Origin of the sequence: uncultured Gemmiger sp., from assembly GCA_944388105.1 — a bacterium.
In the GTDB taxonomy this organism is placed as follows: domain Bacteria; phylum Bacillota; class Clostridia; order Oscillospirales; family Ruminococcaceae; genus Gemmiger.
Genome location: CALXHN010000012.1, coordinates 1 through 41,081, shown reverse-complemented (window position 1 = coordinate 41,081; position 41,081 = coordinate 1). Strand labels below are relative to the sequence as shown.

The 41,081-nt window shown below is 64.0% G+C and carries 38 protein-coding genes and 2 pseudogenes; 5 read left to right on the top strand and 35 right to left on the bottom strand.

The window, feature by feature from the left end:
* Together rpsI and rplM are read right to left on the bottom strand one after the other, a co-directional pair.
* On the bottom strand, nt 1-362 hold a 362-nt coding region (gene rpsI / locus Q0K17_RS02795), incomplete at its 3' end, for a 30S ribosomal protein S9 (protein WP_294539702.1).
* Nucleotides 363-379: 17 nt separating this feature from the next.
* Nucleotides 380-811, bottom strand: a complete 432-nt coding sequence (gene rplM, locus Q0K17_RS02790) for a 50S ribosomal protein L13 (protein WP_294539699.1) — start codon at nt 809-811, stop codon at nt 380-382.
* 330 nt (nt 812-1,141) lie between these two features.
* On the opposite strand from rplM, the gene alr (Q0K17_RS02785) reads away from it, so the two are divergent.
* Both alr (Q0K17_RS02785) and lepA read left to right on the top strand, forming a co-directional pair.
* Entirely contained in the window at nt 1,142-2,329 is a 1,188-nt protein-coding gene (alr, locus tag Q0K17_RS02785) for an alanine racemase (protein ID WP_294539696.1), read from the top strand.
* Complete coding sequence (gene lepA / locus Q0K17_RS02780) at nt 2,329-4,137, top strand: translation elongation factor 4 (RefSeq protein ID WP_294539693.1); 1,809 nt, start codon at nt 2,329-2,331, stop codon at nt 4,135-4,137. The genes alr (Q0K17_RS02785) and lepA overlap by 1 nt, the downstream gene beginning before the upstream one ends.
* A gap of 64 nt (nt 4,138-4,201) precedes the next feature.
* Here the strand turns inward: lepA and alr (Q0K17_RS02775) are convergent, their stop codons facing one another.
* The 16 genes and pseudogenes from alr (Q0K17_RS02775) to Q0K17_RS02700 form a co-directional block, all read right to left on the bottom strand.
* Nucleotides 4,202-6,292 carry an alanine racemase gene (gene alr, locus Q0K17_RS02775; RefSeq protein WP_294539688.1) on the bottom strand — a complete coding sequence of 697 codons (2,091 nt, stop codon included), beginning with the start codon at nt 6,290-6,292 and terminating at the stop codon, nt 4,202-4,204.
* Nucleotides 6,289-7,038 carry a M15 family metallopeptidase gene (locus tag Q0K17_RS02770; protein ID WP_294539685.1) on the bottom strand — a complete coding sequence of 250 codons (750 nt, stop codon included), beginning with the start codon at nt 7,036-7,038 and terminating at the stop codon, nt 6,289-6,291. The genes alr (Q0K17_RS02775) and Q0K17_RS02770 overlap by 4 nt, the downstream gene beginning before the upstream one ends.
* A complete protein-coding gene (locus Q0K17_RS02765) occupies nt 7,035-8,090 on the bottom strand; it encodes a D-alanine--D-alanine ligase family protein (protein ID WP_294539682.1) in 1,056 nt (351 codons plus the stop codon). The genes Q0K17_RS02770 and Q0K17_RS02765 overlap by 4 nt, the downstream gene beginning before the upstream one ends.
* Before the next feature lie 135 nt (nt 8,091-8,225).
* Nucleotides 8,226-8,927: pseudogene (locus Q0K17_RS02760) on the bottom strand (HAMP domain-containing sensor histidine kinase); the annotation flags it as partial.
* Nucleotides 8,928-9,396: 469 nt separating this feature from the next.
* The gene (vanR, locus tag Q0K17_RS02755) at nt 9,397-10,092 is read right to left on the bottom strand and encodes a VanR-ABDEGLN family response regulator transcription factor (protein WP_294539679.1); all 696 of its coding nucleotides are present in this window, start codon (nt 10,090-10,092) and stop codon (nt 9,397-9,399) included.
* A 152-nt stretch (nt 10,093-10,244) separates the two neighbouring features.
* The gene (locus Q0K17_RS02750; RefSeq protein WP_294539677.1) at nt 10,245-13,274 is read right to left on the bottom strand and encodes a phospholipid carrier-dependent glycosyltransferase; all 3,030 of its coding nucleotides are present in this window, start codon (nt 13,272-13,274) and stop codon (nt 10,245-10,247) included.
* A gap of 102 nt (nt 13,275-13,376) precedes the next feature.
* Nucleotides 13,377-14,771, bottom strand: coding sequence for a cysteine--tRNA ligase (cysS, locus tag Q0K17_RS02745; protein WP_294539674.1), 1,395 nt, complete (start codon nt 14,769-14,771; stop codon nt 13,377-13,379).
* Nucleotides 14,772-14,860: 89 nt separating this feature from the next.
* Nucleotides 14,861-15,436, bottom strand: a complete 576-nt coding sequence (gene pgsA / locus Q0K17_RS02740) for a CDP-diacylglycerol--glycerol-3-phosphate 3-phosphatidyltransferase (RefSeq protein ID WP_294539671.1) — start codon at nt 15,434-15,436, stop codon at nt 14,861-14,863.
* Between the two features lie 3 nt (nt 15,437-15,439).
* Nucleotides 15,440-16,783 (bottom strand): 30S ribosomal protein S12 methylthiotransferase RimO, encoded by a 1,344-nt coding sequence (gene rimO, locus Q0K17_RS02735; protein ID WP_294539668.1) that lies wholly within the window; start codon nt 16,781-16,783, stop codon nt 15,440-15,442.
* Between the two features lie 34 nt (nt 16,784-16,817).
* Nucleotides 16,818-17,432, bottom strand: a complete 615-nt coding sequence (locus Q0K17_RS02730; RefSeq protein WP_294539665.1) for a regulatory protein RecX — start codon at nt 17,430-17,432, stop codon at nt 16,818-16,820.
* A complete protein-coding gene (gene recA / locus Q0K17_RS02725; protein ID WP_294539662.1) occupies nt 17,432-18,601 on the bottom strand; it encodes a recombinase RecA in 1,170 nt (389 codons plus the stop codon). Before recA ends, Q0K17_RS02730 begins: the two co-directional genes overlap by 1 nt.
* Before the next feature lie 61 nt (nt 18,602-18,662).
* Nucleotides 18,663-19,598, bottom strand: a complete 936-nt coding sequence (prmC, locus tag Q0K17_RS02720) for a peptide chain release factor N(5)-glutamine methyltransferase (protein WP_366776653.1) — start codon at nt 19,596-19,598, stop codon at nt 18,663-18,665.
* The gene (locus Q0K17_RS02715; protein WP_294539659.1) at nt 19,591-20,547 is read right to left on the bottom strand and encodes a DUF1385 domain-containing protein; all 957 of its coding nucleotides are present in this window, start codon (nt 20,545-20,547) and stop codon (nt 19,591-19,593) included. The genes prmC and Q0K17_RS02715 overlap by 8 nt, the downstream gene beginning before the upstream one ends.
* 26 nt (nt 20,548-20,573) lie before the next feature.
* A complete protein-coding gene (locus Q0K17_RS02710) occupies nt 20,574-22,016 on the bottom strand; it encodes a HAMP domain-containing sensor histidine kinase (RefSeq protein WP_294539656.1) in 1,443 nt (480 codons plus the stop codon).
* Nucleotides 22,017-22,058: 42 nt separating this feature from the next.
* Complete coding sequence (locus Q0K17_RS02705; protein ID WP_294539653.1) at nt 22,059-22,760, bottom strand: response regulator transcription factor; 702 nt, start codon at nt 22,758-22,760, stop codon at nt 22,059-22,061.
* A 39-nt stretch (nt 22,761-22,799) separates the two neighbouring features.
* Nucleotides 22,800-24,119: a hypothetical protein gene (locus tag Q0K17_RS02700; RefSeq protein ID WP_294539650.1), complete on the bottom strand. Its 1,320-nt coding sequence runs from the start codon at nt 24,117-24,119 to the stop codon at nt 22,800-22,802.
* Nucleotides 24,120-24,325: 206 nt separating this feature from the next.
* Here Q0K17_RS02700 and Q0K17_RS02695 point away from each other — a divergent pair, with 206 nt between their 5' ends.
* Genes Q0K17_RS02695 through Q0K17_RS02685 form a run of 3 tightly spaced genes read left to right on the top strand, consistent with a single transcriptional unit; the run spans nt 24,326 to nt 25,929 of the window.
* Nucleotides 24,326-24,535: a helix-turn-helix transcriptional regulator gene (locus Q0K17_RS02695; protein WP_294539647.1), complete on the top strand. Its 210-nt coding sequence runs from the start codon at nt 24,326-24,328 to the stop codon at nt 24,533-24,535.
* The gene (locus Q0K17_RS02690; RefSeq protein ID WP_294539644.1) at nt 24,532-25,020 is read left to right on the top strand and encodes a hypothetical protein; all 489 of its coding nucleotides are present in this window, start codon (nt 24,532-24,534) and stop codon (nt 25,018-25,020) included. Before Q0K17_RS02695 ends, Q0K17_RS02690 begins: the two co-directional genes overlap by 4 nt.
* 30 nt (nt 25,021-25,050) lie before the next feature.
* Nucleotides 25,051-25,929 carry a CPBP family intramembrane glutamic endopeptidase gene (locus Q0K17_RS02685; RefSeq protein ID WP_294539641.1) on the top strand — a complete coding sequence of 293 codons (879 nt, stop codon included), beginning with the start codon at nt 25,051-25,053 and terminating at the stop codon, nt 25,927-25,929.
* Nucleotides 25,930-25,993: 64 nt separating this feature from the next.
* On the opposite strand, the gene deoC is transcribed toward Q0K17_RS02685, so the two are convergent.
* The 17 genes and pseudogenes from deoC to Q0K17_RS02600 all read right to left on the bottom strand — a co-directional run.
* On the bottom strand, nt 25,994-26,653 hold the full coding sequence (gene deoC / locus Q0K17_RS02680) for a deoxyribose-phosphate aldolase (protein ID WP_294539638.1): 660 nt from the start codon (nt 26,651-26,653) through the stop codon (nt 25,994-25,996).
* On the bottom strand, nt 26,650-26,808 hold the full coding sequence (locus tag Q0K17_RS02675; RefSeq protein ID WP_294539635.1) for a hypothetical protein: 159 nt from the start codon (nt 26,806-26,808) through the stop codon (nt 26,650-26,652). Before Q0K17_RS02675 ends, deoC begins: the two co-directional genes overlap by 4 nt.
* Before the next feature lie 26 nt (nt 26,809-26,834).
* Nucleotides 26,835-27,284, bottom strand: a complete 450-nt coding sequence (locus Q0K17_RS02670; protein WP_294539633.1) for a GtrA family protein — start codon at nt 27,282-27,284, stop codon at nt 26,835-26,837.
* A gap of 69 nt (nt 27,285-27,353) precedes the next feature.
* Nucleotides 27,354-29,285, bottom strand: a complete 1,932-nt coding sequence (locus Q0K17_RS02665) for a bifunctional 4-hydroxy-3-methylbut-2-enyl diphosphate reductase/30S ribosomal protein S1 (protein WP_294539630.1) — start codon at nt 29,283-29,285, stop codon at nt 27,354-27,356.
* Nucleotides 29,286-29,302: 17 nt separating this feature from the next.
* Nucleotides 29,303-29,977: a lysophospholipid acyltransferase family protein gene (locus Q0K17_RS02660; protein ID WP_294539627.1), complete on the bottom strand. Its 675-nt coding sequence runs from the start codon at nt 29,975-29,977 to the stop codon at nt 29,303-29,305.
* Between the two features lie 48 nt (nt 29,978-30,025).
* Nucleotides 30,026-30,688, bottom strand: coding sequence for a (d)CMP kinase (cmk, locus tag Q0K17_RS02655; protein WP_294539624.1), 663 nt, complete (start codon nt 30,686-30,688; stop codon nt 30,026-30,028).
* 16 nt (nt 30,689-30,704) lie between these two features.
* Nucleotides 30,705-31,934, bottom strand: coding sequence for an NAD(P)/FAD-dependent oxidoreductase (locus Q0K17_RS02650; RefSeq protein ID WP_294539705.1), 1,230 nt, complete (start codon nt 31,932-31,934; stop codon nt 30,705-30,707).
* On the bottom strand, nt 31,927-33,633 hold the full coding sequence (locus tag Q0K17_RS02645) for a hypothetical protein (RefSeq protein ID WP_294539620.1): 1,707 nt from the start codon (nt 33,631-33,633) through the stop codon (nt 31,927-31,929). The genes Q0K17_RS02650 and Q0K17_RS02645 overlap by 8 nt, the downstream gene beginning before the upstream one ends.
* A 36-nt stretch (nt 33,634-33,669) precedes the next feature.
* On the bottom strand, nt 33,670-34,605 hold the full coding sequence (locus tag Q0K17_RS02640; protein WP_294539617.1) for a glycosyltransferase: 936 nt from the start codon (nt 34,603-34,605) through the stop codon (nt 33,670-33,672).
* Nucleotides 34,602-35,720, bottom strand: coding sequence for an FAD-dependent oxidoreductase (locus Q0K17_RS02635; protein ID WP_294539614.1), 1,119 nt, complete (start codon nt 35,718-35,720; stop codon nt 34,602-34,604). Before Q0K17_RS02635 ends, Q0K17_RS02640 begins: the two co-directional genes overlap by 4 nt.
* Before the next feature lie 47 nt (nt 35,721-35,767).
* Nucleotides 35,768-36,556: a glycosyltransferase family 2 protein gene (locus Q0K17_RS02630; protein WP_294539612.1), complete on the bottom strand. Its 789-nt coding sequence runs from the start codon at nt 36,554-36,556 to the stop codon at nt 35,768-35,770.
* Nucleotides 36,553-37,344 (bottom strand): sugar phosphate isomerase/epimerase family protein, encoded by a 792-nt coding sequence (locus Q0K17_RS02625; protein ID WP_294539609.1) that lies wholly within the window; start codon nt 37,342-37,344, stop codon nt 36,553-36,555. Before Q0K17_RS02625 ends, Q0K17_RS02630 begins: the two co-directional genes overlap by 4 nt.
* Before the next feature lie 12 nt (nt 37,345-37,356).
* Complete coding sequence (locus Q0K17_RS02620) at nt 37,357-38,277, bottom strand: sugar nucleotide-binding protein (RefSeq protein WP_294539606.1); 921 nt, start codon at nt 38,275-38,277, stop codon at nt 37,357-37,359.
* Between the two features lie 205 nt (nt 38,278-38,482).
* A complete protein-coding gene (locus Q0K17_RS02615; RefSeq protein ID WP_294539603.1) occupies nt 38,483-39,109 on the bottom strand; it encodes an AAA family ATPase in 627 nt (208 codons plus the stop codon).
* Nucleotides 39,110-39,270: 161 nt separating this feature from the next.
* A complete protein-coding gene (gene hisH / locus Q0K17_RS02610; protein ID WP_294539600.1) occupies nt 39,271-39,927 on the bottom strand; it encodes an imidazole glycerol phosphate synthase subunit HisH in 657 nt (218 codons plus the stop codon).
* Complete coding sequence (locus tag Q0K17_RS02605) at nt 39,924-40,697, bottom strand: imidazole glycerol phosphate synthase subunit HisF (RefSeq protein ID WP_294539597.1); 774 nt, start codon at nt 40,695-40,697, stop codon at nt 39,924-39,926. Before Q0K17_RS02605 ends, hisH begins: the two co-directional genes overlap by 4 nt.
* Nucleotides 40,698-40,712: 15 nt before the next feature.
* Nucleotides 40,713-41,081, bottom strand: a pseudogene (locus Q0K17_RS02600) (N-acetyl sugar amidotransferase); the annotation flags it as partial.

The window sequence follows — 41,081 nt, the reverse complement described above, 5'->3', positions numbered from 1 at the left end:
TTGAGGCCGTACTTCTTACGTTCCTTCATACGAGGATCGCGGGTCAGGAAGCCAGCCTTCTTCAGGGTGGTGCGCAGCTCGGGGTTGAACTGCAGCAGGGCGCGGGACAGGCCATGGCGGATGGCGCCGGCCTGGCCGGAGCAACCGCCGCCGACCACGTTGACGACCACGTCAAACTGGCCTTCGGTGCCGGTCAGGACCATGGGGCTGCGAGCCAGCAGCTTCAGGGTGTCCAGGCCGAAGTAGGTGTCCAGCTCACGGCCGTTGATGATGAACTTGCCGGTGCCGTTGTACACGCGGACGCGGGCAACGGAATGCTTACGACGGCCGGTGCCGTAGAAATATTCTTTAGTCTCGTACATTTTCGCTGCCTCCTTGCTTAGAATTCGACCGCTTCAGGCTTCTGGGCGGTGTGGTTGTGTTCTGCGGTCTTGTAGCAGTGCAGGCGGGTCATGGCCTTGGCGCCCAGGGTGTTGGAGGGCACCATGCCCTTGACAGCGTAGGTCATGGCCTTGTCGCTGGCTTCGGCCATCAGGGTCTTGTACTGGGTCTCCTTCAGACCGCCGATCCAGCCGGAATGGGTGCGATGGAACTTCTTCTCCAGCTTCTTGCCGGTCAGGACAGCCTCGTCGCAGTTGATGATGATGACATGGTCACCGCAGTCAACGTTGGGGGTGAAGGTGGGCTTGTTCTTGCCGCGCAGAATGACGGCAGCCTGGGCGGCGACGCGGCCCAGGGGCTTGCCGGCGGCGTCGATCACATACCACTTGCGGTCAGCCATCTCAGCGGGCTTAGCGAGCGTAGTACTCATAATACTGAATCCTCCATACTGTATATTCACGCGCCCTTCGGCTTTCTTGGTCCGCAGGGGTATCGGGAACGTCCGTTGGGACGTTTTTTAGCGCAAGAGTGATTATAACAGACCCGGCCGGACAAGTCAACGGTTTCGGGCATGTTTTTTCATTTATTCCTGTGTAACTCTCGTTTTCTCTTGTTTTCTCTTGTTTTCTTCCATTTTCTTTTACGGCATTTTTGATTTTGTTCCGCTGGGCCGGCGTACTTCTCAAACAGGATGGTGTGTGGTATAATAGTAAGGTATATGGCCAGAAACAGGCATCCCGAAGATACGAGGTGGTTGGGTTTGAACACATCCCGTTTTGAAAAGCACTGCTGGGCCGAGATCGATCTCGACGCCCTGCGGGCCAATTATGAGTATATCCGCCGCCAGGTGGGCGGGCCGGTGTGCGCGGTGGTCAAGGCCGACGCCTACGGCCACGGCGCGGTGGCGGTGGCCCGGGCCCTGGAGCCCGCCGGGGCAGCGGGCTTTGCGGTGAGCTGTCTGGGCGAAGCCAAGCATCTGCGCCGTCACGGCATCACCCGCCCGGTGATGATCCTGGGATACACCTCCCCGGCCTTTGCCGCCGACCTGGCAAAGGAGCAGATCACCCAGGCACTGTTTTCCACCGAATACGCCGCTGCCCTTTCCCAGGCGGCGGTGGCGGCCGGTGTCACGGTGGACTGCCACCTGAAGGTGGACACCGGCATGGGGCGCATCGGCTTTGCGGTGCGGTCCGGCTTTGACGAAGCCCTGAAGGAGATGGAGCACTGCTACACCCTGCCCGGGCTGCGCATCACCGGGGTGTTCCAGCATTTTGCGGTGGCGGACAGCACCGAGCCTGACGACGAGACCTACACCGACGAGCAGCACGCCCTGTTCGCCCGCACGGTGCAGGCCCTGCAGGCCGACGGGCTGGACACCGGCACCACCCACTGCGCCAACAGTGCCGCCCAGCTGCGCCACCCCGAATGGCGGGCCCGGATGACCCGGGCAGGCATCATCCTGTACGGGCTGAACCCCAGCCCCCAGGTACAGTTTGACGCCCTGCGCCCGGTGATGACCCTGAAAACCGTCATCACCCAGGTCAAGACCCTGGAGGGCGGGCAGTCGGTGTGCTACGGCCGCACCTACACCGCCCAAACACCCCGCCGGGTGGCCACCGTCAGCGTGGGCTATGCCGACGGTTATCCCCGTCTGTTGTCCGGCAGCGCCGGGGGCGGGGTAATGACGGTCCACGGCAAGCCGGCCCCGGTGCTGGGGCGGGTGTGCATGGACCAGACGGTCATTGACGTGACCGATATTCCCGAAGCCGCCATGGGGGACGAGGTGACCGTCTTCGGTCCCGGCGGCGCCGACACCGCCGATACCATTGCGCAAAAGGCCGGCACCATCAACTATGAGGTGGTGTGCGGCATTTCCCGCCGGGTGCCCCGCCTGTACATGCAGGACGGCAAACCGGTGAGCATCTGGAACAACTTGGAGGAAGGTTAATGGCACAGGATACCATCCGCAATTTCTGCATCATCGCACACATCGACCACGGCAAGAGCACCTTGTCCGACCGGATTCTGGAACTGACCGACAGTGTGGACAAACGCACCATGGAGGACCAGATCCTGGACGACATGGAGCTGGAACGGGAGCGGGGCATCACCATCAAGGCCCGGGCCGTGACCATGCACTACAAGGCCGATGACGGCAAGACCTATATGTTCAACCTCATCGACACCCCGGGCCACGTGGACTTTTCCTACGAGGTCAGCCGCAGTCTGGCCGCCTGCGAGGGCGCGGTGCTGGTGGTGGACGCCAGCCAGGGCGTGGAGGCCCAGACCCTGGCCAACTGCTATATGGCCATCGACCACAACCTGGAAGTGGTGCCCATCCTGAACAAGATCGACCTGCCCAGCGCCGACCCCGACACCGCCGCCAAGGAGGTGGAGGACATCATCGGCCTGCCCTGCGAGGACGCCCCCCGGGTGTCCGCCAAGCTGGGCATCGGCATCAAGGACGTGCTGGAACGGGTGGTGCAGGACATTCCCGCCCCCACGGGGGACGAGAATGCCCCCCTGAAGGCCCTGATCTTTGACAGCGTCTACGACAGCTACAAGGGCGTCATCGTCTACATCCGGGTGTTCGAGGGCACCGTGCGTCCGGGCGACACCATCAAGCTGATGCACACCGGCGCCCAGTTCCAGCTGGTGGAGGTGGGCCACATGGGCGCCACCGCCCTGGCCCCCTGCGACTGTCTGAAAGCCGGCGAGGTCGGCTACCTGACCGCCAGCATCAAGACGGTGCGGGATACCCGGGTGGGCGATACCGTCACCCTGGCCGCCAACCCCACTGCCGAGCCCATGCCCGGTTTCCGCAAGGTGACCCCCATGGTGTTCTGCGGCATCTACCCCGCCGACGGCGCCGACTATCCCGACCTGAAGGACGCGTTGGAAAAGCTGCAGCTCAACGACGCCAGCCTGAGCTTTGAGCCGGAAACCAGCGCGGCGCTGGGCTTCGGCTTCCGGTGCGGGTTCCTGGGGCTGCTGCACATGGAGATCATCACCGAGCGGCTGGAGCGGGAATTTGACCTGGACCTGATCACCACCACCCCCGGTGTCCAGTACCGCCTGACCCTGACCGACGGCACGGTGGAGATCATCGACAATCCTTCCGCCTACCCCGACCCCACCCGCATCGAAAAGGCGGAGGAACCCTTCGTCAACGCCCACATCTACACCCCCAACGACTATGTGGGCCCGCTGATGGACCTGTGCCAGCAGAAGCGGGGTGTGCTGGTGGACATGAAATATATGGACGAGACCCGTGTGGACCTGCACTACCAGCTGCCTTTGGGCGAGATCGTCTACGACTTCTTTGACGCCATCAAGAGCCGCAGCCGGGGCTATGCCAGCTACGACTACGAGTGGGAGGACTGGCACCAGTCCAATCTGGTGAAGCTGGACTTCCTGCTCAACGGCGAGCCGGTGGACGCTTTGTCCATGATCGTCTTCAGCGACAACGCCTACGCCAAGGGCCGCCGCATCTGCGAGAAGCTGAAGGAGAACATCCCCCGCGCCCTGTTTGAAATTCCCATCCAGGCAGCGGTGGGCGGCAAGATCATCGCCCGGGAGACGGTCAAGGCCATGCGCAAGGACGTGCTGGCCAAGTGCTACGGCGGCGACATCACCCGCAAGAAAAAACTGCTGGAAAAGCAGAAAGCCGGCAAGAAGAAGATGCGCCAGCTGGGCAGCGTGACCCTGCCCAGTGAGGCCTTCACCGCCGTGCTCAAGCTGGATTCCGATACCTGATATTCTGGCATCACCCACAACAAGCGCCGGGTGCCTCCCTGTCTGGGGAAGCACCCGGCGCTTTTTATATGTCCCGCACCAGCAGGCCCAGCCGGGAGCCCAGGCGGGAGAGCAGCTCATTGGTGATGGTGCCGCAGGCGACCGCCACCTCCTCTGCCCGCAGGGTCCCGGCGCCGTCGGTGCCGATGAGGGTGGCACACTCCCCCGCTTTGGGCGGGGTGGGCAGGTCGGTGGCGTCCACCAGCATCTGGTCCATGCACACCCGCCCCACCACCGGGCAGCGGGCACCGTGGAGCAGCACCACGCCCCCCTGGGCGCCATAGTTCCGGGGCAGGCCGTCGGCGTACCCGATGGCCAGCACCGCCAGACAGGTATCCCGCCGCGCGGTGAAGGCCAGACCGTACCCGGCCCCCGCCCCCGCCGGGACCCGATGCACCGCCGCCACCCGGGCCCGCAGGCTGAGCACCGGCCGCAGGGGCAGCGGATGGTCCACCGGGTTGCTGTCACTGTACACCCCGTAGAGAAGCAGCCCCGGTCGGGCAGCGCCGAAGGTGTGGCCTGCGGTGCAGGCGGGGTTCAGGATGCCGTAGCTGGCCTGCAGGTGGGTCAGCCCCGGGTCCAGCCCCATCCCCCGGAGCAGAGCCAGGGTACGCACAAAGGTTCCGGTCTGTTGTCGGGCAAAGGCCCGGTCCGCTTGGGAGGTACCGTCGGAGGTGCACAGATGGCTGTACACCCCTTCCACCCGAAGATGGGGCAGGGCAAACAGCTCCGCCAGCGTGCCGATCTCCTCCGCCGGAATGCCCAGCCGGTGCATGCCTGTATCCACCGCCAGATGCACCCGGACCGGCACCCCCTGGGCCGAGAGAGCCCGACCGTGGTCCGCGTCCGCCACCGTGGCACACAGGCGCCAGCGGCGCAGCACCGGGGCCTGGGCCGGGTCGGTCCAGCCCAGGATCAGGATATCCCCCCGGATGTCTGCCTTGCGCAGCCGGATGCCTTCCGACAGGCAGGCCACCGCAAAGAGGCGGACGCCTTCCCGCTGCAAAGTCCGGGCCACCGGCACCGCCCCGTGGCCGTAGGCGTCCGCCTTGACCACCGCCATGAGAGCGCAGGAGGCAGGCAGGGCATCCCGCAGCAGGGCGGTATTCTGGCGCAGGGCGGCCAGGTCGATCTCCCGCCACGCCCGGACGTCCGGGGGCAGGGTGCGGCGGCCGGTGAGGGATTGCAGCGCAAAGGCCAGGGCCACGCTGAGCGGCACCACCACCGCGAAGTGGACGAGAGAATTTTCCACCAGCAATCCCCGCAGGCCCAGGAACCGGGCCGCCCCCCGCACCGCCACGATGCACCAGGGATGCAGGATATACACCAGGGCAGCCGTGCGGCGCACCGCCCGGTCCTGCCCGCCGTTGACCGCCAGCAGCAGCCCGAAGAGCCCCCACATGGTCAGGGGCAGGAAAAGATACATGCTGTCGTGCCGGGGGATGCCGGCCGTGTGCAGGGCCAGACTTTCCAACGTCATGGCGCCCAGACCCGCCAGGAACAGCCAGGTGCTGGGGCGGGCCGCGGGCACCGGCCGCGGGGCAAAGGCCGCCCCCAGCAGCAGAAAGAGGGGCAGCAGGAACAGCCCGTTGCGGGTGTAGTCCCAGAGGGTGAACACCACCTCATACAAGGCCCCCAATCCCGGCAGCTGTCCGGCCAGCCCGTAATAACTGTCCCCGCCCAGGCCGATGAGATACAGCAGACCGGCCACGGCCCACCCGGTCCGGCCGGTTCCGGCCAGCAGACGGGCGATGGGCAGGGCCAGCAGCAGGGCGGGCAGATACCACAGGTGGTAGAAGGTGCCGTTGAACACCAGACCCCGCCACCCCACAGGGTTGCCCGCGTACAGGTTCAGGGGCAGGTACAGCAGCACCGATGCGGCATACAGCCCCAGGGTGTGCCGCCACAGACGCCCGGTGCCCTGCCAGTGGCCCCGGGCCAGAAAATACCCGCTGACCATGGCGAAGTAAGGCACCGCCACCCGGGCCAGCACCCGGGTCAGCCACAGGTCCGCCGCCGGGGAAAAGCTGCCCAGCGGGCCGGTGTGGATGGCCACCACCAGCACGGCGGCCAGCAGCCGGAACCGGTCCAGGGACGGGAGGGGTTGTCTGTTCATGGCTGTCCCTCCCACACCGTCAGGATGAATCCGCCCTCGTTGGTGCCGGACAGCTGCCAGCAGGGCCCCGGAGCGGGGCGGGTGGTGCCGGTGCCGCAGAAGGGCAGATACCGCACCTGTACCCGGCGGCCGTTTTCCAGCCGGACCACCCGGGGTGCCTCCCGCAGGAAGGCAGGGTATTCCTCCAGGCAGATGCCCGCATCGGTGAGGATGGCGGCGTGGGGCACCCCCACATACCGGAAATGCCAGGGCTCGGCGGCAATACCGGTTTTGTCCTGTTTTTCTTCGGTGTATCGTTCCACAAAGCCGTACCGGGCGGCCACCCGGCGGAAGGCCCCGCACACCCCGTCGTAAGGGAATTCCGGGCGGATGAAGTCGATCTTGTCGGCGCTGAGGGCCAGGTCCACCGCCAGACCGGTCTGGTGCTCGCTGCACCCCGGGCGGGCCACATACCGGGCAGTAAAGTCCGGGCCATGGTCGGTGAGAGAGCCGTCCCAGATGGCCTGCTGTTCCTCCTGGCTGCGCCAGCCGGACACCGGCAGGATCTGCCCTTCCCCGTGCACCGCCCGGATGGCGGCGGCCAGCATCCGGGCGGCGGTGCGGTCCAGGTGCTGGTCCGGCCAGCCGCCGGTGAGGGGTACCAGGTCGGGGATCAGTTCCTCCCGCAGGGGATGGTCCCGGTTGACCAGGATCAGGCTGCCCTTGCGGGAAGCGGCGGCTGTCAGGTGCAGGTCGGCGGGGGTCATGCTTCCACCCCCAGTTCCACCAGCCTGTCCAGCAAGGCCGGGAACGAATACCCCGCCTGCCGCATCATGGCCGGGAACCGGCTGTGGGAGGTGAGCCCCGGGATGGTGTTCACCTCATTGAAGATGATGCGGCCGTCCGGGGTGAGAAAGAGGTCCACCCGGGCAAAGCCCCGGCAGCCCAGGGCCCGGTACACCGCTTTGGCAGCGTTCTGGATGCGGGCGGCGGTGGAGTCCGGGATGCGGGCGGGACAGTGGATGGCCGCATGGCGCAGGGTGTATTTCTCGGTATAATCAAAGAGCACGTCGGCGGGGGCCAGTTCGATCTCGTCCACCGCCCCCACGGTCAGCGGCCCGCCCGGGTTGCCCATGACCCCGCAGCCCACCTCAAAGCCGGGGATAGTCTCTTCCAGCAGGACTTCGTCATCGTGGCGGAAGGCCTCCGCCACCGCCGGGGCCAGGGCGCCAGGGCCTTCCACCCGGCTGATGCCGAAGGAGGAGCCCGCCCGCACCGGCTTGACGAACACCGGCCAGCCGATGGCTTCGGCGGCGGACAGGATCTCCTGCGGGCCGGTGCCCCGGGGGAACACCGCACTCTTGGGCACCGCCACCCCGGCCAGGGCGGCCAGCTTGTGGGCCCGGTCCTTGTCCATGCACAGGGCACCCGCCAGACAGCCGCAGCCGATCAGGGGAACCCCGGCCAGTTCCAGCAACCCCTGCAGGGTGCCGTCCTCCCCGTTTTTGCCGTGAAGTACCGGGAAGGCCGCATCAAAGGCAATGCGGCGGCCGTCGGCCAGCCACAGTTCCCCGGCGCCCCGGGCGGCGTTCAGGGTGCAGGGGACGCAGTGGAGTTGGTCCTTGTGCCAGGTATCGGCGGGAATGGCCGGGATGGGGCCGGTATAGTACAGCCACTCCCCTTCCCGGGTGATGCCCACCGGCACCGGGGCCCAGCGGGCGGGGTCGAGATTTTCCAGCACGGCGGCCGCCGACTGCAGAGAAACGGCATACTCGGTGGAGCAGCCGCCGAAAAACACCAGGATTTTGCGTGCATGCATGGGGATTCCTCCTTGCAGGACGCAGAAATTTTGCCAGCACAAAGCGCCCTGCCTTGCTCCTTTATGGTAGCAAAACAGGGCGCGGGTTGTTTGCAGGCCGCCTTGCGGGGTGTTTGTGATTTGTATGCGAAATTCTTACGAATTTCTTGCGGCAGGCAGGGTGACGGTGAAGGTGATGGTGTTGTCGGCGCTGTCGGCCCGGATGGTGCCGCCGTGGGCCTGGACGATCTGGCGGGCGATGGCCAGCCCCAGCCCCGCCCCGCCGGAGGAGGTGCCCCGGGAGGAATCCAGCCGGAAGAACTGCTCAAACAGACGGTCCAGCTTTTCCGGCGGGATGGTGCGTCCGGCATTGGTGAACTGCAGGGTGACGGTATCCGCCCCCTGCTCCGCCCGGATCTGCACACAGGTGCCGGGGAAGCTGTAATGTTCGGCGTTGCGCAGAAGATTGTCGAACACCCGGGCCAGTTTGTCCGGGTCCCCTTCACACCGCAGCTCGGCGGGCAGGTCCAGGGTGCAGTGCAGCTCTTTTTCCCGGAACACCGGTTCAAACTCGCTGGCCACCTGTTCCAGCAGCCGTTTCAGGTCCACCGGCTGGGTGTCCAGTTCCAGGCGGGAAAGATTGAACCGGGTGATCTCAAAGAATTCGTTGATCAGGTCTTCCAGGCGCTGGGCCTTGTGCAGGGCAATGCCGGTATACCGGGCCCGCATCTCGGTGCTGATCTGGGGTTCGTCCTGCAGCAGGGTCAGGTAGCCGATGACGCTGGTCAGCGGGGTTTTCAGGTCATGGGCCAGGTACATGATCAGGTCGTTTTTCCGCTGTTCCGCTTCCCGGGCGGCTGCGGCGTCGGTCAGGGCCTTCTGGCGGGCCAGCTTCAGCCGCACTTCGGCTTCCGCCAGGGCGGGAGGCAGTTCGATCTCCCCTTTGGAGGGATCGGTCAGGCGGTCGGCCATGGCAATGACCCGGCTCAGGTCCCGCTGCCCCCACCGCAGAAACAGATAGGTCACTGCCATCCAGCCCACGGCCAGCAGCATCCAGACCAGGAACAGGGCGATGTCCCGCACGAACCGGGCCACGCTGTACAACCCCAGCAGGAGCATCTGGACGGGAAAGAGGCGGGCGTCCTCAAAGCTGGTCCAGTACAGGTCCCGGATGGAGCGGTACAGGGCATAGCCCGCAAAAAAGAGCAGGACGGTGCCCAGAACCACCCCCAGCATAGCCAGCAGGTAAAGGGCCAGCAGACCCATGGGGCTGCGGCCGTAGTAGGGCGTGCGGGGTTTGCGGGTGCCCCGCCGCTTTTTGAAAAGCTTATTCAACGGTGTAGCCCACCCCCCACACGGTCTTGATGAACTTGGGATGCCGCGGCGCTTCGCCCAGTTTTTCCCGCAGGCGGGCGATGTGGGACATCACGGTGTTGTTGCTGTCCAGGTATTTTTCGCCCCACACCGCCTCGAACAGCTCTTCGCTGGAGACCACCTTGCCCCGGTGGCTGCACAGATACCACAGGATGGAAAATTCCAACGGCGTCAGGGCCACCTCTTTGCCGTACAGGGTGCATTTGTGGGAGTTTTTGGCGATGGCCAGCCCGTGGATGTCGTATTCCTCCGGGTCGGCGGGCGCGGCGGCCCCGGCCGGATTGTACCGGATGTACCGCCGCAGCTGGCCCTTGACCCGGGCCACCAGTTCCAGGGGATTGAAGGGCTTGGTGATGTAATCGTCCGCCCCCAGGGTCAGGCCGGTGATCTTGTCCATATCCTGCACCCGGGCGGTGAGCATGATGATGGGGAAAAGATGTTCCCGCCGGATCTGCTGGCACAGGGCAAAGCCGTCCATATCCGGCAGCATCACGTCCAGCAGGGCCAGGTCGGGCGGGGACTGCCGGATGGCGTCCAGCGCTTCGGCGGCGGTGGCGGCGGTGCGCACCGTGAAGGCCTCGTTGCGCAGGTACACCCCCACCAGGTCGGCAATTTCCCGTTCATCATCCACCACCAGAATATCCGGCATGCGGTCATTTCCCCCTTTTGCTGTATGACTTGCTGTTTATTATACCACAGCGTCCCCGCCCCCGCCAACAAAGGCGGGCCAGTGTTTACAACCAGAAATCCTTTGCAGAAACCAAAAACGGCCCCCGCCTGCAGGCAGGAGCCGTTCTGCTCTCAATAAAATCCGAAGCTGGGAAGGATTTCCAGGCACCGGGCCCAGAATTCCGGCACCGGCAGACCGGACAAGGCCGGGTAGTAGGCCACGAACAGCACCAGGGATGCCGCCGTCAGCCCCACGCCGATGCGCTTGGCCCGCTGCTGGTTGCGGGCGCCCCCCAGCACCAGCACGATGGCTGCCAGACAGAACAGGGAGCTGGGGAAATAGTGGTACAGGAAAGTGCAGCGGGTGACCAGCATCCAGGGCACCAGCTGGGTGGCGTAGAGGATCAGCACCCCCATGCCGGTGCGGGTGCCCCGGCCGCTGATCTGCCGCCAGAACAGCAGCAGGATGGCCGCCAGCCCCGCCAGCCAGATGACCGGTCCGCCCAGGCCCGCGATGCTGCCCTTGAGTCCGGCAGCCAGGTGGGTGTTCTGGTAATACCACACCGGGCGCAGCCCCAGCAGCCAGGTGTACCAGCGGCTCTCAAAGGGATGGGTGGCCTTGAGGGTGGAGTGGTACCAGAACATATAGGTCTGGCAGTCCCACCAGTCCTTGAGTCCGAAGGAGGGGTCCCGCCAGAGGTAGGGCAGGTAGGAGGCCAGATAGATCACAAAAGGCAGCAGCACATAGAACATGACGCCGCCCAGGGCGGCGGTGCGGAATTCCCGCCAGAAACCGGGCTTGTGCTGCTTCCACCGGGCGTACAGTACCCCCAGGTAGAGGATGGCCAGTCCCGCCCCGGCATAGATGCCGGTCCACTTGGAGGCACAGCCCAGCCCGAAGGCCAGTCCCCCCAGGGCCATGGGCCACAGGGATTTCATGACCCCTTTTTCCAGCACGCTCTGGCAGTACCACAGCATGAAGTAGGCCCCCAGCAGGATGAAGAAGGTGCCGTAGATATCAATGGTGGCGATGCGGCTCTGGGCAAAGCGCATGAAGTCCAGCGCCAGCAGGCACCCGGCCAGCGCCCCCGCCCACACACGACGGGTGAGGCGGCGGCCGAAGCACCAGGCCAGGGGCACCAGCAGTACCCCGAACAGGGTGCCGGAGAACCGCCAGCCGAAGCCGGTCATGCCGAAGAGGGCAATGCCCAGCATGATGAAATCCTTGCCCAGAGGCGGGTGGGTGGTCTCGTACACTTTCAGGGCGTGGAGCAGTTCATACCCGGTACGGCCGTGGTAGATCTCATCAAAGTACATGCTGTTCAGCTGGCTGATGGTTTCGGGCACGGCGGATTGTTCGTCGAACATCTCGCCCCCGCCCTCCACCGGCACCAGGGAACCGTCAGCGGAACGCAGGGCCAGTTCAAAGATCTGGGCGTTGTTCACCGTGATCTGCAGGGTGGTGCCTGCAGGGATCTGCATGGACACCGACTCCCAGCTGAAAACGGTGGAGTATCCCAGTTCCTGGGTGTACAGGTCCATGCCGCTGTTCAGGGTAACGGTCAGGCTGCCCCCCGTGCTGATGCCGGGGTAGATCCACAGTTCGGCGGCGTCCCCCTGCAGGGTGACGGTCTGGGTCACGGTGGTGTCGGTGGCATCCAGCGGGTTCTGGGGGGCGGTCAGGCTGCCCAGGTAGGTGAAGCTGAGCACCGCGGTGGCGGCGGTGAGCCCCAGCAGGGCCAGCACCTCCCGCCGGGTCCAGCGGGGCTGGGTGTCGGGCAGGGCGATGCTCTGGGCCGCCCGGGAAAACCGCAGCGTCCGTTCCCCGCTCCGGCCCATCCGGGGTCCCATGGGGGAGGTCAGGCCGTGGCGGCATAGGGTCCAGGCGGTAAAGGCCAGCAGCACGAAGGCGGCGGTCTCGGCAAAGCCCACCAGCTGGGTGAACAGCCGGCTGGCGGCGGAGGTGAGCCATTCGTCCTCGGTGCCAACCTGGGTGTAGACGGCGGCCAGGTTCAGGAAGCCGGTGAGGGAGAGCCCGAAGGCGACCCCGTACAGGCGCAGGTCGTTCCAGCGGGCGGCGGCCAGCAATACCAGCAGCATACCGGGCACCAGATAGCGCTCATGCATGCAGTGGGCGAAGGTGAAGATGCCCACCAGATAGAAGCCGGCCAGCAGCAGCGGGGAAAACCGGCGTTTTTCCCGGGGGGCTTTGCGGTCGGCGGCCCAGGCGATGATGCCCAGGGCCAGCACGGCCAGGGTGAGGACCGCAATGTTGAAGATGCTCAGCATACCCCAGGTGACCGGCCCCACCACGGGGTCCGTCAGCGGGGTCCAGTTGCCGCCCAGGGCAGCAAACCAGTTGAAGGCGTTGATGGTGGCGTAGGGGTAGCCGGAGGAGGTGGAGATGTACTTTTCCACCAGGGAGGGGAGCAGCCGCACCGGACCGTAGAAGGGCAGTCCGGCAGCCAGAGGCACCGCCAGTGCCAGGGCCGCTCCGCCGAAGATGCGGCCCACCGCCCGGGCAGCGGCCTTGGGCCCCTGCCCTGCCCCGTCGGCCACCCCCAGCACAAAGCAGAGGGCCAGCACCGGTCCGGCCAGCAGGGCCTGGGGTTTGATGGCCAGCGCCACCCCGTACAGGAAGGCCGCGGGCAGATACCGGCGGCGTTCCAGCAGCCAGAAGCAGAACAGCAGCGGCAGCACGAAAGCGGCATCCACCTGCTTCCACACACCGGTGGCAAAGAGCAGCAGCGGACAGAACGCGGCAAAGATGCCCATGCGCCGTGCCTGGGCGGGATCTTTCACCCCGTGCAGGGCTTCCCGGTAGACCAGGGCGGCGATGGCGCAGTCGCACAGGGAGGGCACCAAAACCAGCAGCACCCGTCCCGGGGCAGAGTCCCCCGTCAGGCCGAGCAGCCCCCGCACCGCCGCCACCAGGGCCAGCACCGGCAGGTAGCCGGGGGGATAATCCGCAAAGTAGTCCGCGCTGTAAAAGGCGGCAGGACCTTCATGCAGGAGTCTTTCGCCCCAGGCGATGAAGCAGGACATATCGTAGGTATAGCCCTGGGTCACGGCGGCCAGCACCAGCCGCACCGCAAAGGCAGCGGCCAGCACCGGCAGGAAGGCTTTCCACTCCGGGGATAGTTTCAGGCGTTCTTTGTACATACGCAGGTCTTTCCGTAGGGGCGCGGTGCGCGCCGGATACAAAAAACAGGAATGAGCTGCGCCCCGTGGCGCAATGTCTGCCCATTCCTGACGGTTTGTTGATTACAGCTTGCTGATCTGGGGGCCCTGGGCGGTATCGGCCACGCTCCAGCCCATCTCGGTGAGCTGGGCGCGGATGGCGTCGGCACGGGCCCAGTCCTTGGCCTTCTTGGCGGCAGCGCGCTCGGCCACCAGGTCGGTGACTTCCTGGGGGATGGCCGAGGTCTTGCGGTTGTACACCAGGCCCAGCACGCCGGTCAGCTCATCGAACATATCGGCGGCAGCCTGCAGGCTGGCCTTGTCCGCGGAATCGGACAGGGTGTTGATCTCCTTGACGAACTCAAAGATGGCGGCCAGGGCGTCGGGGGTGTTCAGGTCATCGTCCATGGCGGTGACGAACTTCTTCCTGGCTTCCTGGGCCTTCTCCGCCAGGGTGGTGTCGGTGCCGTGGGCATGCTCGATGGCAAAGTCCAGGTTGTCCCGGCAGGTATACAGCCGTTCCAGAGAGTTCTTGCAGCTTTCGATGAGCTCCACCGTGTAGTTCAGGGGCATGCGGTAGCCGGCGGTGAGCATGAAGTACCGGATGGGCTCATAGCCGTACTTGTCCGCGATCTCCCGCACGGTGAAGAAGTTGTTGGCGCTCTTGGACATCTTCTGGTTGTTGATGTTCAGGAACCCGTTGTGCATCCAGTACCGGCTGAAGGTGCAGCCGTTGGCGCACTCCGACTGGGCGATCTCGTTTTCATGATGGGGGAAGATCAGGTCCTGACCGCCGCAGTGCAGGTCGATGGTCTTGCCCAGATGCTTGCGGGCCATGGCGCTGCACTCGATGTGCCAGCCGGGGCGGCCGTGGCCCCAGGGGCTGTCCCAGTAGGGCTCGCCGGGTTTGGCGGCCTTCCAGACGGCAAAATCCGCCGGGTCTTCCTTCAGGTCGTCGTCCATCTGGCTGCGCAGGGCGCGGTTGCCGCTTTCCAGGTCGTCCAGGTTCAGGTGGCTCAGCTTGCCGTAGCCCGGATCGGACTTGACCCGGAAGTACACGTCCCCGTTGCGGGCAGGGTAGGCGTGGCCGGAAGCCACCAGGTCCTTGACGATCTTGATGATCTCGCCGATATGTTCGGTGGCACGGGGGCGGACGGTGGGCTCCTTGACGTTCAGGCCTTCGGAGTCCTTGATGTACTCGGCCTCGAACTTGCGGGCCACCTCCTGCATGGAGACGCCCTCCTGCTGGCCCTTGGCGATGAGCTTGTCGTCAATATCGGTGATGTTGGAAACGTAATACACCTTGTTGCCCTGGTATTCCAGATAGCGGCGCAGGGTGTCGAAGACGATCATGGGGCGGGCGTTGCCCACATGGATATAGTTGTAGACCGTGGGCCCGCAGACGTAGATGCGGTATTCCCCGGGGGTCTGGGGGACGAATTCTTCCTTCTGGCGGGTCAGGGTGTTGAAAATCTGCATAACGGAGCTTCCTTTCCGGATGGTTTCGGGATCTTCCTTGCTGTTTCATTATAGCCCCGGCGCCGCAGCGGCGCAAGGGCTGGCGACGCTTATTTTGCCTGCATGAAACAGCGGCGGTTCTGCCACAGATAGATACAGCCGGAGATCACCGTGACCAGGGCCACCAGCCAGCACAGCACCTGGGTGATGAGGCCGAAGGCCATGATGTCGGAATCCCCCATGAAGAAGGGCACGAAGTAGTAGAACAGCACGGTGAGCATCTGCAGCACCGTCTTGACCTTGCCCCACATGTTGGCGGCAATGACGGTGCCGGCCCCGGCGGCGATCATCCGCACGCCGGCCACGGCGAATTCCCGGAAGAGGATGACCGCCAGCACCACGGGAGAGCACAGGCCGTCCACCAGCATGTAGATGAAAGCGGCGGTGGTGAGCATCTTGTCCGCCAGGGGGTCCATGAACTTGCCGAAATCGGTGACCAGGTGGTATTTGCGGGCCAGGTAGCCGTCCAGGAAGTCGGTGAGGCTGGCCACCGCAAAGACGATGCCCGCCACCAGATGGGCGTTGGGATTGTAGGCGGCGGTGCCGATGCGGCCATACGCCGCAAACACCATGAACACGGGCACCAGAACGACCCGCAGCAGGGTCAGCTTGTTGGGCAGATTCATTGCTTACTCCTCCTCGGATTCCACATAGCCGTACAGGTCGTATGTATCACTGTCGGTGATGGTCACGCGGTAAAATTCGCCGGGGGTCAGGGGGGTATCGGCGGGGGTCAGCACGTTGCCGTCGATCTCCGGGCAGTCGGCCTGGGTGCGCAGCAGATACATGCCGGTCTCGTCGTCCACCCCGTCACAGATGCACTCGAAGGTCTTGCCCACCTTGGCGGCCATGGCGGCGGCGCTGATATCCGCCTGGATCTCCATGATGTGCTCCGCCCGACGCTGCTTGACCTCCTCGTCGATCTGGCCGTCCATGGTGGCGGCGGGGGTGTTTTCTTCCGCCGAGTAGGCAAAGCAGCCCAGCCGGTCGAACCGCACCGTTTTGACGAAGTCGCACAGTTCGGCGTACTCCTCCTCCGTCTCACCGGGGAAGCCGGCGATGAGGGTGGTGCGCAGGGTCAGGCCCGGGATGGCCGCCCGCAGCCGGGTGATGGCGTCCTCGATCTCCCGGCGGCCGCCCCGGCGGTTCATGGCCTGGAGGACCCGGTCATCGCAGTGCTGGATGGGCAGGTCCAGATAGGGCACCACCTTTTTGTTGCGCACCATGGCGGCGATGAATTCGTCGGTGATGCGCTCCGGGTATGCGTACAGGATGCGGATCCAGCGGATGCCGTCGATCTCGTTCAGCCGGTCCAGCAGCTCGCAGACCGCTCCGGGCTTGCCCCAGTCCTCGCCGTAGGCGGTGGGGTCCTGGGCCACCACGATGAGCTCCCGCACCCCTTCCCCGGCCAGCCAGCGGGCTTCGGCCACGCAGTCTTCCAGCGGACGGCTGCGCAGCGGGCCCCGGATCAGCGGGATGGCGCAGTACCGGCAGCGGTTGTTGCAGCCTTCGGCGATCTTCAGGTAGGCGTAATGGGAGGGGGTGGAAATGACCCGGGCGCCGCCCAGGGGCATATCGGTCTTGGGGCCGTAGCTTTCCAGCCGGTCAGCCCCGGCGGCACAGACCCGCTCCACAATGGCGGGCAGGGCGGCGTTGGAGCCGATGCCCACCACCGCGTCCACCTCCGGCATTTCGGAGGCGATCTGCTGCTTGTAGCGTTCGGCCAGACAGCCGGTGACAATGACCTTCAGGTCCGGATTCTGCTGTTTGTACTGGCAGGCCATGAGGATGTTCTCGATGGCCTCCTCCTTGGCGGACTGGATGAAGCCGCAGGTGTTGACGATGATCACGTCCGCCTGGGCAGGGTCGGCCACAGTCTGGTGCCCCGCCTTGAGGAGGGCGTGGCAGAAAACGTCGGCGTCCACCTGGTTTTTGGGGCAGCCCAGGGAGATGATGGCAATGTTTTTGGTCATGATGGTTTCCTTTTATCTGTGTGATGAGGGGCGGTCATTCGTCCCGGGCTTCCTGCAGGACGGTGCGGATGACACCGTGGGAAAAGCCCCGGCGGGCCAGGGCGGCAGCCACCTGGGGTTCCTTGCCCTGGGCCAGTTTGGCGGCATACTGCCGCTGTACCAGGGCCCGGGCACTGGCCAGATCGGGGTCCTCTTCCTCGCCTCCCAGGTCTTCCACCACCGCGGCGGCGGTGTCCCGGTCGATGCCTTTCTTGTTCAGGTCCATGAGGATCTCCCGCCGGCTCTTGCGCTTGCGCAGCAGTTCGGCGGCCCGACGGCGGGCAAAGTCCTCGTCGTTGAGCAGGCCCAGCTCCCCGGCCCTGGCCACCGCGGCGGCGGCGCTGTGGGGGTCGAACCTGCGGCAGAGTTTGTCGTACAGTTCCCCGGCGGCATGGTCCCGCAGAGCCAACAGGTCCATGGCCTTGTCCAGGGCGCGGCGGGTATCGCTTTTCTTGCGCAGTTCCTCGATCTGCCAGGATTCCAGCTCGTCATCCTTGTGCAGGCCGGCGTCGGCAAAGGTGCCTTCGTCCAGGGAAAAGGCGAACTCTCCGTCAAAAAACAGGGCATACCGCCCCTTTTTGGTCTCGGAAATCTGTGTCAGCTGCGGCATCAGTCGTCAACCATGATATCCAGGTCCACCTCGCTGCCGGTGGTCTTGGGGGCAGCGGGGGCTTCTTCGGCGGCAGGGGCAGCGGCCACCGGAGTGGCCACCTTCTCGATGGGCTTGACGGTGCCCTTCTTGCCGGCGGCGATGAGCCGGTCAGCGTTCTCCCGCACGATCTTTTCGATCTCCTCGGCCACGGCGGGGTTGTCTTTCAGGAACTGCTTGGCGTTGTCCCGGCCCTGGCCCAGGCGCACATCCCCGTAGTTGAACCAGGCGCCGCTCTTCTGCACGATGCCCAGCTTGACGCCCAGGTCGATGATCTCACCCACCTTGGAGATGCCTTCGCCGAACATGATGTCGAATTCGGCTTCCCGGAAGGGAGGTGCCACCTTGTTCTTGACGATCTTGGCGCGGGTGCGGTTGCCGATGAAGGAACCGTTGGAATCCTTCAGGCCTTCAATGCGGCGCACATCGATCCGCACCGAGGAATAATACTTCAGGGCACGGCCGCCGGTGGTGACTTCGGGGCTGCCGTAGACCACGCCCACCTTTTCACGCAGCTGGTTGATGAAGATGCAGACGGTGTTGGTCTTGCCGATGATGCCGGTGAGCTTGCGCAGGGCCTGACTCATCAGGCGGGCCTGCAGGCCCACGTGGGAATCGCCCATCTCGCCCTCGATCTCGGCTTTGGGGACCATGGCAGCCACCGAGTCCACCACGATGGCGTCGATGGCACCGGAGCGGACCAGGGCTTCGCAGATCTCCATGGCCTGCTCACCGGTGTCCGGCTGGCTGACCAACAGGCTGTCGATGTCCACCCCCAGGGCCCGGGCATAGGTGGGATCCAGGGCGTGTTCCACGTCGATGAAGGCCACCTCGCCGCCGTTGCGCTGGGCTTCGGCCAGCACCTGCAGCGCCAGGGTGGTCTTGCCGGAAGATTCGGGTCCGTAGATCTCCACGATACGGCCGCGGGGCACGCCGCCGATGCCCAGAGCCATATCCAGGCCCAGGCTGCCGGTGGAGATGGCATCCACCTGCATGGTCACATTGGCGCCCAGCTTCATGACGGCGCCCTTGCCGAACTGCTTTTCGATCTGGGCCAGGGCCGTTTCCAGCGCGGCCTTCTTGTCGCCGGCCGGTGCGGCGGTGGATTTGGTTTCTTTTTTGGCTGCCATTGTATTTTCTCCTTTTCAGGGGGATCGCTCCCCCGCCTTTGGTATGGTTTGTATGCCCCTATTATACCCTGTCCGGCCGCAGATTACAACTATTTGTTGTGTCTCCGGCCGGGGATCCGGGGTCTGTTCCGGGCTTCTGCAGCAGGATGACCCGGTCGCTGCCGCCGTAGTCCTGCCGACAGCCGCTGTTGACCCAGCCGTTCCGGGCCCCCAGGTCCAGCACGGCCTGCCGCTGTGCATAGCCGATCTCCATCACCAGCCAGCCGCCGGGGCGCAGGACCTTCTGCCAGGGCCCGGTCAGGCAGCGGTAAAAGACCAGCCCGTCCGCCCCGCCGTCCAGGGCCATGGCCGGTTCCCGGGCGGTTTCGGGCATGAGAGCCTGCATCTCCGCCCCGGTGAGGTAGGGCGGATTGCTGACGATGAGATCCACACTCCCGGGGGACAGGTCCCGCCACCCGGTGAGCACATTCCCTTCGTGCACGGCCACTTCCGCCCCGGGCAGAGCTTCCCGGGCATTGCGGCGCAGGTAAGGCAGGGCTTCCGGGCTTTTCTCCCAGCAGGTCACCCGGGCATCGGGCACGAACCGCCGGACGCCCAGCCCCAGACAGCCGGTTCCGGCGCACAGGTCCAGCACCACAGGGCCGGCACCGGCCATTTTCCCCAGCAGGTCCACGGCGGTCTCGCAGACCACCTCGGTGTCCGCCCGGGGACAGAGGACCCCGGGGCCCACCCGCAGGGTAAAGTCCAGGAAATCCCAGCTCTCTGCAATATACTGCAGCGGTTCCCGTCCGGCACGGCGGGCGGCGAAGGATGCCAGGGCAGCCGCCTTGTCCGGCGGCAGCGGGGCGGTATCCAGGCGGGGGTCCCGCCCCACCGCCAGACGGTAGAGTTCCCGGGCATCAAAGGCGGCGTCGGGTACACCCGCTTCTTCCAGCCGGGTGCGCACCGCCCGCAGGGCATCCCGGGGGGCCAGACCGGCCAGGGACAGTTCAATCACGATTCCAGGCGGCCTCCTCCGGGGTCTCGGGCAGGACGGGGGTCACGGCGGCGATGGCCACCTCGATCATGTCGTCCTCCGGTTCAAAGGTGGTCAGCCGCTGCAGCCACAGCCCCGGCACCGCCACGGCCCTGGCCAGCCAGGAATTGGACCGCCCGGACCAGCGCAGCACCTCATAGGAGATGGCCACCAGCAGGGGCAGCATGGCCAGTTTGTACAGCACCCGCAGGCCGGTGCTGGTCCAGGGCAGCACCGCGTACAGCACAATGCTGATGAGCAGTACCAGGATCAGGAAGCTGGTGCCGCAGCGGGGATGGAAGCGGGAATGGCGGCGGATGTTTTCCACCGTCAGCGCCTCCCCGGCCTCGTAACAGGCGATGGTCTTGTGTTCGGCGCCATGATAGGCAAACACCCGGTGGATCTCCTTGGTGCGGGTGCACAGGAACATGTACCCCAGGAACAGGGCCAGCTTGATGACGGCTTCGATGATGACCCGGGGCCACCGGCCCAGGGTCAGTACCTGGGAGAGCAGGCCGGTGAGGAAGGTGGGCAGATACAGAAACAGGAACAGGGCCAGCACCACCCCCAGCAGGGCGGAGATGGTCATGAGGGCGTTCTGGAAGGCGGGGCCGGTGTGTTCGTCCAGCCACTTTTCAAAACGGGACTGCTCGGCTTCCTGTTCCTCCTCGGTGAGGGCGATGTCGGCGCTGTGCATCAGGTACTTGTACCCGCTGCGCAGGTTTTCCACCATATTGCAGACCCCGCGCACCAGGGGCACCCGGTTGTACCAGTGGGTGTGCACCTCCTCGAAGGTGAGGTCGATGGTGCCGTCCGGACGGCGCACGGCGCAGCAGATCTTTTTGGGGCCGCGCATCATGATACCTTCCATGAGGGCCTGACCGCCCACACTGGTACGGAATTTTTCGGTGGGACGCGATTCTTGCGGCATAAGACGAAGAGTCTCCTTTGTTGGTTTCAGATGGGTTCGTGCAGGTGTTCCTGCCCGGAGCGGTACAGCGGCAGGGTGATGAGCACGGTGGTGCCCTGCCCCAGGGTGCTGGTGATGTCGGTGGTGCCGCCCAGGGCGGTGACGATGGCATCCACCACCGCCAGACCGATGCCCGACCCGCGCACCGCGTTCTTGCCTTTGAAGAACTTGACCTTGACTTTTTCCAGGTCTTCGGGGGAGATGCCGCGGCCCTGGTCCCGCACCGACACGGTGACGGTGGCCGGACCCCGGGTCAGGGTGAGAAAGACCGACCCGCCGGGGGGCGAATACTTGATGGCATTGTCCAGCACATTGATGAACACCTGGCGCAGGCGGGCGGGGTCCGCCCACACCGGGAAGGGTTCGGGCGGTTCCTCATACACCAGGCGCAGGCCTTCCTGCCGGATCCGCCCTTCCACAAAGAGGGCGGCATCGGTGGCTTCGGCCACCAGGTCCAGCACCTGGCAGTCCAGCTTGATGCCGTTCTGCAGGCGGGAAAAGTCCAGCAGTTCCTCCACCATGGCATACAGGCGGTCGGTCTCGGCGCCGATGACCTCCAGGCCCTTGCGGTAGTTTTCGTCGCTGGGGTCCTTCAGGTTGGCGATGGTCTCCACCCAGCCCTTGATGGAAGTCAGGGGGGTGCGCAGTTCATGGCTCACCGAGGAGATGAATTCGTTTTTCATCCGCTCGGTCTCGGTCAGGTGTTCCGCCATCTCGTTGATGGTGCGGCACAGCCGGCCGATCTCGTCGTTGTAGCGGGTATCGGGCAGGCGGGTCTGCAGGTCTCCCCCGGCGATGCGGTTGGCGATGACCTCCACCTGGCCCAGGGGCCGGACGATGGACCGGATGAAGAACAGCCCGCTCCACAAGGCAAAGGCCAGGGCCAGCAGCACGATGCCCCCCGAAAGCAGCACCGTGTTCCACCATTGCCGGTCGGCCAGAGTCAGGCTGGTGACCAGACGCATGGCGGTGATGTTGCCCGCGTCATAGGGGACCAGGGCGGTGACCGCCATGACCCGCTCCCCGTCCGGGGTGCGGAAGATGGACCGCCCCACCCCGTCCGGGCTGACCAGGGCGTGGTAGTAGTCCACCCCTTCGGTAAGGTTCTCGTTGATGGTGCCGCTGGAGGTGGCCAGCACCACCCCGTTCTGGTCCAGCAGCATGAACTCGAACTTGTCTTTTTCCTCAAACTGTTCCACCGTGCGGCGCAGGGACTGGGCGCGGCTGGCGGCGTTGTTGTCGCTGTCGCCGGCGGTGCCGGTGGCCTGCAGCCGGCCGATGAAGGTGGAGAACCGGCTTTCCATGGCACGCTCAATGCCGCCGTAGAGGTTCTGGTAACAGAAATACAGGAACAGCCCTTCGGCCAGGGCCAGGATCAGCACCGTGATAAGCAGGCTGCCCCGCAGCCAGCGCTTGGTGATGCTTTGCACGTGGGGGTTCCCCCTTTCTTCCGGTGCATGCGGGTGTGGATATCAGGGGCTCCAGCGGTAGCCGTACCCCCATACGGTGAGGATGTGGGTGGGGCTGCTGGGTTCATCCTCGATCTTCATGCGCAGACGGCGGATGTTCACGTCCACGATCTTCACGTCCCCGTAATATCCCTTGCCCCAGACCCCTTCCAGGATCTTTTCCCGCACCAGGGCGGCGCCGGGATTGCGGAAAAACAGCTCCATGATCTGGAACTCCACCTGGGTCAGGTCGATGGGTTTGCCGGCCTTGTACAGCACCCGGCTCTTCTCATCCAGCACAAAGCTGCCGCTGACCAGCTGGTCGGGGCCGGAACCTTCCCGGCTGTCGCCGGCATTGCGGTGCACCCGGCGGGCCAGGGCCTCCACCCGGGCGATGAGCTCGGACACCGAGAAAGGCTTGGTGATATAGTCATCGGCACCGATGGAAAGGCCCCGGATCTTGTCGGTCTCCTGCCCTTTGGCCGAGACGATGATGATGCCGATATCGGGGTCGTCCCGGCGGATGGTCTCGCACAGGGAAAGGCCGTCCATGCCGGGAAGCATCAGGTCCAGCAGGGCTGCGTCACAGGGCGGGTTGGCGTGCAGCAGTTCCAGGGCGCGCTCGGCGCTGGGGGCTTCCAGCACTTCCCATCCGGCCATGCGCAGGTTCAGCACTTCCATTTCCCGGATGCTGTTTTCGTCCTCCACAACCAGGACTCGTTTCATACAGATAACTCCTTTCCATGACAAGGAATTCCACGGAATTCAGGGCAGGACCGTCACGCCGGACAGGATATCCTCCAACGTGAGGCCGTAATATTCGGTGAGGATGCGGGCCTGCAGCTGCTGGCTGCCGATGGTGGCCACCCGGCTGTATTTGTCGGTGCGCAGGTCGGTTTCAGCCGGGTCGATCACCCGCAGTTCGCAGTACTGGACATCCCCCGCCAGGTTGGCGATGATCCAGCCGCTGCCGTCGGCGTTGGATTTCAGGGAGACATTGCCGTGCATGGATTCCGGCAGGCGCAGGAAAAACCGGTGCTCACTGTCATACACGCCGAAGATGTTGTTGCTGCCCTCCTCGGTGGCGTAATCTTTCCACAAAAGGAAGTGCAGCTGGTTGGCCAGGGATTCCGGCACGGTGCCGCCGTCGGCGACCTGGGTGGGGATGTCCACGGTGCCGTTGCCGTCCACGTCCATGCTCAGCAGGTCGGTGTCATAGCGCTGGGTGGCGCTGTACAGGTCCGGGACCCCCGGCGGCATATACGTCTTGAGGAAGCCGCTTTCGGCGTCATAGATGATGATGCTGGAGGCCAGACTGGACGCCGATCCGGTCCAGCCGTCCACCACCACATAGGAGGCGCCGTCCTCCCCCACCCCGGCATGCAGACCCGCACAGCCGCTGTAAAAGCCTTCGCCCACGGCCAGGGTCTGGGCGGCCAGGAAGGTATCGCCGCCGGTGTAGGTCAGCAGCTGCAGGTTGATGCCGCCGTTTTCGGTCTCGGTGGGCAGGGCCAGGACCAGGTCCTCGGTACCGTCGCCGCCGTCGGTGACGTCGGACACCAGCATGTCGGTGTAGCTCTGTTTGTTGACGGTCTGCAGGGTCTCGTCGCTGTTGTACAGGTAGACCACCATGTAGCGGTCCCCCTGGGCACTGTCATACCCCACCAGCAGCTGCAGGGAATCCGCGTCCCGCAGGTGGGCGTAGCTGACCGTTTCCACCTCGCTGGACAGACCTTCGGTGCGCTGGGATACCCGCCAGCCGCCGGAATCGGTGGGTTCCAGGATGGCCAGCCAGACATTGGAGCCGCCGGATTCCACCGTGTAGAGAACGGCGGCTTCCTGGGTGCCGTCACCGTCCCAGTCGCCGAACAGAAAGGGGGAGAGAAAATCGCCGCTGGCCGGATATTTCAGGGTGGCCACTCCGTCCAGATAGCTGTTCAGGGCCTTCTGCACCGCGCTGCTCTGCCCCGACAGACGGGGAGCCCGCAGCAGGCTTTCGGTCTCGCCGCCGGGAAGCACACTGCAGCCGGTCAGACACAGGGCCAGCGCCAGGGCGGCCGCGGCCGTTCCGGGTGTATGGACCATGGACGCCCCTCCTTTCCGCCGTTTCAGGATATACACGGTCAGTATACCACAAATCGTCCCCTGCCGCAATGCGTGCCGGGGTGCGCCGGCATTTTTGCAAAGTATGCTTGACAGTTTTTGCAAAGTAAGCTATACTGAAACTGCAAAGCAGACTTTGCAATTTCAGTCCGCGGCATTCGCCCCGCGGGCCGGAAAGGCGATGACCCATGAAGACCCGTATTCCCGAACTGCGCAAAGCCCGACGGATGAGCCAGCAGGAGCTGGCCGACGCGGTGGGCGTGACCCGGCAGACCATCACCAGCATTGAGGTGGGACGGTACACGGCCAGCCTGGAACTGGCATACAAGATCGCCCACTATTTTGGACTTTCCATCGAAGAAGTTTTCGATTTCAGCCATTTGGAGGGAGAGCTATGATCATCTGTCAGCTTTTGGAAGGGCATCCGGCCGGCCTGGAAGAGTACCGGGCCCGCCTGCGTTCCCTGCGCCCTTTTTGTGCGGTGCTGCCGGTGCTGGGCGCCGCCACCGTGCTGTTTGCCCTGCTGGGGGTGCCCCGCCTTTTGGGCGAAGAGAGAAATATTTCCTTTTTCAGCGGATTTTACACCGGCACCGGGTTCTCTCTGATCGCCCTGGGATGCATCCTGTTCTTCCGCACCGGACGGCTGCTGCGGGACGACGCCGCCCTGCGCCGCCGCTTCACCCAGATCACCGACGAGCGGAACTGCCGCATCAACGAAAAGGCCGCGCTGGCCGCCGCCTTTGTCCTGTTCCTGGTGCTGTACCTCATTCTGCTGGCAGCCGGACTGTTTGCGCCGGTACTGTTCGCCTTCTGTCTTGCGGGCATCCTGGTGTTTGCGGTGCTGTATCTGCTGTTCCGCCTGTATTACAGCCGTGTGCTGTGACGTATCTGCCATCAAAGGAGGCGTTTTCCCATGCGTACATCCCGAAAGAACCTGCTGGCGGCCGTGAGCGGCTATCTTCTGGCTTTGCTCTTCCTGCTGTTCGTTGCTGCTCCCCTGCAGCTGCGGTACGGCATGCTGGGGCTGCTGTGGACCGAGCTGGGGCTGCTGGCCCTGGCCCTGCTGGGCACGGCCGTGTTCCGGTCCCCCTGGCGTCAGGTGTTCAATTTTCATCGCCCCACCTGGAAAGGGGTGGCCGGCACCCTGCTGCTCTGGATGGGCGCATACGCCCTGGTCATGCTGGTGTCCATGTTTACCATGCTTCTCGTTCCCCAGCGGCTGACCGATGTGAGCACCGCCATCACCGACCTGTTTTCCCAGGTCCCCTTTGTCCTGCGGTTTCTGTTGGTGGCGGTGACCCCGGCGTTCTGTGAGGAGATGCTCTTCCGGGGATACCTGCTCCATCACATGCAGCCCATGCCCGCCTGGGGACGCATCCTGCTGTGCGGCGGGCTGTTCGGGCTGTTCCATCTGGACCCGGTGCGGTTTTTGCCCACCGCCATCCTGGGCATCTTCCTCACCTGGGGTGCCCTGCGCAGCGGCAATCTGCTGTACGCCATGCTCTTCCACCTGTTCAACAACAGTCTGTCCGCCCTGGCCACCCTGGTGCCCGCCTCCGCCGACACCGCGGCGCTGGAGGCGGCGGAGACCGCCGGCACGGTCATGACCCTTCCTGCGCTGGGCGCCTACTTTTTCCTGGCCGCGGCCAGCCCCTGGCTGGTCTGGGCCGGACTCAGCCTGCTGCGCCCCAAGGATGCCCCCGCCCCCGACCGGGCCCGGTCCGCCATGCTCTGCCTGGTCCTCTGCGCCGCCTGCATTGCTGTGGGCTGGCTGCTGATGCGGATGGGCTGAGCGCCTTACTGCAAAAAACCGCCTTCCCGGCAGACACAGCCCGGGAAGGCGGTTTTGTTTTGGGTTATTCGGCGGTCAGCAGACCCACAGCACGGGAGGTACCCAGGCGGTCGGCGCCCAGGTCCAGGAATTTTTCCATATCCCCGATGGTGGAGATGCCGCCCGCGGCCTTGATCTTGCAGCGGCCCGCCACATGCTTGGCGAACAGCTCAATATCATGGAAGGTGGCGCCGGCGGTGGAGAAGCCGGTGGAGGTCTTGATGAAATCGGCACCGGCTTCGGGCACGATGTCGCACATCTTGATCTTTTCCTCGTCGGTGAGCAGGCAGGTCTCGATGATGACCTTCAGGCAGTGGTCCCCCACCGCCTGCTTGACGGCGGCGATGTCTTCCCGCACGGCGTCGTACTCGCCGTTTTTCAGCCGGCCGATGTTGATGACCATGTCCACTTCCGAAGCGCCGTTTTCGATGGCAGTGCGGGCTTCAAAGCATTTGCTGGCGGTATCCATGGCCCCCAGGGGGAAGCCCACCACGCAGCACACCGGCACCCGGCCGGCCATATACTCGGCGGCCTGCTTCACATAACAGGTGTTGATGCACACCGAGGCCGTGTGGTATTCCATGGCCTCGTCGCAGAGTTTCTGGATCTGGGGCCAGGTGGCTTCGGGTTTGAGAAGGGTGTGGTCAACGACCGAGAACAGATGTTCTTTGGTGTAATGGCTCACCGGTATTCCGCCCCCTTCTTGCAGTGCTTGCACAGATGTGCCTGGTGCAGCCCGATGGCCGCAAAGATGATGGAGGTAACACCGCACACGGTGGCGATGATGCCCAGGATCAGGCCGGTGAGGCGGAATCCTCCGCCGCGAACGTTGTTTTTCATAAGAATGCCTCCTTATCGCGCACGGATCACGGCGCTTTTTTGGTGAAGATCAGGATCTTGGAAAACACATAGTTGGACACGATCACCACAACCTGGGAGAACAGCTTGACGATGTTGGCCCACAGCTGGGGAGACACAAAGGCGATCATGGGGCCCAGCACGCTCACACCGCCCCACATGATCAGCTGATCCACCACGGCGGTAAAGATACGGCAGCCCACAAACTTGGTGAATTCCTGCCAGGCGGCGGCACCGCGGCTTTTGCTGCGGAAGACAAAGGTGCGGTTGGTCCAGTAGGCAAAAAGGATGCAGATGGCATTGTTGAGGACGTTGCCCACACCGGCGGCGAAATCCAGCCCGAAAGCCGCCTGGAAAATATTGAGGATGACAAAGTTGAGCAGCGTGGCCAACCCGCCGAAGAACAGGTAAGACAGCTGTTCATAGTATTTCACAATGAGGTCTTTGAGTTTCTGCATGATACACCCGTGAACCAAAAAGAGGCCCGCCTGTTACCAGGCAGGCCTCCCATTGGGATCGTTCAGAGATTATTCAGCGTCGGAGCCTTCAGCTTCCACTTCGCCCTCGCAGGCCTTCATGGACAGGCTGATGCGCTTGCGGTCAAAGTCCACGTTGATGAGCTTGACGCGCACTTCGTCGCCGACCTTCAGCACGTCGCTGACCTTGTTGACGCGCTCGTTGGAGATCTCACTGATGTGGACCAGGCCGTCAACACCGGGCAGGATGCGCACAAAGGCACCGAACTTGGTGATGGAAACAACCGGAGCGGTGAACTCGCTGCCGATGGGATACTCGTTCTTCAGCTTCTCCCAGGGGTTGTCCTCTTCCTTCTTGTAGCCCAGAGAAACCTTCTGGTTCTCGGGATCATAGCTCTTGACATACACGTCGATGGTATCGCCAACGTTGACGACCTCAGACGGATGCTTCAGGTTGGACCAGCTCAGCTCGCTGATGTGGCACAGGCCGTCCACGCCGCCGATGTCCACAAAGGCGCCGTAGGAGGTCAGGCTCTTGACAACGCCGGTGTAGTGCTTGCCCACTTCCACGTTCTGCCAGAACTCTTCCCGCTTGGCCTTGTTCTCTTCGGCAGTCACCTTGTTGATGCTGCCGACGATCTTGCGGCCGGCGCACTCGGTGATGACCAGACGCACATGCTGACCCACCAGCTTGGTGTAGTCCTCATCACGGCGCATGGTGGCCTGAGAACGGGGCACGAAGACGCGCACGCCCTTGACGTTGACAACAACGCCGCCCTTGTTGGCTTCCATGACGTCGCCTTCCATGACGGTGCCGTTCTCGGCAGCTTCGGAAACGTCCTTCATGCCCTTCTGGGCTTCAAAGCGGACACGGGAAAGGGTGTCGACGCCTTCCTGGTCGTTGGTCTTGACAACCACCAGATCCAGCTCGTCGTCCACCTTAACAAGGTCTTCCATCTTGGCGTTGGGATCATGCGTCATCTCATTGAGCTTGACGATGCCGGTGTGCTTGGAGCCGTCGATGCCCACAACGCACTCCGTCGGGCTAACGCTGATGACCTTGGCTTTAACGATCTTACCTGCGAACAGCGGTTTCGCCTCAGAAGCCTCGAGCATCTCGGCAAAACTCATGTCGTCACGGATTTCTTCACTCATACAGTTAAGTACCTCCTCAATTATAGACGAAGGCGTGGAAGCCCCTGCTGTTACGCCTACCACCCTGGCGCCCCGCAGCCATTCCCGGTCGAGTTCATCAGCTGTCTCGATGGTAACGGCGTCGGTATGCCGAGCGGCGACCTGCAACAGTTTCTGGGTGTTGGAGGAATGATGACCACCAATGACGATCATATGATCGCATTTTTGGCTGAGGTCCTCCGCCTCCTGTTGCCTCGCCCACGTTGCATTACATATTGTATCAAATATTTTGGCATTTGTACACCACTTTTTTAGAAAAGCCTTGCAACTTTCCCAACTTTGGACCCGAAAAGTGGTTTGGGCCACCACATAAATGGATTTTTGCTGCGCAAGAATTTCGCGCATGGCTTCCAGCTCGTCCAGGTTCGCAAAAACCCGCACCTCGCCGCTTGTATGGCCTACAATTCCCTGCACTTCCGGGTGGGAGGCATCCCCCGCCACCAGCAAAAGCGCACCGTTTTTGCCCGCTTCTTCGGCAATTTTATGGATTTTTGATACGAACGGGCAGGTGGCATCATGAAACGCCAGGGCGCGTGTGCCAATTTTTTCATATACGCTGCGGGGGACCCCGTGGCTGCGGATCACCACCTCATATCCGTCGGGTACGGCGTCCACATCCGGGCAGGTCAGGGCGCCTTTTGCTTCCAGATCGGCCACCACCTGGGGGTTGTGGATCAGCGGTCCCAGGGTGGCCACCTTGCAGCCCTTGTCCAGCAGTTCATAGGTCAGCTTCACCGCCCGGTTCACACCGAAGCAGAAACCGGCGGTCTTGGCCAGAATGATCTCCATGGCAGATTCTCCTGTGTTCAGGTTCCGGGCTCGGTGCCCGGGTTGGGTTCGGGGGCCGGCAGGGGCGCCGGCTCAAAGCTGTTCTGGCGGTACAGTTCCTCCAGGTCGTCGGTCAGGCGGGTGCGCAGGGCCCGCAGTTCCTTGATCTGGTGGCGCGGGTCGGTGATGCGCAGGTCCGATGCAGGGATGGGTTCCCCGAAGCAGATGCGCATGCGGCAGAAAAGACGCATGCGGTGGTCCGGGGTGTCGTAGATGATGCGGCAAGGCACCAGATCCGCCCCGGCCTGCCCCGCAATGACAAAGGCGCCGCTTTTCAGCTTGCCCAGCTTGCCGTCCTTGCTGCGGGTGCCTTCCGGGAAGATGAGCACGCCGGTGCCCTTTTTGCAGTCCTCGGTGACCTTGTTGACGGTCTCCATATCCCCATGGCCCCGGTCGATGGGCACGGCGCCCATGCAGCGCAGGAACCACCCGATGAAGGGATTGCGGAAAAGCTCCTGCTTGGCCAGGATGCGGAAGCGTCGGAACCGGAACACCACCACCAGGATGAAGACCGGGTCCAGATCTGAGATATGGTTGGGGGCAATGACGATGGGGCGGCCCCGGGGAATCAGGCTGCGGCCCACGACCTCCACCCGATAGACAATGTGCATCAGCACCCACACGATGGGCAGCAGGATCCAGTACAGAAGCATAAATTCACCATTTCCTAATTTTTTACATCCATATGAGACAGACGCGGTTCAGATGTGCCCGAGGATGGTCTTTTTCAGCAGGGCAAAGCTCTCCTCGATGCCGATATCGCTGGTATCCACCAGGATGGCGTCCTCCGCCTGACGCAGGGGCGCCACGGCGCGGTGGGTATCCTGGTAGTCCCGCTGTTCGATGTCGGCCAGGACGGTGGCGTAATCGGTCTGTTTGCCCTTTTCCAGCAGCTCGGCCAGACGGCGGCGGGCCCGGGCGTCGGCGCTGGCGGTGAGGTAGATCTTGACGGTGGCGTTGGGCAGCACCACGGTGCCGATGTCCCGGCCGTCCATGAGCACGTCCCGGCTGGCGGCCAGATTCCGCTGGGTGTCCAGCAGGAAGGCCCGCACCGCCGGATGGGCGGACACATCCGATGCCGCCATGCCGATCTCCTCGGCGCGGACGGCCTCGGTCACGTCCTCCCCGTTGAGCAGGATGTGCTGGGCGCCGTCCTGCAGACGGATGTCCAGCCTGACCTGGGGCAGCAGGGCGGCCACAGCGTCGGCGTCCTTGGTATCCACGCCGGCACGGCGGGCATACAGACCGATGGCCCGGTACATAGCGCCGGTGTCCACATAGGTGTAGCCCAGGTCAGCCGCCAGACGGCGGGCCATGCTGGACTTGCCGGCCCCGGAAGGGCCGTCGATGGCAACAGAGATCATGAGAAAACGCTCCTTTTTATTGGTCGGCTTCCGTCACAGCGGCCGCCGCAGCCCGGGCGGTGGCCCAGGCGATCTGCAGATTGTACCCGCCGGTGCGGGCATCCACGTCCAGGATCTCCCCGGCGAAATACAGCCCCGGGCAGAGTTTGCTGGCCATGGTCCTGGGTTCCACCTCCCGCACGTCCACACCACCGGCGGTGATGACCGCGTGTTCCAGGTCCCCCAGCTCGGTGACCGGCACGGCCCAGTGCTTGCACAGCTGCACCAGGGCCATCTTCTGCTCCCGGGTGATCTGGGCGGCCCGGGTGGCCGGGTCCACGCCCCACCTTTCCACCGCCACCGGGCGCATGGAATGGGGCAGCAGCTTTTCCAGGGCGCCCTGGGCACTGCGCCCGCCCAACGCCGCAAAGTCCCGGGTCAGGCGGTCATACAGCTGCTTTTCGTCCAGGGCGGGTTTGAGGTCAAACTCGCACACATACTTGTGGGCGTGGATGTCGTCGATGTAGGTGGAGGCGGAGAGCACCAGCGGCCCGGACAGGCCGAAGTGGGTGAACAGAGCCTCCCCCAGTTCGGTGAACAGGGGCTTGCCGTCCCGCAGCAGGGTCAGGGTGACGTTGCGCAGGGACAGCCCCATGAGCTTGCGGCAGGCCGGGTCCGGGGAGACCAGGCTGCACAGGCTGGGCTGGGGCGGAACGATGGTGTGCCCCGCCTTGGCGGCCAGCCGGTAGCCGCTGCCGTCGCTGCCGGTGACGGGGTAGCTCACCCCGCCGGTGGCCAGCAGCAGATGGCGGGCCCGGTAGGCCTTGCCCCCGGCGATGACGCCCTTGCAGACGCCGTCCTCCAGGATCAGGTCCTGGGCGTCCGCCTTCACGAACCGGGCGTCCGCCGCGTACTGCCGCAGAGCGGCCAGCACATCCGCGGCCCGGTCGCTCTGGGGAAAGACCCGGCGGCCCCGCTCGGTCTTGAGGGGCACGCCCAGGGACTCGAACAATTCCATGGCCGCCGAGGGCGGAAAGGCGTAGAGGCAGGAATACAGGAAACGGGGATTGCGGCGCACATACCGCAGGAATTCCCGGGGGTCGCAGTCGTTGGTGACGTTGCACCGGCCCTTGCCGGTGATGAGCAGTTTCTGCCCCGGTCCTTTGGGGTTGTGCTCCAGCACGGTGACCGAAGCCCCCCGGGCACAGGCGGCCCCGGCGGCCATCAGTCCGGCCGCACCGCCGCCCACAATTACCAGATCATCCAGCGGCATGGGGGTTCCTCCTTTGCTGGGCGGCCCACACAAAGCTCAGGGCCGTGAACAGGACCAGCAGCGGCTGCACCGTTGCCAGATACATGGTGGATGTGCCGATGCCGAAGCTGGACACCTCCACAAAGGCGATCATGCCGCAGCGCAGGGCGGCCATGAAGAGAAGCAATGTCTGCAGCGTCCAAGGCACCAGAGCGGTGAAGCATTTCCGGGCAGCCCGCACACTGGCAGGCAGAGCCCGCAGCCAGAAAAGCACCGCCAGGATAAAGCACACCGGCAGGGCAAAGGCCCACACCAGCCGCAGGGCGCCGAACAGACCGAAGACCAGCTTCTGGTTGGGGCTGTAGTAGGGGGTGTCCTTGCCTGCCTCGGCGGCGCCGTTCAGCCCGCAGTGCAGGTACCCGGACCACTGGGCAAAGTCCTCCGGGGTACCGATGGAGCGCTGGGTCTCGTAGGCCGCGCAGTCCTGGAAGGTGAGCACCCATCCCAGGCTGCGGACACTTTCTTTCAGGGTGGGCAGCACATATTCCGCCCGGATGGGCTGGGTGGTACCGCTGCGCCGCCCGCTGCGGGTGGGCAGGGTGCCGTCCTCGCAGGCGGCGTTGACCTTGTCTGCCACCGTCTGCCAGTACGCTTCCGCGCCTGCGGCGGTATCATAAATGCCCTCGTACTGGGCCGCCCTCCGGATCGCCCAGTAAAAACTGCCGGCGCGGTAGTCTTCCAGCTGGGGGTCCCGGAAATCGTTGATCATCTGGGGGTCTTCCTCCAGCCAGTAGGAAAGGGGCTCCAGTTCCGGCACCGCCGCATACAGCTTCTGTCGGGCGTCGGCGGGCACACTGAGCATGGGGTCCTCGGCGTCGGTGGCCACCCGGCTCATGGCGCCCATGGCGTCGGCAAAGGCACCGCCGGAGAAATCGGAGAGGGTGAACACCCCGTAATAAGCCTGGTTCAGGGCGCAGAAGATGCCGATGCCCCCCGCCAGCATGGCGTAAGGCAGCAGCTGCACCAGCGCCCGGGTCCACCGGCGGCGGCGCACCGCCACCCCCAGCATACCCAGGGTGGCCAGAACGGTGAAGGGAAGCAGGAAGAGGCCGGCGTCCTCCCGGTTGAGATACCCGGCGGTGAGACCCGCGCCCCCCGCCAGCAGCCAGGGCCACAGAGGGGTGCGGTCGGTGCGCAGCACCCGCAGCGCCGCCGCCGAAAATCCGGCGAAGGCCAGCAGGCAGAGCGCCGGGAAGATGTTGTCCCGGTAGACCCGCAGGGTATAGGATGCCCAGGAGGTGGGGAGGTACGCCAGGGCGGCAAAGAGGCCCAGGGTCACGGCCCTGCCCTGCCCCGCAGGCAGTTTTTCCCACAAAGGCGAGAAAGCAAAGGCTGCAAAGAGGCCCGCGGCGCACCACAGCCCCACGCCCCCCAGCAGGTAGGGGATGTGCAGGGCGTGCAGAAAGGCCAGCCACACCGGGAAGAACATGGACTTGGACAGGGTGAGGTAATCATACCCGCCCAGCCACTGGCCGGCGGAGATGGACTGGGCAGCCCGGAACATGAGTTCATCGTCCAGTGGGGCGCCGCCCACCCAGGTGTAGGCCTGCTGGAAGGCGGTGAGTGCCAGACGCACCGCCACCAGCCCAACCACCCACACCCAGAAGGCGCGGCGGGACAGATCGATTCGGTTTTTCAGGCGGGGAAACGACATGAGGGGTCCTTTCGGGGCGCAGACAGCGCGGCGGTTTTACTTCTGGATCTTTTCGATGCTCTCGATCAGGTATTTCTGCTGTTTGAAGGTCAGGTCCACCAGCAGGGACAGATACTTGATGATGATGGTGAGCACCGCGAACACCCCGGCAAAGCCCAGGGTCAGCACGAACATGGTGGTGGTCCAGCCCTCGATGGGATGGCCGGTGCAGAAGATGATAAAGGTATAGGCCAGTTCGGCCAGGGCCAGCACCATCATGGCCAGGGCGATGCCCGCACTCAGGCGGAACCCGGCGTCGGTGTACAGGGCCAGACTGTCGGCGGCCAGGGCGAACCGGCCGGCGGGCTTGTCGGTAAGGCGGCCGTCAAATTCCAGGTCGGTCATTCGCAGGCCCGACGCCGCATAGGCCGCCTTGCGGTAAGGCAGGTGGGCGCTGGAAGCGTGTACCCGGTTGATGGCCCGCCGGGTGACCAGACGGAAGGCGTCGGTGCGCAGGCGGTAGGCGCTGTGGGAGTTGGCGTTGAAGATGCGGTAGAACAGCCCGCTGCCGCCCCGGGTCTGCTTGGGGCAGACCGAGACGATATCGCTGCCCTGCTGGGCGGTGCGGTAGGCCTGGAAGATCAGGGAGGCGTCGTAGGGCATCTCGGTGGAGTCGAACTCATAGACATAGTCGCCGATGGCGGCGTCCAGACCGGCGTTCATGGCCGGTTCCAGCCCCTGATGCAGGCTCATGTGCAGGATGGTCAGGGGTTTGGGCAGGTCGGCGGCCCATTCCCGCAGCGTCTTGACCACCGTCGGGTCGGCGGCATCATCCACTGCCACCAGTTCATACTGGGCAAAGTGGGCTTCCAGTTGGGCGGTCAGGGTCTTGAAAAACCGGAGGGTGCGGTCGGCGTCCCCCCGCAGATACACCACCGCCGAGATGAAATTTTTTTCTTTGTTGAGCTTTTCGCTCAGAGATTCCTGGTTCATACGTCCAATACCTCATCCAAATCGTAGACGGTGTTGATCTTGCCTGAAAGCACGCTGATCATGGTGGGTGCCTTGTGCATCACCCGCACCACCGTGGGGCGGGAATCGTCGATCTCGCTGGCTTTCAGGATGGGCTTCATGCTGAACAGGCTGGTCTTGTAGGTGAAGCCGTACTCCTCTTTCAGGTATTTGCGGGCCAGCTGGCTCATGTACGGCCAGGCGGATTCCGGTTTGGCCGGACATTCGTTGCAGTTGTACAGGTTGCCGGGGGCGCAGTTGCCTTCGCTGCGCTGCTGGCAGGGGAAGGTGGCCACCGGATCATAGCTGGTCTCGTGGGGGGTGAAGGTCACGCTGGTCAGGCTGTGCAGCCCGGTCTGGCCGAAGGGCATCAGGCTGAAGAAGGGTCCGTCCATGACGGTGATGCCCACGTTTTTCAAAGGCTCGGCCACCTCGCACAGAATCATCTCGCACTTTTCGTACTTGATCTGGAAGGGCGGCAGCCCCAGCATGGCATGCACATCGTTGACGCCCGCATAGGTGGCGTTGAGCAGGAAGGGGGCTTCTGCCCGCACGTCCCCCGCCGTCACCTGCCACACATCCCCGTGCTCCTTGATGGAGTCCGGCTTGTGGCTGTACAGGATGGTCACGTTGGGCAGCTTGGCCAGCTGTTCCAGGAACCATTTTTTCAGCACCTGGGCGTCGTAGGTGTACTCGGTGGTGAGGAAGGCGCCGTCGCACAGCCCGGGGTTGAAATACCGGGTGGGGGGCACGTCGTCACAGCGGATGCCCGCCGCGGCGCAGAACCGCCGGAAGGCTGCCGCATCGGTCCAGGAGAAATGGGCGCTGGTGGCGTAGACCTGGTCGAACCTGGTGTGCAGGCAGAAGCCGTAGTCCTGGCAGAAACGCTGAAAATAATGGGCGCTCTTGATGGCGGTGGAGTAGCTGCGGGGATAGTGGTACCCCATGTGCACCCGGGCCTGGTTGATGTAGGTGGCCCGCATGAAAGGGGCCGGGTCCCGCTCCAGCACCAGCACCCGCTGGCCGGCGGCGCCGCATTTCCGGGCCGCGTACAGGCCGTACAGCCCCGCGCCCAGGATAATCTTGTCGTAGTTCATGGCGGATTCCTTCCCAAATAATATACAAAACGTATATTATGAAGTGTTTACTTCGGGTCGTATTTGCCCGTGGCGGCAGCCAGCAGCACCTTGAGCAGGTCGCTGTTGCCCTTGAAGCCGCTGATCTTGGTGGGGGTGCGGCCGCTGGCGGGGTAGGCCCGGGTCACGGGGACCTCGCAGGCCTTGAGGCCCAGGCGGGTGGCCCGGATGCTCAGGTAGGCCAGCAGCTCATAGCCCATGAAGATGGGGCGCAGGGGCTGGACGCCGGGGTGGGTCAGATATTCCCGGCTGTACGCCCGGTAAGCGTTGGTGGTGTCGGTGAACCACTGCCCCGCCGCCGCGCTGATGATGGGGGCATGGATGAGCCGCACGGCCAGGAACCGGGCAGGCGGGGTGTTGACGGCTTTGCCGCCCTTGATGAAGCGGCTGCCCTGGACCAGGTCGTAGCCTTCCTTCAGCTTTTCGATAAAGCGGGGCACGTCCTCGATGGAGTCCTTGTTGTTGCCGTCGATGGTCAGAAAGCCCTTGTAGCCCCGCGCCAGGGCAAAGTGCAGGCCCATGCGCAGCTGGGCGCCCTGGCGGCCGGCACTGGTCTTGACCAGCAGGGTGTTCACGCCGTAGAGCTGCAGGGTGTCCGGTTTCATGCTGCCGTCGGTGGAGCCGCCGTCACACAGGATGATGTCGGCCATCTTGTCCACCCCGGCTTTCTGGGCGCGGCCCAGCTCGGTGAGGATGCGGGCCCCTTCGTTGATGACCGGGATCAGCAGGCAGTAGTCGCTGCTGCGGGGGGCGAATTCGGTGATGGTATAGGCCACGTCAAAAGGCTGGCGATTCATGCAAACACCTCCGCGATATAGTCAATGGCGCGCAGCACCCCATCGGTGCTGCCGGGGTTGCGCATCTCGATGGAGACGAACCCGTGATACCCCACCGCCTTGAGCATCATGGCCAGTTCCTTGTGCTCCGGGCGGGGCTGGATGGGTTCCAGCCCGGGCTCGCTGATGTGCACATGGCTGATCCAGTTCAGGTCGGGGATGAAATCCCGCAGCCGCTCCCCGTTCTCAATGACGGTGGACAGGTCCAGGTTCACGGCCAGACCGGGGTTGTCCAGCCTCTTGACCAGGGCAAAGGCGTCGGCGGTGCGGTTCAGGAAGTTGGTGTACCGGGTGGTGTTGGCCTCGATGGCCAGCCGCACCCCGTATCGGGCCGCCAGCCGGCCTGCCTTGTCGAAGAAGGCGTCCGCCTTGGCGGGGTCGGCGCCTTCGGGCAGCATGCGGTTTTTGGGGCAGCCGAAGACCAGACTGGGGCAGTTGAGCACATGGGCGAAGTTGTAGGCTTCCTCGGTGTAGGCAAGCAGGGTTTCCGCCTGGGCATCGTCAAAGATATTGCCGGTCTGCCCGTACCAGATGCTCTGCATGCTGGGTACCGCAAAGCCCCACCGGTTGTGCAGGTAGCCGCCGAAGAGGGCGGCGGAGCTCAGGTTGTCGTAGGGCTGTTCCGGGAAGATGCGGGTGGGGGCCAGTTCCAGCCCGGTGAATCCCGCGTTCTTCATGGCGGTGTAGATCAATTCGTCATCGGCCTTGTTCCAGGCGATGTTGCTGACGGCCAGTTGAATGGAAGGCATGGTGAGCCCCTTTCAGTTCCAGTTTTTCATGAAGGCACAGATATCGGCCAGCTCCTCCGCCTCGGTGCAGAGGTAGCCGTCCCGGCCGCCCAGCAGGTCGGCATGACGGCTGCGCAGGTCGTAATCAAAAGGCGGTTTGTTCAGCGTATTGCACCAGCTGCGGCCGGTGACGGCGGTATACACGTCCGCGGCACTCACCGGCGGGGTGGTCAGGTTGAGCAGGGTCAGGCCGGCATCCAGGGCCTTGCCGATGTCCTGCCACAGACGGCCCAGGTTGTAGAACTGGTAGCGGCTGCGGGAATCGGTGAAGGCCAGGGCATTGAAGTCGTTGGCGGCAAAGAAGGTCCGCAGAGCCGCGGCGTCTGCCCCCGGAACCAGCTTGTAAAAGCCGTTGTCCGCCAGGGCGTAGCTGTTCCTGACCAGTTCGCTGCTTTCCGCCAGTTCCCCGTATTTTTCCGGGCGGAGCATGGCGGGGGTGATGGTGTGCAGGTCAAAGAGGAAGTTCTTCCGCAGCCCCTTGCCGTACAAAGCGGGCAGGCGGACAATGAGGGCGTCGGGGAAATCCTCCCGCACCCAGTGTTCCAGCTGCAGGCGGTTGCGGCCATAGGCGGGCAGGTCCGCCGAATCGGGGGCATCGGATTCATCCTTGCCCCGGCTGTCCGCATAGACGGCGATGGAAGAGATGAGCACCAGCTTGTTGGGTGCGATTTTGCGCAGATTGTCCCGGGCAGCGGCCATCACGGCCAGGTCGGCCTCCGGGTCGGCATTGGCCAGGAACATGGCAGCCGGCACCCCGGCGTAGACGCACAGGTCGGGTGCGGTGCCGTATTGGGCGGCGATATCGGTGGAATGGCAGACGGCGGCGAAGGTGTGTGCGGCCATCAGATTGCCCCCCACAAAACCGGTAGAACCCACCAGCAGATCCTTGGACATGGTCTTCCCCCTTGCATGCGGCAGAATTGCACATTTGTACAAGATACATTATAGTGGTTCCTCTTCCAAAAAGCAATGCCCCGACCGGGTGGGATTGGGCGGCGCAGCGCTTTTTCTGCCCAAAAAAGAAAAACGGCAGCCCGCCCGGTCACAGGGACCGGCGGGCTGCCGGAAAAAGCAGGAATTCTGCGGTTGTGCCGCGCCGTTACAGCCGGCGGGGCGTGCGGGGGCGGCGGCCTTTTTTGACCGACGCTTCCAGCTGGGCCACGATCTCGGTCATGGACTGCTGGAACTCTTCCTCCGAAGAGTTGTGGAAGATCAGCAGGGAATCGGGCTGCTCTTCCAGCTTGAGGTTCGTGGGAGGCTCAAAGTTGACGCCCAGGATGTACTCATCCCAGTGGTTCAGCTTCCAGATATCCCGGTCGCTGGCACGGTCGATCATCCGCTGGTGGCAGACTTCGGGTTTGGTATCCACCCAGATGACCACCAGTTCGGCCTCTTTCTTGGCCAGTTCCTTGCGCAGGTTCGCAATATATTCGTTATCCCGGATCTCCTGGGTGAAGGGGGCGTTGATCAGCACGATATCGTCGTAGAGCAGGGCCTCCATGGCCAGATCCAGGGTGACCTGATACTCCAGATCCCGGATATACTTTTCAAAGAAGATGCTGCTGCGGTCATAGGGCTGATGCGCCACCGCGAAGATCTGCTTGGACAGCGGGATCAGGGTGTCTTTGTCCAGATACACCACATGTTTGAGCGCGGCCGCCAGCTGGCGGGAGATAAAGGTCTTGCCGCAAGCCGGAGGGCTTGTGACCAGGATCAGTTTTTTCAAACGGAGACACCCTTTCTGTTCGTTGTCACACAAGCGGTTAATTTTTTAACTGCTAGCTGATTATACAACAAATCCGCCCGTTTGTGAATGGATAGAACGCCGATTTTTCCGCGTTTATGGATTTTTGTTGCGTAAAATTGCGGTAAAGCCCACCCGGCGGATCACGCCTTCGGCAGTTTGGCGAAAGCGCGCAGAATTTCCAGTCCCACCGGCCCGGACTTTTCGGGATGGAACTGGACCCCCAGCACCGACCCGCACATGGCGGCCGCGCAGATGCGCCGTCCGCCGTAGACGGTATCCGCCAGACGGTATTCCGGTGCCGCGGGTTTTGCTTCGTAGCTATGAATAAAATAGCACTCCTGGCCAGGTTTTACCCCTTCCAGGGCGGTGCCGGCGAAACCGGTTTCCTGGTCCCGGTGCTCGGCGGGGATCAGTCCCTGCCAGCTGATGTGGGGCACCCGCTGGGGATTGCCGTCGGCGTCTTTGTCCGGGATGCGCACCACCCGGCCGGGGATCAGGCCCAGGCCCTTGTGCACCCCGAACTCCTCCGATTCGTCAAACAGCATCTGCATACCGAGACAAATGCCCAGCAGCGGCGTGCCCTCCCCTGCCTTCTGGCGGATGGGTTCGATCAGGCCCAGACGTTCCAGGCCGGCCATGCCGTCCCGGAAGGCACCCACACCGGGCAGCACCAGCAGCTGGGCCGCCAGCACATCCTCCGGACGGTTGGTCAGGCAGATCTCGGCCCCGAAATGGGCAAAGGCATGCTGTACGCTGAGCAGGTTGGACAGGCCGTAATCAATGATGGTCACCTTCATGCGCGCACCTCCACCCCGCCTGCGCGGATCTCCTCTTTCAGTTCCTGAACAGTCTCCTGGCCGTAATGCAGCACCGAGGCACAGGCCACCGCATCAGCGCCGGCTTCGGCGGCGTCCACAATGTCGTCCCCGCAGCCCACACCGCCGCCGCAGATGACCGGCACGGTGACCGCCCCGGTCACGGCACGGATCAGGTCCAGGTCCATGCCGTCCCGCAGGCCCTCGCAGTCCACGCTGGTGAGCAGGATCTCCCCCGCCCCCAGTTCCTGGCCCCGCTTGGCCCACTCGACCACGTCGTAGCCGGAATGGGCCCGACCGTTGTCATAGTAGGCCTCCCAGCCGCTGGGCATGGAATGGCTGCGCTTGGCCTGGATGGACAGCACCATGCACTGGCTGCCGAAGGCCTTGGCGATCTCGGTGATGAGTTCGGGGCGCTTGACGGCGGCGGTGTTCACCGCCACCTTGTCAGCGCCCATGGACAGAATGGCGCGCACGTCCTCCACACTGCGCAGACCTCCCCCCACGCACACCGGGATATACACCTCATCCACCGTGCGGCGGACGATGCCCGACAGGTTGTTGCGGTTGTACAGGCTGGCCACGATATCAATATACAGCAGCTCGTCGATGCCCTCTTCATAATACCGGCGGGCGAAGGCGTTGGGGTCGCCCAGTTTGCGCAGACCTTCCAGCTGGATGCCCTTGACCAGGTTTTCATCCTTCACATCCAACCGGGCGATGAGCCGGATTTTCTTATGCCCTTTTTCCATGGTATGCTCCCTGTGTTACTGTTCGTGATGGGTGCCCTTGGGATCGCCCCACAGCACTTCGCTGTCGCCCTCATAGGGGGTGTGGCGCAGCTTCCAGATGCCGTTCTCATACTTCCAGATATGGGGAGAGCGGAAGCGGTCGGCCAGGTGCATGAAGTACTCACGGTCCATGCGGGGCTGCTCAAACAGCTGGCTGGCCCAGGGGAAGTGCTTCTTGTCGATGGACAGATACTTGAAGATCTCCTTCTCGAAGCGGTCGGGGTATTCGCCGTCGAACTTCTTGCACAGGGCCTTGCCTTCGTCCAGGGTGATCTCGCCGTTGCGGATCTCCTGGGCGGCGTCGTAGGTGGTGCGGCCGATGCCGTACTTGATGTAGGTGGTGTA

Coding starts and splice junctions, on each gene's coding strand:
- Q0K17_RS02630 (WP_294539612.1), bottom strand. CDS start 36,556: ATGAATCGCCAGCCTTTTGACGTGGCCTATACCATCACCGAATTCGCC.
- Q0K17_RS02620 (WP_294539606.1), bottom strand. CDS start 38,277: ATGTCCAAGGATCTGCTGGTGGGTTCTACCGGTTTTGTGGGGGGCAAT.
- lepA (WP_294539693.1), top strand. CDS start 2,329: ATGGCACAGGATACCATCCGCAATTTCTGCATCATCGCACACATCGAC.
- Q0K17_RS02715 (WP_294539659.1), bottom strand. CDS start 20,547: ATGCCGCAAGAATCGCGTCCCACCGAAAAATTCCGTACCAGTGTGGGC.
- Q0K17_RS02685 (WP_294539641.1), top strand. CDS start 25,051: ATGCGTACATCCCGAAAGAACCTGCTGGCGGCCGTGAGCGGCTATCTT.
- Q0K17_RS02625 (WP_294539609.1), bottom strand. CDS start 37,344: ATGCCTTCCATTCAACTGGCCGTCAGCAACATCGCCTGGAACAAGGCC.
- Q0K17_RS02705 (WP_294539653.1), bottom strand. CDS start 22,760: ATGAAACGAGTCCTGGTTGTGGAGGACGAAAACAGCATCCGGGAAATG.
- Q0K17_RS02605 (WP_294539597.1), bottom strand. CDS start 40,697: ATGGAAAAAGGGCATAAGAAAATCCGGCTCATCGCCCGGTTGGATGTG.
- Q0K17_RS02635 (WP_294539614.1), bottom strand. CDS start 35,720: ATGAACTACGACAAGATTATCCTGGGCGCGGGGCTGTACGGCCTGTAC.
- recA (WP_294539662.1), bottom strand. CDS start 18,601: ATGGCAGCCAAAAAAGAAACCAAATCCACCGCCGCACCGGCCGGCGAC.
- cmk (WP_294539624.1), bottom strand. CDS start 30,688: ATGATCTCTGTTGCCATCGACGGCCCTTCCGGGGCCGGCAAGTCCAGC.
- Q0K17_RS02665 (WP_294539630.1), bottom strand. CDS start 29,285: ATGGAGATCATTCTGGCCAAGACCGCCGGTTTCTGCTTCGGTGTGAAC.
- Q0K17_RS02750 (WP_294539677.1), bottom strand. CDS start 13,274: ATGTACAAAGAACGCCTGAAACTATCCCCGGAGTGGAAAGCCTTCCTG.
- Q0K17_RS02765 (WP_294539682.1), bottom strand. CDS start 8,090: ATGCATGCACGCAAAATCCTGGTGTTTTTCGGCGGCTGCTCCACCGAG.
- Q0K17_RS02730 (WP_294539665.1), bottom strand. CDS start 17,432: ATGCCGCAGCTGACACAGATTTCCGAGACCAAAAAGGGGCGGTATGCC.
- vanR (WP_294539679.1), bottom strand. CDS start 10,092: ATGCCGGATATTCTGGTGGTGGATGATGAACGGGAAATTGCCGACCTG.
- Q0K17_RS02700 (WP_294539650.1), bottom strand. CDS start 24,119: ATGGTCCATACACCCGGAACGGCCGCGGCCGCCCTGGCGCTGGCCCTG.
- Q0K17_RS02690 (WP_294539644.1), top strand. CDS start 24,532: ATGATCATCTGTCAGCTTTTGGAAGGGCATCCGGCCGGCCTGGAAGAG.
- Q0K17_RS02640 (WP_294539617.1), bottom strand. CDS start 34,605: ATGAACCAGGAATCTCTGAGCGAAAAGCTCAACAAAGAAAAAAATTTC.
- Q0K17_RS02695 (WP_294539647.1), top strand. CDS start 24,326: ATGAAGACCCGTATTCCCGAACTGCGCAAAGCCCGACGGATGAGCCAG.
- Q0K17_RS02660 (WP_294539627.1), bottom strand. CDS start 29,977: ATGCTTCTGTACTGGATCCTGCTGCCCATCGTGTGGGTGCTGATGCAC.
- alr (WP_294539688.1), bottom strand. CDS start 6,292: ATGAACAGACAACCCCTCCCGTCCCTGGACCGGTTCCGGCTGCTGGCC.
- rplM (WP_294539699.1), bottom strand. CDS start 811: ATGAGTACTACGCTCGCTAAGCCCGCTGAGATGGCTGACCGCAAGTGG.
- Q0K17_RS02770 (WP_294539685.1), bottom strand. CDS start 7,038: ATGACCCCCGCCGACCTGCACCTGACAGCCGCCGCTTCCCGCAAGGGC.
- Q0K17_RS02670 (WP_294539633.1), bottom strand. CDS start 27,284: ATGCAGAAACTCAAAGACCTCATTGTGAAATACTATGAACAGCTGTCT.
- Q0K17_RS02675 (WP_294539635.1), bottom strand. CDS start 26,808: ATGAAAAACAACGTTCGCGGCGGAGGATTCCGCCTCACCGGCCTGATC.
- hisH (WP_294539600.1), bottom strand. CDS start 39,927: ATGAAGGTGACCATCATTGATTACGGCCTGTCCAACCTGCTCAGCGTA.
- cysS (WP_294539674.1), bottom strand. CDS start 14,771: ATGCAGATTTTCAACACCCTGACCCGCCAGAAGGAAGAATTCGTCCCC.
- Q0K17_RS02645 (WP_294539620.1), bottom strand. CDS start 33,633: ATGTCGTTTCCCCGCCTGAAAAACCGAATCGATCTGTCCCGCCGCGCC.
- pgsA (WP_294539671.1), bottom strand. CDS start 15,436: ATGAATCTGCCCAACAAGCTGACCCTGCTGCGGGTCGTTCTGGTGCCC.
- rimO (WP_294539668.1), bottom strand. CDS start 16,783: ATGACCAAAAACATTGCCATCATCTCCCTGGGCTGCCCCAAAAACCAG.